Source organism: candidate division TA06 bacterium, from assembly GCA_004376575.1.
GTDB lineage: Bacteria > Hydrothermota > DG-26 > E44-bin18 > E44-bin18 > E44-bin18.
On the sequence record SOJN01000049.1, the window covers coordinates 1 to 52312 of the forward strand.

Consider the following 52312-nt stretch of genomic DNA (forward strand, 5'->3'; position numbering starts at 1 on the left):
CGGCCTCCTTCGCACTCGGCTTCGCCAAGCATAAACTCCGCCGGAGGGAGCTTGCTCGGCGCTACAAGCAAGGATTCTCCGTACGTTCCCCAACTCCTCCCTGTCATCAACTTTTTCGGAGAAGAGCCACATTTTACATTTCAGCTCGAAAGTCCATGCCTGCCTGCCCCGTTTCACGGGGTCTCCGGCCCTCTCTCACTTAGCGCAGGATCGCGGAGCCCGGGCACCACTTGACAAGCGTTCCCTTTCCTCGTAGAGTTCGAACTGGACAGTAATCTCAGAGAGAGTTGGTCGCATTCAAGGTTTGAATAGGCAAATCCTGATCGGTCAAATGGAGTGATAATAGTCACCGTTCACCTCGGAGGTTACCACCATGGATAAGGCACAATCCGATTTTGATTTCAAGGTCATGTCTCTCACCTACAGATTCCGAGACCTTTTCTCGCCACCCAGGAATATTCTGGGGGAGGCTGGAATAGAACAGGGTTTTCACGTGCTTGATTATGGCTGCGGACCCGGAAGTTACACAACACCTCTTGAAGCACTGGTGGGAAAATCAGGGAAGATCTACGCTCTGGACATTCATCCACTTGCTATCAAGAAGGTTCAACGTATTGTTTCAAAGAAGCATCTGACAAATGTGAAAACCATTCACTCCGACTGCAAAACTGGATTGCCAGATAATAGTGTAAACGTGGTCCTACTATATGATATCCTCCACGATCTGAGTGACCCAAATGGAGTACTGGAGGAGTTACATCGAGTGTTGAAGCCAGGTGGAATCCTGTCCTTCACCGACCACCACTTGAAGGAGGACGAGATTCTATCCAAGGTAACGAATAAAGGATTATTCAGGCTGTCCAAAAAAGGCAAAAAAACATATACTTTCTCCAAAGAGGGATAGCAGTGCGCAACCACTACAAGAAGTATCCCTTGATAGGGGTGATCATATGCCTTTGGGCAGTTAATCTCTCTGCCCAGAGTCCTGATACCCTCTGGACGAGGACTTATGGAGGGACAAACGCCGATGCAGGTCGTTCAGTTCAGCACACCTCTGACGGGGGATTTATTGCTACTGGAAATACTGCTTCCTTCGGTTTCGGTGCCTCTGATCTCTATCTGGTGAAAACAGACTCCGACGGTGATACCATCTGGACAAAAGCATATGGAGGTACAACCTGGGACATAGGCTGTTCAGTTCGACAGACTTTCGATGGAGGTTACATCGTTGCAGGACAGACATTCTCATTCGGTGCAGGCCTTTGGGATGCCTATCTCATCAAGACTGACGCCAACGGCCATTTTCTGTGGGCAAAGACCTATGGGGGACCAGACTGGGATTATGCCTACTCGGTTGAACAGACCGCCGACAGTGGATACATAATCTGTGGAGAAACCTGGTCATTTGGCTCGGGGAACGCCGACATCTATCTCACGAAGACGGATGGGGATGGTAATGTTCTCTGGACAGAAGCATATGGAGACACACATAGAGACATAGGGAACTCAGTCCAGCAAACTAAAGATGGTGGATACATCATGACTGGAGAAACCATATCATATGGCGCCGGTAGGGGCGATCTCTTCCTGTTGAAGACGTATGCCGACGGAGACACGATGTGGATGCGAACATACGGCGATACATTGCACGAGAAGGGTCAGTCAGTTCAACAAACGCCTGACGGTGGATATATTGCTGTTGGGGAAACGTGGTCGTTCAGTGCGGGAAAGAGCGACATCTACATAGTAAGAACGGACAGTCTGGGTAATCTTATCTGGTACAAGTCCTACGGAGATACTCACTACGACTATGCCTCGTCTATCAAGCCAACGGGTGATGGCGGCTATATCATCGGAGGAACTACATGGTCCTTTGGCGCGGGTCTGTATGATGTATATCTACTTAAGATAGACGCAATTGGTGATACCGCCTGGACGATGACATGTGGAGGGCCAGGCAACGACGCACGCTTCGAGGTTGACACCATATCTGACGGCGGATACATCGCTGGAGGATGGACAGACTCTTACGGGGCAGGCGCGAATGATGTCTATCTCGTGAAGACGCAGCCAGAAGTTGGTGTCGAAGAGAACCATATTCCATGTCCCAATCCGCCATACAATATCTCAGACTTGAAGGTTTTCCCGAATCCGTTTAGTGGCATTGTAAACATCACATATTGGATAGAACAAAACGGAGAGAGTGCAGATCTGAAGATTTACGACGTGACCGGAAGAGTAGTGAAATCATTCTTGCCCCCTGCCTCCGACTTCTCAGTTCCCACTTCCATAACCTGGAATGGCCGAGATGAAAAAGGCAAAAGGATGGCAAGTGGGGCATATTTCGTCATGCTACGAGCTGGCGAGTCCAGAGCTACAAGAAGAGTTACCCTGCTCAGCAGGCTATAGACCAGGTGGCGTAGTCCACGTCTGTCCTAATTTGGCTCCTTGGAACCGAGCCTCGGGTAAAGGGCTGTCAGATTCCGATCTCTGACGCTTATTGCCAACCACAGATATGAGTGCATTGCGGACTTCCATACTGACCTGTTTTTTCATCTTGTTCGCTTGCTCTATGTCGAACATAGGTGCCAAGCCCTCTGCAGTTAAACGCGAGGGGGTAGAGATTATTCTCACAGGGAGAAAACAACGTTTTACCTTCAGCAGAATAGTCCGGATTGAGAGATGGGGAATTGTTGTAATAGACAGAGATCTGGAAAGAACGGCACTCTACCAGGTAATCAATACAGCCACACTGTATGATTCCACTTATGTGAACGCAATCAGGCGGCACGTTTCAAATCTCAAAGTCACTGTTGAAGGAGACGCTTTCATCCTTGATTTCAACGAGGCGATTCTACCAAGACTTGAGTATACTCATCCCAAAAAGGTAGTAGATTACAGATACTACACACTGAACTTATGTCTGGACAAAGTCGAGCACCTGGAAACAGGTTTTGTCTATTCCTTACGGCCATTTCAAAATCTACTTCATCGTATTACTGTTTCATTTGGCTACCCATATTCCAAAAATCCTTCTTATTATGTTTGGGGTCTCAATTATGGAATCGGCCTGCCAATTGTTAAAAGTGAGCATTATGTACTCGTGACATGGATAAATTACGCCAGAAAGTTCCTGGAAGTAGGTTCTGGTAGTGCGAGTGTTCATTCGCAAAAAGACACTTTTGCTCTCGGGGTAGGCAGTATCATGGGTAGCGACGAAAAAACATTCTATTCAGTGGATATCAAATATCATTTCAACAATGTGGAAATAGAAGGTACTGAGCAAAAACTGAGGCTTTTGCTCGGAATAAACAGAAAATTCTAGCGTAACAGCGACCATACGGGGTCAGACTGTAAGAGTTGAATCCTGTCAGCACATCGCATCAGAAGTACATCAGATACTTCGCCTTTATCGCACCGATACCGCTTACAAGTCGTAAATCCCCTGCTGCATCTATCTCCCTGGAGTCGTTAAAAGCGACATATAGCCAGCTCTTGGGCAAGAAATTCCAGGAGAAGAGCAGGCCAATCCGGTTATACAGCAGATCGGTGTTTCCAACGTCAGTTCCTGGGGTCCCCATCACGAATTCATTGAAGAGCCCAAGGCTCATATCGGCATTTATTCTGTAGTCAATTCTCGGAGTGGCAGATGTCGTGAGTGCGGCAACTGCACCGGTTGTATCCCACTCAGCCCAGATACTTGATCTCAAAGACGCAGACACCTCTGGTACGATGCCGTACCCCACCCGGAACCAGGTCGAAGCCTGATGAGCAAGAAAGCCCCTCGCGTAATTGTACCCATAGCTGTAGTTACCACCGAAATTAGTACTCTGGCCCGCAAGGTTCGCCCAGCCCGAGAGATCCACGCTACGGTTAAGATAGCTGGTGTCTGCCTCATGAGCGGGGCCACCGTGGAGCTCCAAGCTGAAGCCCCAGTCGTTGCGAAAGACCGGATTGAGTATGAAATAGCCAAGTGTTGACCATTCGTCCTGTCCCGGTTCCTGGATCCCAATAATGCCTGGAGCGAAGTAAAGATTCCTCAGAGCGCCCTTTTCATACGTCTTGAACGGGCCACTAATGAAAGTGAATTTCTTCCTCCCAGCCCATGGAACGTATCCGATGTCACTTACATCGAAGGAGTCACCCACAACTTCAACGGCGCCCATGGTAAGGAAATTTCCAAGAAAACCATGATAGCCGGATGAGACGGCCCAGCCCTTCTTACTACTCCTGTCGCTTACCGTGCCCTGAACAATGAACTGATTAACCCCCCTACGCATTACGCCATCAAGGCCAACTGCGTAATTGTAGTCGTCTCCATCAACCATGGTGCCACTGAAGAGCACCCCTATGTCTGAATTCCCAAACTGTCTGTGCTTCAACCTGCATACTGCAAAGCTCCTGTAGGGTTCGATTAAAGAATCGTTCTCTGAATACTCATCTGTGTAGGCTCCAAAAATCCCAGCGTTCCAATCTTCAGATTTGGTGGTCAACTTCAGCCCGCCGATTATGGGTATTACGTCTCCGTCGACCGACTTGCCGATGGTTCGAGAATAGAAGATGTTTAGTGGCCGGAAGAATCCCTTGTCGTCACCAAAGTGAGACATACGGAAGACCTCCATTCCCTCGATGAAAAATGGTCTCCGTTCGCCGTAGTAGGTGCGATAGCGGGAAAGGTTCAGCGTGAAGGGATCAGTTTCAATCTGCGCAAAGTCCGGGTAGGCAGTTGCGTTGAGCGTTGTCTGGGGAGTGAGGTCCCATTTGAAGTTCATGCTCACGCGGGGTTCCAATTTGCCTTTTTCTCCTTCGTAATCCTCGTACCTAACAAACGCTTCAGGATACAACTCAAAGTAGTAGCCCGTCACCTGAGGATTTATGCCATGAAGCGAACCATACTTTGAAACCATATCCGACTCTAACTGAGAAACTTCTGTCCAGTAATCGGTCTCCCGATTACTGGCGCTGTACCTGACGAACTGTATCCCCCATCGATCAAGTCCTTTCTTGTACCGGATTGATTTGAACGGTATTTTGATCTCTACCTGCCAGCGGTCATCAAGGACTTTCACACCCCGATACCAAACCCCTTCCCACGAATCATCCCTTGCTCTCCCATCATCAAGCACCCAGCCGTCCTGACGTATCCCGCTTGCGTACACGATGAAATAGTAAGCAGTATTCTTACTACCAAAGGGGTCAATACCTATGGCAATATAGTCCTCGTCGCTCGTCAGACAAGCGACCGGCTCATTTGTTTGCGCATGGAATCGCAAAGCGATGTAAAGGTTTTCCTTATCCTGCAAGATGTATACTACGGTCTTTTCGGTAGGAGGTTCTTTCTCGTGTGGCGCAAACTGTACGAAATCATACGCAGAGTCTGCCGCCTCCCAAGTTCTTTCTATAACTCCATCAATCACTGGCGCTATTTCAGCAGTACGTACTTCTATCGTTTTGCTGTTTGATGGGGTGGTTTCGGCAGGTTGGGCAAACAGGTTGGCGGTCAACAAGACCGCCAGCAGACCTGGAATGAATGCCAGCGCGCTCTTACCACCCTTTGAAGCGACCATTCTCATACCATGCACTTCCAGACTAACCTTCCTGAACCTAATGACTTATGGCCACCTTGGTCTTTCATTGGCGCCAGGTGAAGCATCGTCTACTAATACATACGTTCCAAGGGTAGTGATTGTTTCAACAAACTGGTAGGCTTCCTCACATGGTCAAGCCACCGGTAGGCTGCCCGCTCAAGTTTCGCAGAAGGACCTCGACAAGGTTAATCATATCGAAGCCTTATACCTTCTTGCTCATTTCTCAAAATAAAGCTCTGCAACCGAGGGGAGCCCCAGCATTTTGCGAAGAAGGCTGATCTTGCCCACGTGATATGCTTCGTGGGGTAGGAAGTGATTGAAAGCAGACAGAATGTTGGGTATTCTCTCTTCGGGGAAATTCGCTGTCGGCGACTTCAATTCATCCGAGGAAAGCGACAAAATATAGTTCTTTGTTACCTTCTGCCTGTTTTCAAGAGCTTTTTTGATCTCATCGAAGGGAGGATATTCACTTATGGCCGCGACTACCTTACTCCCATATCCAAACTTATCTTCCCACTCTTTTGGCAGGCGTTCGCCCCCTGCACATCCCCAGGTCACCATATAGCTCTCGGTCCAGAGAATGTGCCCAAGTTCCCAGAGGATGTGGTTCTTTGCACCAGGCGGTATAGTAATCATTTGCTCTTCGTTGAGCCCCTCGCAGCACTTCAAGACCCATTCTCTTACGTATTCGAATTGCGAAGCCAAAAAGTCCTTCAATTCCTCGCTCATGATTTCCTCCTTTTCAATTCATAATAAACGCGACAAGATGGGCAAGTCAAGCACAACACAACCCCTGGCTTCTGGAAAACGGGGGATATATAGCAAAGGAAAGAGGGCTGCACCATCTGCGATGGCCCAGCCCCTTTCCATGTTGTGTTTGTGGCCCCGAATTACTGTTGCTTGTACAGGTTAAGGTGCTGTACCTTCCCTTTCTCGTCGCGGGATTCGTTTCCAATGATCTGGTCGGACTCCAACTCGAAATTGCAGTTCGCTTTGTACCTCTTAAGCTCCTTGGTTTTTGCGACCTTCAACTCCTTGAAGAAGTCCAGTATCTCTTTCTTTCCGGGAACCTTCCTGCTTGTATCTCTGGCACCTATGGCGTCAAGCACGTATGCCTTAAGCAGTTTGTCTTTGACCTTGGCAAAGAACTTTGGATTGGCAAAGATGTCAACGCACACGACCTCACCATTGAGCGCCATGATCATCCCCACCATATCGTCATCCCTGAGACCTTTTTCCATCGCATCCAGGAAGGGTTTGCTTCTCCTGTCAACGCCTTTGCTCGAAAGTATCGCACGATAAGTACCGCTTTCGGATACCGCATCATGCTCCCGGCAGGTCTTGCTCACTTCATTCCATACGTCTTGCTGGCCCTTGAACTGGAGAGCACTCCTGACTGCTCTGGCCCCTAGTCCGCCACCCGATTTGAATTTGACAGACCCACCCTGCCACCTTCCATGTTCGACGCATTTTACCGAGACCTCGACTTCCTTACCCGCAGGAATGAGGACATCGTACGAAACCATTCTGTCCTGTTTCCCGCCAATAATGATCTCCCCTGCCATGATATAGATGGGCCTTCTGCCAGTATTCAGGATCACAACCATCGGGACTGATGCGTTTGGCCCCTCGGTTATGATGATAATTCCGGCATTTTGCGCTTCATCCAGGGTCATGTAGTTTCCTACATCGATTGGAGTCTTCCTGAAAACCGGGTATATGGCAAGATGGTTGTAGACAGTAGGCTTCCTGACAACAAAATCCGTCTCGACTTCAAAGGGGAAATCGTCCGTCCCCCTTGTCATCATGTACTCCAGAAGGTCATCGCTCGCACCGGCTTTCTTGAGCCTGATGATATCCTTGGTTGACAGATCAAAGGTCATCGCTTTTTCGGCAATATGCGCCTTGATAACCGCTTCTCCAACATTCGCGTTGAGCAGTTTTATGACCTCATTCACATTTGCGTTGCCGGAACCCAGCCAGCCTATGAGGCAAAACCCTATTATTACAATCCCAAGCACAGTTATAGCCTTTCGAATCATGCTTTTCACCCCCTTTCGAAATATCAATCATGATTTGAGAACAAGTGACATCTTCCCCGCAGCCCTACCTACTTAAACGAAAAAAAGACGATAATGTTCCTACCATACCTATCCCAGATGCCACGCAGCCTTTGTTTTGCTGCCTTTTCCCATTCTTCTACCTGTGTTACCCTCCTCCCCCACAAATATTCCACAATTCTTTCCTCGTGCGGGAATTACAAATTGCGATGTACCAATTACAAAAAACCCAACTTCTCACCGGGCAACTCTCCCCACCTCAGGACTGACACCTTTGGCAATCGCACAGTGTATGGCGTACAGCTTAACTAAGCCCACAACTTGAGTTTCAGGACTTGGATCTGGGGGAGTCTGATTGACTTCTGCCTGATGGTCGCATACAATCACACAACACCTTCGAGAACGAAATGTCAAGAAGTGAGGCACCGTTCTCAGGCTTAACCAGATCGGAGAGACAATATGAAGCATTCGAGGCTCTTCGCACTTCTGATTCTGATAGCCCTTGTCCTGATGAGTTGCACTCCAAAGTCCAGGGACGAGGGCGTCGAAGGATTCTGGGAAAGCACCCTGAAGTACCCAGGTGTTGAAGAGAGGATCGTGTTCAAGTTCTTCAGGATGCCTGACGGCACGTTGAAAGCCGCAATGCTCAGACCAGACGTGACAGACGGTGAGATCCCTGTGAGCAAGCTCGCCTTAGAGGATGGACACCTGCATCTGGAAATAACATCCTTGAATGTTTCCTTTGATGGCCAGATCAGACCTCAAGGATCAGTCATCGAGGGCCAGTGGAAGCACCGGACATTCTCCCAACCACTGTCCCTGAGAAGAGTGACAGAGGTTTCCAAACGCCGCCGGCCGCAAGAGCCGGTTCCTCCCTATCCATATGACAAAGAAGACGTGGTCTATACAGATACCGATGCACGGTGTCAGCTCGCGGGCACTTTAACCTTGCCTCGGCGGCCACGCCCGTGCCCTGCCGTGCTGCTTATCTCAGGGGGCGGAGCCCAGAATCGCGACGGAATGATTCTGGGGCATCGTCCATTCTTGGTGCTGGCCGACTACCTGAGCCGCCGCGGGATAGCCGTTCTCCGCGTTGACGACCGGGGAGTGGGCGCCTCGACCGGTGACCGGTCACAGGCGACCAGCGAGGACTACGCCAAGGACGCACTGGCCGGAATCGACTTCCTCAAGGAACGCCGTGAGATCAATCCCCACCTCATTGGGCTCATGGGCCACAGTGAAGGAGGTATCATCGCTGCGCTGGCCGCGGCACAATCCCGGGACGTCGCCTTTGTCGTGATGATGGCAAGTCCGGGCCTGCCTGGCCGGGAATACCTCCTCCAATATGAGGAATCGACCCAGAGAGCGTTGGGGTCAAGCGAGGAGACTGTGGCTGCGAACCGGGTACTACAGGATCGCATTCTCGCCACGTTAGAGAAGGAAGAGAATCAGGCACTCACCAGGACCAAGCTTCGCCAGATTCTAGAAGAGCTTGATCCCCCCGTGCCCGAGCACAGGTTAGAAGCGGCTCTGAAGAGATTTCTCTCACCATGGTACCGTTTCCTCGTAAGACACGATAATGGAGCTACGGTCAGAAAGGTGAAGTGTCCCGTGCTCGCGATCTTTGGCGAAAAAGATATTCAGGTCCCACCCAATGGAAACCTGGAAGCTGTCGAACACGCGCTCAAGAGAGGAGGTAACAAGAACTACAGAGTGGTGGAACTACCGAGTCTCAACCATCTGTTTCAGACCGCCGAAACCGGGGCTCCCTCTGAGTACGCAGAGATTGAAGAGACCCTCTCGCCAGTGGCATTGGAATTGATTGCCGGGTGGATCCGAGAGCACACAGGAGTTGATTGATGAGGCTTTGAGATGGGAGACAACAAAAGAAACGTGGAAAGCGACCCGGCCGGCAGTGACACCATCGCACACAAGATATACTTGGGGGATCTTCTAAGGCAGCAAATCACTCCCTCGGCGTTAGATGCCCTCACGCTTCCCACAGGAAGCCAAGGGCTTGACGCTGGATGTGGTATCGGCAGTCATCTCCTTCCTCTTGCAGAGGCGGTCGGATCTGAGGGACGTGTCACCGGCCTCGATATATCCCCAGAATTCCTCGCTCGCGCAAGAGAGACTGTAGAAAACTCGAATTTGTTAGATCGAATCTCCCTTCAAGAAGGGAATGTGAATAATCTCCCGTTCAATGACAACACCTTTGACTGGGCATGGAGTTCCGACTGCGTCGGATACCCCGTTGGTGCTCCTCAGTCATCGCTGAAGGAGCTCACGCGGGTTGTCAAACCCGGCGGCACCGTGGCCATTCTCGGCTGGTCATCGCAACAGGTGCTTCCTGGATATCCAGTGCTTGAGGCAAGGTTGAATGCCCGTGCTTCATGTGTCATACCCTACGTCAAGGGGGAGAGGGCCGAGTACAACTTCCTGCGTGCGCTAGGTTGGTTTCGCGACGCAGGCTTTGAGGAAACCACAGTCGAGACCTTTGTGGGCGACGTTCAAGCACCACTCAGCGATGAGTTACGCAGTGCCCTACTCATGGTCTTTGATATGCTCTGGGGTGAACTCCAGACAGAGCTGACCCCGGAAGACCGAAAGGAATACCAGCGTCTATGTCTGGCTGAGTCGCCAGACCTCATCTTGAATCTTCCGGATTACTACGCCTTTCTTACCTACACCATGTTCCACGGCAAGGTCCCCGGATAAACCCCTGGAGATAACACCAAGATGTAAGACGGCTGAACGCTATACGATAGCTATCAGCTCTCAGCTTCTGGCACCCAAAACCTTGCAACCACGGATTATCACACCCTCCTTCGCTTCCTCCTTCGCCATATTCGGCTTCGGAGGACTGACGCTTTCGAGCTACGAAGGACAGGGATTATTACAAGATTATTTTTCTGGTTCAGTCATGAGAATATGGTTTGAATCTGTGTTAATCTCGTGTAATCTCGTGGTTCTAGGGGTTATTCTCGATTTTCGATCTTCGATTTTCGATTCTCTCGTGTTCTTGGTTCTGGCCTGCCGAGTTTGCTTGACATCCTCACTATCTTATCGTACTATTCATACATAGAGTCCCTAGTAGCCAAATCCTATCAATGCGGGACTGTCCGAGCAATAGTTGAGCAAACATCCAAGTACAGAGAAGCCCCAGGGGGGGTAACGCTTTTCAAACATAAATGCGTGTACATCTGATTTCGCCTAGACCACCATTTGTTGGTGCTACCAAGAGAGACAAAGCCATCCAATTCTCCCGTCTGAGTTTGGTGACTGTTGCGGCGCTATTCCCCGAAGATGCAGAGGTTCAAATAATCAATGACAGTATAGACACAATAGACTTCGACCAAAAGGTGGATCTAGTAGGCATAACTTCAATGACCTCCACCGCACCTCGCGCATACGAAATCGCTGACAGGTTTCGAGAAAAGGGCGTGCCTGTCATCCTTGGCGGTTTTCACGTAACAGCGTTGCCGCAAGAGGCCTCCTTGCATGCTGATGCAGTCATTATGGGCGAGGCGGAAGGTGTAATGCATGACGTGATAAATGACCTCCAGATCGGAAAGCTAAAAAAGTTCTATCAGGCTACCGAGATGCCGAGCCTTGTTGGTCTCCCTTTGCCAAGATGGGACCTCTTGAATGGGAGCAAATACTATAGTGAAGTGAACATGGTTCAAACCACGAGAGGGTGTCCTTTCAACTGCGCCTTTTGCAGCGTCTCTGACTTCTACGGACGAACGTATCGCACAAGACCAATTCCAGATGTAATCAGGGAGATCAAAGAATTGAGCAATCGAACCGTAATATTCTTTGTCGACGATAATATCGCCGGACGTCCGTCCTATGCCAAAAAACTGTTCAAAGCCTTGATTCCTTTGAACATCAAGTGGTTCGGACAGGGCTCTGTAATGATCGCCAGAGACAGAGAATTGCTCGAACTTGCCGCCAGGAGCGGATGTTTGGGTCTATTCATGGGTTTTGAATCATTGTCCAACAGCAACTTAAGGCAAGTGGGCAAGGCAACGAACAATGTCCGGAACTACAGCACGGTCATCAAGAAGATACACGGTAGTGGCATTGGAATAGTCGGCGCCTTTATTTTTGGCCTCGATTCGGACGATGATGGAGTTTTCGAGGAAACGGTCCGTTTCATCGAAAATAATCAACTTGAGCTAGCAAGCTTCGCCATTCTCACACCCCTACCTGGAACACGGCTGCTTAAATCCATGAAAGAACAAGGAAGAATAATCGAACTTGATTGGGCCAAATATACTTTGGGAGAGGTCGTTTTTCGTCCCAAACTACTTACTGTCGACCAGCTTAAGGATGGCTACAACTGGACAAGAAAGCATATGTCCTCATATAGCTCGATATTTCGGAGGACACTCCATTTCAGAAAAACAGCGCTCTTATCGCTTCCGCTGAATCTGCTGATGAGAAAGTCAAGCCGCAAATTTCTGAAGAACGCCAGGGCTTCTCGGAGAGCATGAAATCAGTGGTGCTCCCCTTCCTTCTTTCCTATCGGGATAGCTTCCCGACGATGCCAAGAACCTGAGAATACGTCGACTTTGAGACATTCCTGGCTTGAGCCAACACCCGAAAAAAGGGTTTGACTGGGTGGCCCAAGATGTGGTACGATACTTTGTCAACTCACAGGGCGCACAGCCGGCCGAGCAAGACTCCTACGGATGGCCCTGAGAGGAGGCGCCTGCTGACAACGGGCAAACCTACACCATTCAACATTCGGAAAGACCTACTATGAAGTGTCTGATAATCGCCAGTGGGAGGGGATCGAGGCTGAGGTCTAAGGGCAATTCAAAACCTCTCGTTCGCCTTTTGGGACTGCCTCTTCTTGAGCGAGTCATCCTTACGGCAAGAAAAAGTGGTTTGACGGACTTCTACGTGGTTACCGGCTACCGAGGTAACGAGATTGCAGAGCACCTGAAGCACCTCAGTGAGGCCAGGGGAATCAGCATTACTAACATACACAACGACCAGTGGGAAAAAGAAAACGGCTTGTCTGTTCTGAAAGCGAAAGACTTCATTACAGAAGACTTTGTCCTGCTGATGAGTGACCATATCTTTGATGAGTCGATACTGGCCAGACTTCTGAGGCAGACGATAAATGACGGTGAAGTCATGCTGGCTGTAGACCACAACACCAAGAATGGTAAACATCATGATGATGATTTCACCAAAGTCCTGACCCAGGACAATAGAATCCTGGACATAGGAAAGGATATCAAGGAGTACAACGCCTATGATACGGGAATCTTCTTGTGCTCCCCGGCAGTTTTCGCCGCTTTAGAAGAGAGCGGAAACAGTGGAGACGGCTCACTTTCGGGTGGTATCAGGGTACTGGCCCGCAGGGCAAGAGCCAGAACTTTGGATATTGACGGTGGCCACTGGATCGATGTGGATGATGAGCGGAATTTCCACCAGGCTGAACAGAAGCTGTTGTCTTCTCTGGATAAGCCCTCTGATGGACCCATCTCAAGATACCTGAATAGGCCTATATCGACCAGGATTTCAAGAGCTCTTGTCAAAACCAGGATTAGTCCAAACACTTTGTCGTTCCTCTCATTCCTGCTCTGCTGCACGGGTGCATTCTTGTTCTTCTTAGGGAAATACCCCTATCTACTCATTGGAGGATTACTGGCTCAGATATCTTCCATCACTGACGGTGTCGATGGTGAAATTGCAAGATTGAAGTTTCAACAGACAGAGTTTGGTGGGTGGTTCGACGCTGTTTTGGATCGGTATGCAGATGCTTTTCTTCTTTTTGGCCTGACCTACTATGCGTACACTGTAACCGGGACCCTTGTCACCCTTGTTATCGGTTTTATGGCCATCATCGGTTCATTCGTAAATAGTTACACCGCAGACAAATATGATGGTTACATGATGAAAAGACTCGGGCTCAAGGGCCGCCACTTAAGAATCGGCCGGGACGTCAGATTGTTTATCGTGTTCTTATTCGCTGTGATGAACCTGCCCTTCGTCGCAATTCTATTGCTTGCTCTACTCATGAACATGGAGAACATAAGAAGAATAGCAATTCTATACAGAAATGGATAGTATGGATGGCATAGAAAATCATATCGTCTCGATCATAGGAAGGTCTCTTCTGCCTGAAGACCCTATCCATGCCAGAAATACACTGGAATGGCTGCTCAGACTCAGGCCTGATGCTGATAAGGCTTTAAGGATAGCGGCTCTGGGTCACGATATTGAGAGAGCTATTGAAGAGCGAAAAGTGAGGCGCAAGAACTACGGGAGCTACGAGGAGTTCAAAGATGCCCATGCTCTAAACAGTGCCAGAATCCTGGCAGAAATAATGAGAGAGCATGATATGGGTAGAGAACTGATAGACGATGTCTTCTACCTGGTTCGACATCATGAGGAAGGTGGAGAAGAAAGGACCAATGTCTTATGCCATGCCGACAGCATCTCGTTCTTTAATGTAAACCTGCCCTACTATTTCTCCCGCAATAGTCTGGAGGAAACAAGAGACAGGTGTCTGTGGGGACTCAGAAGGCTTTCTGGAAGCCTGCGGGAGATTGTCGTCAGTTTTAGATACAAGAATAAGGAACTTCAGCCATTGCTGATGACCTGGATTAGTGATTTCTCACGGGTTCTCACCCCCGAAGTCCCTGCACCCTAAAAAGCTGTAGAGTTCTGCCCGTCTTAGTAGAGTCCGCCATAGCCCGTCCTGGCTTCGCATTTTGGTTAACCCCGTAGCGCGATATTCACAATCAACGGCAGTTCAACCTGCAGTACTCCCACAAATAGTCGATCAACCCACCAAGATTGCAACTCAAAAGGGTGATATACTTGTCCCCGGCACCAGCATAGAGAAGAAGTTTACCCTTTCGAACCAGCGCTCCCACCGGAAAAACGACTGCAGGCACATCCACTGGATATTCATCGTCGCCACATAACTCATAGGGGGCCACGGGAATGTAGATCGGGTCCCGGGTCCGGCAAAGGACATTTCTGGGATCACGCAGGTCCAGAAGGGCAGCACATACAGAATATCCTCTTTCTATCTTCTCCTTCAGTCCATAGGCCTTGCAGATACTGTCCTCTATCTCACCGACAGCGTGATAGATAACCAACCAACCCTTGTCAGTCTTTATAACCTGGGGGCCCGGGCCTATTTTTTCTTTTTCATGGAGGTAGTGTCCGGCTTCAAGAAGAAGATTCTTGTTCTTTCTCTTGTGTATCTCTTCCCACTCATTTGCATGACGGGGAGGGTCAAGCAGTTGGTCCATGCCGGCTTCAAGAATGTCGAGATGGATGTTAGGGTGAAACCGGAGCAGTATGTAATGCCGGTCGTCTGTCGGATCAGAGAAGGGGACAGCGTTGCGTGAGTCGAAGGATCTAACCATGCCATGATAGGTGATGTTCACAAAATCATCCGTGGAGTAGATGGTGATCCGGTCTGAGTCCCCACCTTTGAATGGCGGCTTGGTCTTGCCGCACCCGACCAGCACGTATCTGCCACCGTATTTGACAATACGGATGTCCTCAATCCCATAAGTAAAGTCCTGGTGCGCGGTTCCATCGCCGCTGATTACCACATTCTTGAATCTGGCGAAATGAAGCCCATCTTCGCTCACCAGAGGCCAAACCTCAGAGATATAATTTTCCAGGCAGTGGCGCTTCATTCCCAGAGCTTCATCAAAAAAGGTACCTTTCTTGTACCCCTGATGACATCTAGGCGCCAGGATGACTTTCTCCTCAAATAGCTCAACCCCAGCGTTGAACACCGCCCCGATTCTGGTCTTGCCCGCTTCCTTCCAGGTTAGACCGATGTCTTGGGGTTTTACCACGGGATTCTTTTCACAGGAGGCTAGCCTGAAGATGGTCTTGCTTGACCCAGTAGCAATGACTTCCCCGTCTCCCAGTGTTTCGAGAGTGCGATCAAAAGAAGTGATCATCCCGTCTCCCATCACAAGAACTTCTCGAATAACTCCATAAATCCCCTTGCGATTCTTTCTGGGGAGAATTTAGTCGCATACTCCTCGGCTCTCTTCAAGGTTGTGTTGACGATTTCCCCTCCCTCAACCACATCAATCAATAGATTGCAGAGTTCGTTGTCGCTTGAGTACTTCATCACTTCCTCATTCAAGAACCAGGCAAATTCTGTATTTGACGTGATTATGGGAGTAGAGACTCCCAAACACATCAAAATCGCGCTCGGCACGACCGCCTCGCCCTTCTGCACCTCCTCCTTCTCCTTGTGGATGAGGTATGCGTCTGAAGCATGGAGATAGGTGTAGAGTCGTTCTATCGGTGCAAGCTCATGCCTCAACTGTATGAATTCATAATCTTTTAGTGGTCCGATGTCTGCTGCAATGTACTTTGGGTCAGCCAGAACAAGATACAGAAATGGATGATTTTCACTTAGCCTTTGGAGTGCAGGAAGTATGGGGAAGATATGCAATTCTGGCGCCCAGCCATAGCTGAATACTATCTTTCTATCCAAGGGCAAATCGAGCTCTCGCCTGGCTTTCTGTTTATCTCCCTTGGATATGTAACCTGCAGGGTAAGGAATCAAGTGGATCTTGTCTTCGCCAAACCGTTTTGTCCACTGCTGCCTGTAACGTTCATCAAAACAGACTAAAGCATCCCAGTCGAACTCATAAAATAATGGATTCGTAGGTAGCTTCCTTTCATGCACCACGTAGACCGTCTTTGCCTTTTTCTTAATCTCAGGAAAGCATTCCTTCAGCGGCTCAAGGGGAACCCACTCCACCCTCTCCACGACGAGGAATTCGTAATCTATATCCAGGAAGGGCTCTGGATCGAAATAAGTCTCTGTATGGTCGCCCTCGTCACTGAAACATCTGATCACGTAGCCTTCATCCTCACCCACAGATCTTATGTTGTTGGGCGCAAAGACGGTCAAGCTATGACCATTCTTCACCCATTCTCTCCCTATGAGTTCAGCGTGCAGCGACACTCCACAAGCGGTGTTCCATCTGGATAGTATCGCTATCTTCATCCTGGTACCCTATTGTACAACCGTAGATGTTGACCTGCTACTGCCTGCCACGAGGTGAGATTTCTGTATTCTTCGGTACGATCAGTCACATACCTGTGAAACTCGTCATCTTGGCGAAGCCGGAGGACCATTTTCGCTATCCCCGAAGAGTTGAATGGGAGAACGAGTAGCTCATCGCATATTTCTCCTAATTCTTCAAACTTGGGTATCCTTGAGGCCACGACAGGCTTTTTTGCCCCTATTGCCAGATGGAATGAACCAGATGCAGATCTATCCTCTTCGTAATAAGGGAACAGAACAACATCGCAAGCACCAAATAGATAAGGTACGTCACTATTAGGGAAAAACCTGTTGGGGAAAATAACGTTACTCTGAAGGCCAAGGTCTTCTATCTTGCTGGTGAGTTCTTCAACATAGTCCTTTTCTTTATTCTTAGCGGTAGGAGCAAGACCTCCGGCAACGAACAGATACACATCTTCAACTTCCTTCAGTATCTCGCTAAGCGCCTCTACCACTATGTGCAGACACTTGTGTGGTTTGACGAACCCAAACATCAGCATTATCTTCCCCTCTTCAGGCAACTCAAGCCTCTTTCTGGATGCTCTTGAGTCTTCATCACTCAGCTCCGTCCCATGAGGAATAACGTGAATCTTGTCTGATGGTACTCCCAGCCGAGTCAGTATGGCCCTCTGCGATGGAAGATGAACGATAACCTCATCTGAAAGAGCAGCGATTCTTGCGGCAAACTTCTCATCAACTGCGCCTCTTTCAGAGAATTGAGCTGGTCTCACACAATGAATGGTTATTACCTTCTTGATGTCTCTATCCAACCCTTCAAGTACTGAGGGTAACCTATCGTCAAAGCTGTATATGCTATATTCATGTTGAATGTGAACGACATCAGCACCTTTTGTATGTGAGAGAATGGGCTCCGCATAATCTTCGTTTCTATCCCAACATGGATTTACCTCGAAGTTCCTGTCCACGATTGGGGACGCTCCACGTTCAGCAACAACCGTCATCTGTGATGCAGGGTCCACCTTTCTTATCCCGTGGATGAGGTAATCTGTGTAGGTAGCTATACCACACTGCTTGGGAAGATATGTTGATACGTAGGCGATCTTCACTGCTCAGACCCCCCAGTCGTGTAGTTAACTTTCAGATCTCCTTCTCATGCCCTCGTCTGAGTATCTTGACCCAACTCGCCAGAGTAGTATAGGGCATTGCACCTTTCTTGCCAAGCATTTTCCAGAGTGGCAGGGCAGCACAGATTGCTTGACATTTCGACCCTTTTCTCATAGAGTTGACCAACAGTATCAGAATCCCCCGGACTGGGGCTTTTTCGGAGAAATGTTTATGGAGCAAAGGAAGACGAAGGAGATAAAGAGAATCGTCGGAATCGAACCCGGATCTCCCGGACTCCATATTTTCAGCAAGTTTCGTCTGCCTCGTCTGGGCCTGCCTTTACTTGGTAAGATTCTCACTCTTGAAGGCTATGAGGTCAGGATCTATTGCCAGGACGTGAGCAGAATCGACTGGGATGATGTCTGGCGTGCTGATCTGGTCCTCATCTCGAGCATCACCAGTACTGCTCCAGAGGCGTACAAAATTGCTGAAGACCTAAGGAATCGGGATATCCCAGTGGTACTCGGTGGCTCCCATGTCACTTTCAAGCCTGAAGAGGCGCTGGAGTTTGCTGACTATGTCGTTCGAGGAGAAGGAGAACAGACAATTGTTGAGCTTGTAAGATGGCTGAGAGACGGTGACCACAGCAACCTTTCTGACATTAAGGGGCTGTCCTTTCGGATGGACGGCAAATTCCATCACAATCTTTCTCGTCCACTCTTACAGGATCTCGATTCACTTCCTTATCCCGATCTATCTCTGATTCAAGGATTTGACAAGACCGGGGTCGTACCGATGATCACCTCCAGAGGCTGCCCCTTCGACTGCACTTTCTGCTCGGTCACAAAGATGTTTGGCAGGCGATTCAGGTTCTGCAGTGGCACGAAAGTGATTGATGAGATCGAGAACCTCCGTCAGGAGTTCCCCGGTAAGCCCTTCTTCTTCTACGATGACAATTTCACGGCAAGCCCTCATAGGACCAGGCTACTGCTCAGAGAGATCCTGAGAAGGCGGATACCCCTTCAATGGGCAGCTCAGACGAGGGCGGATGTGGCCAAGGACGAAGGACTCATAGCTCTTATGAAACAGGCAGGCTGTCATCGTCTCTTCATCGGACTTGAGTCAACCAATCCTGAGACCCTCAAGGCTTACAAGAAGAACCAGACAGTTGAAGAGATTGAAGAGTGTCTTGAGGTTCTCCATAAACATGACATCAGTGTGCACGGGATGTTCGTTCTAGGAGGGGATGACGACGACCTCGCTACTATTAGCAGTACAGTGAGATTTGCTTTAAGGAAGAAGATTGGCACCGTTCAATTCATCATCCTCACGCCTCTTCCTGGTACAGACTTCTATCGAGAGATGGTTTCACAAGGAAGACTTATTAATGAAGAATGGAGCGAATATGACGGACATCATGTGAAATTTATACCTCGGAAGATTTCCGCGTGGAGATTGCAGGCCGCGACAATGCCAGGCGCCATGGTCAGATTCTACTCCCTCTGGCAATGCCTTAGGCTCTTGCTGAAAGGCGAGAGGAGCTTTCTGGCAAGGATTTATGGCCGCTGGTACCTCTGGATATGGAGACGACACAATCACCGCTTTCTGGGCAGTTTGAGAAGATCTTCCCGTTCTAAAACATCCAGGACGCTCTGACTTGGATGCTGTGTACAGATTTATCTTGACTCACTGTCAATGAGAAAAAAATGTGAACGCAACAGGTTGGATCCATTCTTACGGTAGGGCTGCCCTCGTAGGATCACCGATTGGGAGAGGAGAGCTGACAGAATGTCAGACAGAGCTAAGATGGAACTATTTGTTGGGATCAAGGTCACTGCTGCCCTAGAACGGCACCTCGACGAACTGAACAGCAGCTACGCCTACCTTGTTGCCGGAAAGGACGAACAAAGCTTGCGGAGAATCACGATCAATGACGCTGAGATATTGGGCAGATCTGTGGAACAAGCGACCACGGTCGGATCTCTGAGCGACATAGTGAAAAATCTGAAGAGTATATTGTCAAAATTTGTCCCCCAATATCCCCTTAAGGATTCTGAAATCAGAATCTATGCCAGAGGTCCGAAAGAATCCTTCTGAAACATTCCTGGAATGTATTTGGATTCAAACCCCTGTAACCACAGATCATCACTGGAACTGGCTGTACGCTATACGCAAAGAAAGCTGGAGATAACGAAATTCCTTCCCCTGCATCACCCGACACCCGAAACTGCGAAATTCCCATCACCCATACCCTGCCCCTTCGAAATTCGTAGTCTCCATCTTCGAAGGTTGCGAGACGGGTTGAGTGGAATTTCCTAATCTGGTGTTCTTCGTTTCGATTTTCGGCTCTGGGATTTCGCAATTTCGGAACCACAGATTTCACAGATTAACACAAGATTATCTTTCTGGTTTGGGTTTAGCCATGAGAATACGGTTTGAATCCGTGTCAATCTCGTGTAATCTCGTGGTTAGGGGTTTTATTTTCCCAATTTCGCAATACAGAAAGAGAAATGTCATTGCGAGACTCGCGGAGCGAGTCGAAGCAATCTGACTCAAGCAGATCCTTCGACTCCCAGAATCCTGTGGCTTCAGGGGTTTCAATTTCGCAATTTCGGAACCACAGATTTCACAGATTAACACAAGATTATTTTTCTGGTTTGGGTTAGCCATGAGAATACGGTTTGAATCCGTGTCAATCTCGTGTAATCTCGTGGTTTCAGGTCTCAATTTCGTAATTTCGGCGGGGGTGTGACGGCTGGGGCCGGGAATTTCGCATTTTCGTGTTTTGTGTCTGCATTTTCGTGTTCTTGGTTCTATTTCCTGGCGAGATTTTTCCTGCGCTGGTATGCGAAACTCTCGTCGCGAGTGAATTTCCCGTGACTTAGGTCTCTTTTTAGAACTGTTCCAAGTGTCGATAGGACCACTTCGTGAAACTCTTCGTGCGTTACGGTCTTCCCAGTCTCCTCTTTGATTGACGTGATAGGCTCAATGATCCTATCCCTTATCTCGGCTGGTACCCAGATAACTTCCAAAAAATCATCTATGTCCAGTCTATCAATGAACAAATTGAGCGTAACAACGTAATCGTTTTCAGTCTCCTGAACCACAATTCCACCGAGTCGCTTGCCATCAACTCTTACGCTGCCACGATGCTTGTACCAGGCGTTCGCAACCCCAAGTTCTCTCACAATCTGCATTAATATGTGGCCCATTTTCTGATAGATTTCGTCTGCATCTTCGAAATTACACTTGTCGAGCACCAAATGCACAAGCTTGCAGCAGGGATCAGCGAACACCAAATCGTGCTCACCTACTGATATGATGTGTTTCAAATTTGTCTCGTGCAGGATTTCTTGAATAGCAGGAACATAATTGCTCAGCGTGACAACAGTCTCAGCGCCAGAATCGCGCAGAACATGTAGGATTTCACCAGCTTTGTAAAGAGTATTTATTGGCACGGCTATTGCACCGAGTTTCTGTATTGCAAAAAACGCATACACAAATTCGGGGATATTAGGTAACATAATCCCAACTTTTGCACCTTGCGTTATCCCAAGTGACTTGAGCCCATTCGCCAGTCGATTTGATTCCTTATCGAGTTTCCTGTAAGTTATCTCCTTTTCGTCAAAAATCAACGCAACTCGCTTTCCAAATCTCTTGATCGTGTTTTCAAGAATACTCTGGAGGATCCCTTCAGACACTTTCGTATGGCTCCTTTTCAATTACTCTTTCGTCCCGGTAACTCGGGTGCAACTCCTTTTTTGACACTTTACCGGTTAAACTTTTTGGCAATCTCTCTCGAAACTCGATCGACTTGGGGACTTTGAACGGTGCAAGTCGTTCTCGACAGAAGCCTAGCAATTCTTTTTCGGTAACATCGTTGCCGACTACAAATGCTTTGATCAGTTCGCGTTCGTCTTTCTGGATCCCAATGACCGCAGCTTCCTCGACCTTGGGGTGTTCGCTCAGAGTCTCCTCTATTTCCCTTGGTGAAATGTTCTCGCCACCAAGGATGATGATGTCCTTCTTTCTTTCGGTGATATAGAAATAACCTTCCTCATCCTTGTATCCCAGGTCGCCCGTATAGAAGAAGCCTCCTTTAATTGCATTCTGGGTCTCCTCTTCCAGATTGTGATAACCTTTTGTCACAGTTGGACTCTTTATTATGATCTCACCGATTTCACCAGGTGGTAACTGATTGCCCTTCTCGTCGATAACTCTCATCTCCACCTGAGAAAGCGGCGTACCAACTGATCCCGGTTTCGGTTTTTGCCCCGGATTGAGTGCGACTGCCGAAGCAGTTTCAGTAAGCCCATAGCCTTCGATCAACTTCGTGCCGAGTGTGGTTTCAAACTGCCTTATTAGTTGCTTTGGAAACGGTGCACCTCCTGAAACACAATACCGCAGTGTTCTCGGCAATTGCACTTTCACAAGCTCACAGAATTTCAAAAGATGCACAAACATAGTAGGTATGGCGAGTAAAATGGTTGCCTTGATCCGCTTTATCGCGTTATAAAGATTTTTTGGAGTGTAACGGGACATAAGGATCACAGTGGCACCTCGTTCGACACCTGTTATGAGAACATTTGTTAGTCCAAATACATGGAAAAAGGGCAAAACACCAACGATAACATCGGTTTCGTTCACGTCTATGCGTGCCTTTGTAAGACTTGACCCGCTCACAAAGTTTTGATGAGTGAGTAATACTCCCTTAGGGCGAGCGGTTGTACCAGAGGTGTAAAGTATACATGCGGTATCGTCAGAATTGCTCCGGTGCGAACGAAACTTCTCACTGGACCTTGACACCAATTCCTTATAAGGGATGGTATCTATCAAACTAGCACCACCTCTGCCTGCACGTGGCTTTATCGCCACATTCATGTTTTCTTCTCTTGCCTTATCAAGATCTATCTTCACATCCGCACCAGCAAGGATACCCTTGCGGGTGATACTTTGTATTATGACCGTATCCTCAACCCCAGTAGTCATAAGAAACGGACTTACAATCCTCGATTCAGCAACTGCGCTCGGCAGCGCAAACAAGTCACCTACATCAGTCTCTGGTGCATCAATAACACGTAACTTTTTCATGGAATGTCACGCCTGTTCAAGGTATTCGTCTACCTCATCGTAGAATCTGCGGATGGTTTCACTGTCTGGTCGCGGCGTCAACAGACTCACCACTACGAAGAGTATTATGTTTAGAGCCAAAGCTGGTATTAGTGGATTTTCAAGATGAAATACGATTGGGGGATAAAAATAGCCCGCGACAAGATAAGCAGTGCCACCGATTATACCGCACAGTGCACCCTGTCTTGTGCTTCTTCGCCAAAGTATAGAACCGACAAGTAGGGTGGCCCATTGTGCAAACCCTGGCACCGCTATCTTTGTAAGGTAGAGTGCAAGCGCCATACGATAGTGAAGTGCGACGACAAGCGCAAGAAGGATTAATCCAATAACAGCAAGCTTGGTTACAAACACCATCTGCTCTGGCCGCATCTTCTTCCCTAGCCCCCCGTAAATTATGTCGCGCGAAACGAATATGGCAGATGTCATAACCTGCATAGCAGCGGTGGAGACAGCAGCGGCGATCACACCAATTAATACGAATCCTGCAAACCAGCCCGGCAAATACTGTGTTATGATGGTCTGCACGACGTTGTCTGCTTCAAGACCCAGCATGGGCGGGACGAGTGTCCCCTCCATGTGCGATATAGCAGGGGCGACAATCCCACCCCATAAAAACGGAATCGTGTAAAAACCCACCCCGCCAACGACAAGTGCAAGAAGAGGCACCCATTTGAATACTGATTTGTCCTGCGCAGTCAGAGTGGCCATAACCACATGCGGCCACGCAAACCCCATAAGTCCAACGATAAATGCCCCGCCTATAATGAAAGGCCGAAAATAGCCCTGGGGACCAGGTGCGACATATAATGCAGGAAAATTGGATTCGACAACATTCACCGCCTCTCGCAACCCCCCGGGAAAAACTCTATTTATCACCCACACCAGAGACCCGAGGAAAGCAACCGTGTAGATCGTACCAAGCAGAACATTCACCCACGCCGTTGTGCGCATGCCGCCAAGGAATACTATTATAATCAAAAGCACCGTGGTATAGACTATGCCAAAAATGGGGCTTATTCCGGTGAGTGCTTTGAAACCAAGTCCTACTCCAAGTGGCTGGATGCCGATGTAAGGTATGATAAACGCAAGCATGATCAAAGAAATGATAATCCGCAACGCGCGAGAATTGTAACGCTCAGCTACTATTTCAATTGGTGAAAGGAAATTGTTCAGCCGCGCCACTGCCCACAACCTTGGACCCAGGAACATATACAGGCAAGCAAAGCTGACTACGGCGCCCCAGATGAAATACACATAAAATACACCGTGTTGATACAGAAAGCCCGGATAGCCGTAAAAGGTCCACGCGCTTGAGATGGCAAACAATACAAAGAAAAACATGACCGTTACGCCAATCCCACGTGACGCAAGCATATAATCCTCGGGCGTCTTGGCCGAAACCTTGTAGCCAAATATCGAAAGAAGCAGGATCAGCAGACCGAAAATCGATATGATGATTACTGTGATCATCTGTAAGGCCAATATTTAAAGGCGTATATTAGGTGTGCAACAGCCAAGATGGTAAGAAGGCAAATCCCGGCAAAGAAGGGTAAAGGCAATATCCCAAACACCAGTATCTTCCGATCAAAGTAGCGAACAATGTATAACATACCAATGATGCCCAGAAGGAGCACAAGAAGATATGCCTTGCCCGGTTTATGCTTAATTATCTCACGCATGACTTTATTCGATCAAACAAACCTCAATCTTATTGTAATTGATTTCCCCATCGTATTCAAGCTTATTCAGGAACCCCCACTTCACTTTGGATCAGTTCTGCGCTGGCAGTGCCGAAGCACACTCCTCCTGGCCATCCACCAAATGAAAGAGAAAAAGTGTCATTGCGGGCGAACGAAGTGAGCGAAGCAATCTGGCACAAGCAGATCCGGAGTTCATCCTGCCTATCGACAGACTGGGTCTTTTTCAGCTGGCCCTATTTCGTTTTCTATTTTCGTGTTCATGGATCTGTGTGGGGCAGAGCCGATTGCGAACTACAAACTCCGAATTACGAAGGACGAGTTGGCGCGTAAGTCTTTGTGTCAAAAGCAGTAACGCATAGAGGGGAAGTTCTGTGCCTTGCCCAAAAGAATCAGAAAAAAAATGATAGTTGTTTCTATTTTACTCTTGACAAATTATGGTTATAATATTATAATAATACTAGAATAAGAATGCTTACAGGAATGGAGCTCTAATGAAAGACATAATTGAGCGGTTGAGGGAGAAAGGCGTGACGCTGACGCCTCAAAGACTGGCAGTAGTAGAATTCCTTACAAAGAACGCTTCTCACCCAACAGTGGACGACATTCACAAAGCAATCCAGAGAAAGTATCCCACCATGTCGATGGCGACAGTATATTCCACGCTGGAACTGCTGAAGGAACATGGAGAAATACAGGAGCTTTCCATAAGGAAAAGGGGCAAAGCTTGTTTCGATCCCAGTCCAAAGCTTCACCATCATCTGCTTTGCCAGAAGTGTGACAAGGTTGTGGACATTGAGTTTGAATGTCCGGATGATTGTCCAATTATCGAGGAGAAAGAGATAGGCGGATGCAGGGTCGAGGAAGTGCAAGCATATCTTTATGGATTGTGTCCCGATTGTTCAAAGATGGAGGATAATGTAAATGACAAGCCTTAAGGGAGAGACACAAGTACAAGCGACCAAGATACGGAGGAATATCGTCCATATTGACGAGGAAAAATGTGATGGATGTGGTCTGTTGCGTGCAGTTATACTTGGGATCAAGGGAAATAAGAAATGAGCCGCAAGAGCTCACAATCAGAAGGAGGGTCAAGATGAAGGAGAGAGTTGAAGCTGCCCTGAACAAGATCAGACCATCGTTACAAGCAGACGGTGGCAATGTGGAGTTGGTGGAGGTCACTTCTGATGGCGTGGTGAAGGTGAGGTTAACAGGAGCTTGTGGAGGATGTCCCATGAGTCAGATGACATTAAAGACGGGCATAGAAAGACTGTTGAAAGAAGAAGTGCCAGAGGTGGTAGAAGTCATTGCCGTATGAACATACCACGGAGTAAGACAAGTAACGGGAGCATTGACTATGAAGTCAGAGATCGTACCGGATGCAGAGCTAGATTGTGTCGGTCTCTACTGCCCGATGCCAATCGCTATGACGAAAGAAGAGATAGAGAAGATTGAGGTGGGTCAAATACTCAAAGTGGAAGCTGACGACCCTGCAGCAGAAGAAGACATTAAACGATGGGCAAAGAGAACCGGGCACGAGATCTTGAAATCTGAGAAACATGGTACGATATTGACCTTCTTCATAAGAAGAATCAAATGAGGAGGAGCAGATGAACAAGATACTCTATGTGCAAAGCAGTGGCCTGGACACACCAGAACGGTTGTATGCGCCGTTCATGCTCGCGACGGCAGCGGCCGCTATGAACATAGATGCGGCCATCTATTTCTTGATAAAGGGCGTGACGGTCGTCAAAAAGGGTGAGGCAGAAAAGATCAAGATCGGCGACTTTCCGAACCTCAAGGAGGTCATGGAGCAGGCCACATCCGCGGGTGTGAAGTTGTATGTATGTGAACAGACCACACAGCTCCTTGGGATCTCGAGGGGTGATTTCATTCCCGAGGCAAAGATCGTTGGGGCCGCGACGCTGAACGACCTGGCGCTCGATGCCGGTGCCGTTCTCAACTTCTAGAGGTGGAATCTGTGAAGAGGATATTTTTGGACCACGCATCGGCGATGCCAGTTGATCCCAGGGTATCTGAGTTTGCTGAACGGTATCTTAGAGCTAACTTCGGAAATCCTTCATCCCTCCATTCAGTAGGATTAGAGGCAAAAACGGCTATCGAAGACGCAAGGAAGAAAATCGCAGAGCTAATAAACGCAGGGAATGAGAACTGTATTGTCTTTACCAGCGGCGCAACTGAATCAAACAACCTGGCTATCAAGGGAACAGCGCTCAGGAATATATCAAAAGGTAAGGAGATTGCGGCAAGCGCTATAGAACATATGTCAGTCCTCAATCCTATGAAAGAGCTTCAGAAAAACGGGTTCAAACTGACCATCATACCGGTTGACTCAACTGGTATCATCGACACAGAGGAACTTGGCCGCATTTTGACCAAAAATACCACCGTTACTTCCATAATGTATGCGAACAACGAAATAGGAACAATCGAACCTGTCAAGGAGATAAGTGAGGTAGTCCATGAGAAGGGGTTGTATCTGCATGTGGATGCAACAGCCGCGGCAGGCCGCATAGCCATAGATGTGCAGAGCGATGGGATAGACCTGTTAACACTGTCCTCCAACGATATGGGTGGGCCCCAAGGCGCTGGTGTCTTGTATATGAAACCCGGTGTAAGGCTCCAGCCAATCCTACCGGGAGGCGGACAGGAGCGGGGACTCAGGTCTGGGACAGAGAACTTATTCACCATTGCTGGAATGGGAGAAGCGGCAAGGATAGCAAAAGACCAAATGGACGAGGAAAGCAAGAGGCTCAAGGAGATAAGGGATGAACTGATCGACGAGATATTCAATATTGACGAATCTTATCTCACGGGTCATAATACTCAGAGGCTTCCCCACCATGCCAGTTTCCGGTTTAGCCGTATTGAAGGTGAGAGTATCGTGTTGAATATGGATACGATGTACAACATACAAGTTTCCACCGGTTCAGCCTGCTCTTCGAAAACCCTGGAACCATCACATGTTCTGCTGGCAATAGGTCTGAAGCACGAAGAAGCACATGGGTCAATGGTCCTGACCCTGGGGCCGTCAAATAAAGCTGAAGAAACACCAGTGATAGCAAAGGCTGTCAAAGAGACTGTTGAGAGGTTGAGAAAACTTTCACCACTGTGAAAAACGGGGGTAACCCACATGGCAAACGTAGGCTACAGTGAGAAAGTGATGGAACATTTCATGAGCCCAAAAAATGTGGGTACCCTAGAAAATCCTGACGGCTACGGGAAAGTGGGCAATCCTGTGTGCGGGGACCTGATGGAGATGTTCATCAGAGTAGAGGACGATATTATCACCGACATAAAGTTCAGAACGTTCGGCTGCGGTTCAGCTATCGCAACGAGCAGCATGGTTACAGAAATGGCAAAAGGGATGCATGTCGATAAGGCTTTGAAAATAACACGTAACGATGTGGCTTGCGAGCTCGATGGTCTCCCTCCGCAGAAGATGCATTGTTCCAACCTGGCCGCCGACGCTCTTCACGAGGCAATCAGGGATTATCAGCGAAAGAAAGCAGGCCCGAAATGACTGAGCGATTGCAGGTCTACAAGTGCAATGTCTGTGGCAATATTGTGGAGGTGTTGCACACGGGGGTTGGAGAACTGGTCTGCTGTGGACAGCCAATGGAACTCCATCAAGAAAAGGCAGACGATGTCGGAGAGGAAAAGCACGTTCCAGTGGCCGAGACGACAGAAGGTGTCGTAAGGGTCAAAGTTGGCACTATTCCTCATCCAATGGAGGAAGAGCACTACATTGAGTGGATTGAACTGATAGCGGACGGGAAAGTCTATCGTCACTTTTTGAAGCTGGGATCTGCGGCCGAAGCAGTATTTGCAATACACACGGACAGCACTACGGCAAGGGAGTATCGCAGTGTCCACGGTTTGTGGAAGTCAACGAGTTGAAAGGAAGCTAGACCCAAAACAATCTCCTGGCCGCCTTCGCAGGAGAATCGCAGGCTCGCAACAGGTATAGCTACTTTCCCAGCCAGGCAAGAAAAGAAGGATACGAGCAGATAGCTGCCATATTTCAGGAGACGGCTGACAACGAGAAGGAGCACGCTAAGCGGGAATTCAAGTTTCTACAGGGGGGAGGTAGCGATATCTGCCTCATTCCCAGCAGGTGTGATTGGTGACACAAAAGCCAATCTCAAGGCGGCGGCTGCTGGTGAGAACTATGAATGGACCGAAATGTACCCTACATTCGCTAAGGTTGCCCGTGAAGAGGGGTTTATTTTCGTATCCATAGCGAAGGCTGAGGAAGCACACGAAACACGATACTTGACACTCCCTAAGAATATCCAGGGAAGCAGGGTGTTTAAGCGAGACGAGGTCGTGAAGTGGAAATGTCCAAATTCCGGCTACATCCACGAGGGATCCGAACCGCCCAGGGAATGTCCAGCTTGTGCTCACCCTCAATCCTATTTTGAGCTCTGGTGTGCAAATTACTGACTCGACATCCCCAGACGAAGACCATGAACATAGGCAGATTGTAGCAATTTGGGCTGGCCTTCAAGGTTAGCATAAGGTACTATCTGAGAACTATAAAAGGGTGGTGTGAAGAAGGGGCGTCTGTTCAAAGATACCTAGGAACTAAGGGAGAAAACAGAGACAGCGAAACATGAGAGTTCTCTGGATGAAGAAGGAACACCTGAGAGTGTTCCTCAAAGCCTCAAAACAATTCGGTGAGCTGTGGGGTCCAGTCCAAAAAGGTAAAGTACATGTTTACGACAAGATAGATGACTTCTCTGAGTTGATTCTCGAGCCCACAAAAACTGTTCTATCTATCAAGAAGCTTGTCCATCCTCCAGAATTCAACATGTTCAGATATGACGGAGAGAGTTACGAGGCCGAGCTTGAGAATATGCCCAGGAAGGTTGTATACGGCGTTCCCCCGTGTGACATCCACGGACTGCTCATCCTGGATGACTTGTTCACCAGATACTATCCAGACCCGTACTACATCAAGAGAAGAGAGCGGACTGCTATCCTGGGTGTTTCGTTCTGTACCCCCACCGAAGGGTGCCTGTGCAAGTCCATGGGCACAGATGTTGTAGAAGAAGGATTTGACCTGTTCTTCAGCGACCTTAAAGATTTCTACCTCGTCTGGGTGGGCTCAAGCCTGGGCGATGACATGGTTAGAGCCGAACCCGACCTGTTTAACGATAATATCACCCGCAAACACACGGATAAATTTATAGAATGCAAGACTGAACGCGACGAGAAATTCACCAGAGGCATCGACATGACAGTGATACCGGACCTCATGGAGTTGAGTTACGACATCCCGTTGTGGAATGAACTGGGGGAAAGGTGTCTTGAATGTGGTGCCTGCACAGTGGTCTGTCCAACCTGTAATTGCTACAACATTGTTGACGAACCCTCTATTTCTGGATCCAAAGGTGACAGGAGAAGGTACTGGGACTGCTGTATTTACACAGAGTACTCACTCGTTGCTGGGGGCCATAACTTCAGAAGAACGCGGGGGGAGAGGCTCAGGCTATGGTATAGTCATAAACTCAAGTCGTTTGGCTACTCTGAAAAGCCAGCCTGTGTTGGATGTGGCAGGTGTATTGATACCTGTCCTGTGGACATCAATGTGCTCGTGGTAGCCAGAGCTTTACTGGGTAAAAAGGAGCACAAAGGAAAATCATGAATCAGGAGTCTCGCCAGGAAAATCCTTTCACGCTGGAACCTGCGAGGATAGTGAGAAAGCATAACCTATCTCGTGACGTCAGGTTCTTTCAGATAAGGTTTGCGGACATGGAAAAGGCACTCTCAACGAAATACCTTCCCGGGCAATTTATGATGCTCTCCATTGCGGGAACTGGAGAGGCCCCCTTCTCCATATCTTCCACGCCTTCAAGGCCGGGTCTGCTCGAGTTTTGTATCAGAGAAGTAGGAGAAGTCACCAGGGCGCTATTTCGATTGAAAGAGAATTCCCTGGTAGGAATAAGAGGACCTTATGGAAACGGTTTTCCACTCGATGAGATCAAAGGACAGAACCTCATAATTGCTGTAGGAGGTCTTGGAGTTGCTCCGCTGCGCTCTCTTTTGCTCTATGCTTTAGACAACAGGGATGATTTCGGCGATGTGTATCTTCTCCACGGTGCCAGGACCCCGTCAGATATGCTCTTCAGAGACGAGTTTCTTGAGCTGAGAGAACGGGAAGACCTTCACTGTCTCCTGGCAGTTGATGATGACCCCACTGGTGATTGGCCCTGTCATGTTGCAAAGCTCACTCAACTCTTCAAGTATGTCAAGAATATTGATGTTGCCAATGCCTATGCAGCAGTGTGTGGACCTCCTGTAATGTACAAATCTGTGATCGAGAAACTCGTGCGCCTTGGTATTCAAAAGCCTCAGATTCTCATAACCCTCGAGCGCCGCATGAGATGTGGTATCGGTAAGTGCGGACACTGTGTTGTGGGTAATACCTATACCTGCATAGACGGTCCGGTCTTCACATACTGGGATGTGATAAATATGAGAGGATTGGTTTGAGATAGATGGAAAAGAAGAAAATAGGGATATACAGTTATACAGGCTGCTCAGGAGAACAGTTTGTCATCCTGGAATGCGGCGCCGAACTATTCGAGCTTTGTGATCGGGCGGAAATCAAATCATTCCCCATGGCCCAGAGCAATAACGAATATACCACACTGGATATAGCCTTCTTGGAAGGTTCAATCACAACTAAGAAGCAAAAAAAGGAATTAGCGCAGGTAAGATCACGTTCAAAGCTCCTGGTTGCCATGGGTACCTGCGCCTGCTTCGGGGGAATTCAGTCGATGAGACTGGGTGAGGGGGAATGGAAAAAGCGGTTCCAGAAGGTATACGGCGATGATGGCAAGTCGTTCAGGACTATGGAGCCCTTTGAATCAAAACCGTGCGACGCTTTTGTAAAGATAGACTACTACATTCCAGGTTGTCCTATGGACAAAAAACAATTCCTTCATAGCGTGGCCCGTATGCTCAACGGCAACTCCCCGTATCTTTACCAGTTTCCCGTCTGCGCGGAGTGCAAGTGGAAAGAAAACGACTGCCTTCTCCTCAGGGGCTTACCCTGTCTTGGGCCGCTCACCAGGGGAGGTTGCGGCGCTGCTTGCCCATCTTACAATCTCCCATGCGTCGGATGCTGGGGACCTGCAGAAGTACCGAATGTCCCTTCTCAATATGAATTGCTGGTAGAAAAGGGATATGGCCCTCAAGAGATTCAGCAAAAATTCAGGAAATTCGGCGGTGCTCCTATGGTGGAGCGTCTCAAGAAAATAATGGAACACATGGAATGAAACGCATATCCATCAAATCACTGGCAAGGGTAGAGGGTCACGGGGGGATTACCGTCAGGACAGAGGGCAAAAAAGTCAAGGATGTGAAAGTCCAAATCTACGAGGGTCCGAGGCTGATAGAAGAACTGGTAGTGGGTAAATCTCCCGAGGATGTTCTCAATGTCGTACCAAGAATCTGTGGCATATGCAGTCTTTCTCATAGGTACGCTGCTCTCAGAGGATTGGAAAGAGCCTTGAGTATTGAAGTGCCCCTCAGAACGAAACTCACAAGAGAGTTCATGCTTCTTGCGGAGATTATTCAAAGCCATTCATTGCATATTTTCTTTCTGTCTCTCCCTGATTTTCTTGGGCGTGCATCAGTTATGGATATGGTGGATAACTATGGTGAGGAGATCAAGTCTGCCCTTGCCATAAAGGGTTTCGGGTACTGGGTTATGGAGACCGTGAGCGCTCGAATGATTCACGGCGAGAATCCCATACTGGGGGGGTTCGGTGCTCATCCATCTAAAAAGGCTCTTATTGGAATAAAGAAGAAGGCGGAAAAGCTGATCTCAGATGCAGAAAGGGCCGTGGAGTTGTTTGCATCCTTCAAGTATCCTTCTTACGTGGAGCGTGATACAACTCTTATGGCGCTCAATCCCCCCGATGGAAAATACGGCTTTGTAGGTGATTCGCTTCTCATTTCCACAGGCGAAGAAAGAAGTGTGGAAGAATATAAGGAAGTGATTCAGGAACGGGTAGTTCCATACTCCTTTGCCAAGAGGTCAAGGCATAATGAGAAACCTTTCACTGTTGGGGCGATTGCAAGGATGAATCTTTTGGGCAAAAGATTGACAGGAGAGGCAGCAAAGCATTTCGAAAAGCTATACAGCAAGCGATGGATGAAAAACCCCTTTTTCAACAATTTAGCGCAGGCCATAGAGATTTTGCACTGTATCGAAGCCATCCCTGAACTGGTCGATAGGATAATGAAACTCGAAGAGCCAGTCGTGAAGAAACCATCCAAGAATAGCGGAACAGGAACTGGAGCCATAGAAGCGCCCAGAGGCACGCTATACCATTCCTATTCCATAAATGGTGGATCGATAACCAGTTGTGACATAGTCACTCCAACTGGCCAAAATCTGGACGATATTGAGGAATATTTGAAAACAGCAACTGAGAATCTGTTGTCCAAAGGAACGGAGGATGATCTGGAACTCAAGTTGGAGATGGTTGTAAGGGCTTTTGATCCCTGCATCAGCTGTTCTGCACATCTAGTAAGCGTGATATGACGAATATCGAGAAGAGACTAAGAGAGTTGATTCACTCCAGGGCGGTTGTGGTCATAGGTCTGGGAAATCCTGACCGAGCTGATGACGGGGTAGGTATTGAGGTTGCCCGACAGCTAAGGGGGTTAGCCCCAGAGAGAATCTTTTCAGAAACAGAGGGCCTCGAAGCGATTGTTCTACGCATTCTAGACAGAAAAGACGCTGAGGTAGGCATCTTTGTTGACGCAGTAGATTTCGGAGGGAGGCCAGGTGAGGTTCGGATCTTTTCTGATGCGAGCTTCCCTCCTTGCACCATTTCAACACATAAGGTACCCCTCGGGTTGCTCTCAGCCCTTCTTAGAAAGGAAGGGAAGGCAAGCTATCTCCTGGGAATTCAACCAGGTACTCTAGATTTCGATTCTGAGATTTCGGATGAAGTACATCGAAGTCTAGGGAAAATAGTAGCGATTCTCAGTCCATTCTTTGACCCACCGAGGGAAGTATGTAGTCAGCCTCAGGCGGCGGCGAAAGAATAGCCAGGAAACGAAAATCAATAAATGAGGAGGAGATATTATGAGTAAGGTATTTGGCGGTAAAGAGGACAAGAAGCAGATGATAAAGGATTTGATTAAGGAGTTACATGCGGGAGCAAAACCCGGTGATGTAAAAGAGAAATTTAAAGAGATTTTGAAAGAGGTGGGTCCAACGGATATAGCCCAGATAGAAGAAGAGCTAGTAAAAGAGGGTATGCCAAGCGAAGAAATTCATAGACTCTGCGATGTGCACCTTGCTGTCTTCAAGGAGTCTCTGGAAAAAGAGAAGACTCTAGCACCGCCTGGCCATCCAGTTCATACTCTTATGGAAGAACACAAAATCATACTACGGTTCGCCGATGAACTGAAAAGTGTCACGCAGGAGATTAACCGAGCGGAGAATTTTGACTCGGCAGGTGAGGGAATAAGACAATTAGAAGGAGTTTCAAAGCACCTCGACGATGCGGAAAGTCACTATGTGCGAGAGGAGAATGTCCTGTTTCCCTATCTTGAAAAACACGGAATTACCCAGCCACCTTCAATTATGTGGTCAGAGCATAACGAGATAAGAGAGAAGAAGAAAAAGGTCCATGAACTCGTAAACATCCATAAGAGTAATAACTTTCAGGATTTTGTTGGGAAACTCACTGACGTGGCAACATCTTTGGGTGATATGCTCCAAAGCCACTTTTACAAAGAGAATAACGTACTCTTCCCCACAGCATTAAAGGTAATCACGGAAGACGAGTGGATAGAGATTAAGAACCAGTTTGATGAAATCGGGTATTGCAGCTTCACACCAGAATGTACGACAGTTGCTGTTGAGAAAGAGAGAACAAGCGAACCCGATGCCGCGTCCAAAGGACAAATTGCATTTGAAACAGGAAGCTTTTCCAAGGAAGAGCTTGAAGTACTCCTCAACACTCTACCTGTAGATATCACCTTTGTTGATAGAGAAGATACAGTCCGATACTTCAGCCAATCGAAAGAACGAATCTTCCCGAGGACAAAGGCGGTCATTGGCCGTAAGGTTCAGCAGTGCCATCCTCAAGAAAGCATCCATGTTGTTAGCAAGATACTTGAGGACTTCAGAAATGGTCGTAGCGATGTAGCAGAGTTCTGGATTCAGCTAAAGGAACGACTCATCTACATCCGCTACTTTCCAGTCCGTGACAAGAACGGCGAGTATCTCGGCACTTTAGAAGTAACCCAGGACATTACAGATATAAAGAAAATAGAAGGAGAGAAAAGACTCCTATAAAGAGTTGCAGAAAGAAGAGCAGTACAGGCCCGACAGGTAGGCGTTAATTATTCAACTCATTCTGGACTGCAATTCGGAGCAATGCTACATAAACCTTTCGAATCTCTCCTTTTTTGCTTTGCACACCGGGCAAACCTCAGGAGGCTCTTCTCTTGCGCACAGATAGCCGCAGACCTTGCACCTCCATACAGGCAGAGGCAACGATGATACACTCTTGCGTGGGTGCTCAGACTTTGCCTTTTTCCTCTCCTTTGCTGGCCGCCGCCTTTCAGGTATCGACCCTGTCAGTTCCTTTTCACCTTTCTCCACGGCTTCCGACACATAAAGCGCGCAGTAGCACATGCCATGTTCGCTTAAGTCCGTATCCCTGTAATCACAGGGACATATGATATCCAGATCCTCTTCTTTGCGACCACAGGCAAGCCTGCACGGGCATCCCCAGTACCCATATCTTTTTTCATTAGTCAGGATTCCTCGAATCAGATCCTTGGCGAACTCAACATCAGGATTCAAGTGATATCCGCCTTCTTCTGCTTCCTTGTTCAGACGCTCATACAGTCGATCAACTTCCTCAGCGCTGATATCGGTGCTACTCATAGCCCACCGCCTTCTTGATCTTCTCTTCATTGAACCCCACTATGCACTTTTCGTTATTGACCACCACCGTGGGAAATGAGCATTTTGGATTCCATCGCTCGATCTCCTTCATGACCTCATCCTCTTCTTTGTCCTCTAGAAGATCTACATCCACATAGCTATACTCTATGCCCATCTTGTCGAGTAGCCGTTTGGTCTTCCTGCACCACCCACACGTACTCAGAGCGTAAAGAACGACTTTGCCCATCTTATTGCCCTTGGCATGTGTCATCCGCATGTCTTATTCCTCCTTGTACATGTTTATGAAGGCGAATTTCTCAAACGGCAACCGCTCCGGCCTCTTCCCTTCAGCTTCAACCTGCTTTTCTGACAGCACATCACGAATTTCATCTGAGCGCTTACCTACTATGAGAAGAGCAATAAGCCTCATGTCTTCCGGGATCCGCAGAATCTCCTTAGCCTTCTTTTGACTGTACCCTGCAATTGGATGGGCGACAAGACCAAGTTCTGTGGCTCTTAATATGACGAAGGCCGTCGCCATGCCTGTGTCAAAAAGGTAATAATGCCTATCCTTTATGTTGCAGTCAAGATCTTCTCTGCTGAACACAGCGATGATCATGGACCCATAATGCGCCCATTCATTCCCCTTTGATAAGGCCTCTCGCATCTTTTTCAACATCTCTTTGTCATAAACAAAAATGAGCCGCCACGGCTGGTTGTTGAAGCATGACGCGGACAGGCTGGCACACTCAGCCAGGTCTCTCACAAGTTCCTCAGTTATTTTCGTCTCTTCAAGAGATCGATATGCTCTTCTTTTGCTTATTGCCTCTTTCACGTCCATGGTCACCACCTTCTTTTTGGTTTACCTTACATCACGTCCTGTTCATGCTCTTCAGGAAGTCGACTATTTCATGTATGTCGGGCAGGACCCTTATCTCATAGACCTTGAAGAATACAACTTTCTGGGTCTCGTCAATTATTATGTTCGCTCTCTCAGAAAAGCCCTCTTTTTCTCTGAATATGCTGTATAGTCCTGCGACCTCCCCGTGCGGCCAGAAATCACAGAGAAGACGCGTGTTCTTTATGCCAAGGGTTTCGGCCCATGCTCGCAAAAAAACGGGCTGCGACCGATCCCGTCTTCTTAATACCTTCACCCGCCCTGCCTCCCACCAGAAATGTGAATACATCATTTGCCAGGCAGGGACCTCCCCGGTTACAGCCTGTTAACTATCACCTTCAGTTTTTCCCTTACCTCCCTCGCCACCTCGCGCAGCTTCTGGTTGTCAACAGCTTGCATGGATGCGACAGGATCCACTGCCGATACTTCCACAGCTCCCTCACCCCTCTCTTGCACGATAACATTGCAGGGCAGCATCAGACCTATCTTGTCCTCTAGTTGCAGAGCCTTGTAGGCAAAGGGAGGATTACATGCTCCCAGAATGATGTACTTCCTAAAATCCGCGTTCAGCTTTTTCTTGAGCGTTTCTTTCACGTCTATTTGGGTCAGAATGCCGAACCCTTCTTTCTTCAGCTCCTCGGTCACCCGGGCAACAACTTCCTCAAAAGAGAGGTTCAGCTTCTTACTGAAGTGGTAACTCATGGAGGCCTCCTTCTTATCGGATTTGCTGCTTGGGTGGCTAGACGAATAGTGACCACCGCATACCTCTCAGTATACTGATTTCTCCAATTGTAGCAACGGGAAAGGCCGAATATTTCTGGACTAGGTGCCAATCTAAGGTTACCGGTGTCCACGGCGAGCTCACTCTGCCACATGACGCTACGATGTAAGGCCCGAACCGAATTTGCTGGGAAGAATGGACGCACAGAATCAGCAGGTCGAATCGCCGCTTCTGAGCCGTTCTCATGCGAATTCTAATCCTGCGGCGAGAACTGGCCCTTTCCGGCCCCGCAGACCGGACAGACCCAATCGTCCGGGAGATCTTCAAACGCTGTGCCCGCAGCCACTCCGTGTTCAGGGTCTCCCTGAGCCGGGTCGTAAACATAGCCACACACATCACAGACAAACTTCTTCATACCTGTACCCGCTCCTTCAGGTTTCTCTTCCTTTTCCTCAACCCCGCCTCTGTATGTGGGTGCATTCTTAGGAGCCTTGCCCTTCTTTATTTGGTGATAGTCGGCATAGGTGAGTGGAGTACCCCCTTGCAGTACTCGAGCGCTCACCACTTCCCCTAGGAATATCGTGTGCGAGCCTGCATCAAGCTGACCAATCATCCTCGCTTCTATCATAGAAAGCGCATTGTCCATGACACAGGGACACCCTGTGGTCCCCTTTTCGTATCCAACCTGGGAGAGCTTGTCAACATCCCTGCCTGATCTGAAACCAAAGAGTCCGATGAATTCCATTGGTGTTGACACGTCGAGCACGGAAATGCTGAAGACACCACTATTTGAAATGTATTCGTGCGTGAGGTTGTTTTTGGAGATGCTGACTGCTAGTCGTGGAGGCTCTGCAGTGACCTGAAACACAGCGTTGGCGATTTGACCATTCAGCTTTTCATCCGAGTGGGAGCAGACCACATAAAGGCCGTAGCTCAGGTCGAACAACGCCTTGAGATCTATTTCACTATTCACTGCCAGCCAATCTCCTGAGCTTCTCTGCGACTTGTAGTCCGAACGAATAGCAGTCTGCGAGGGCGTGGCCATCAGGCACATATTTCACTTTGAGACCATCACCTATCAGTTCCACTTTCATTGCAGTGAGGATCTCCTTCACCTGTGCAACAGCTTCTCCACTCCAGCCGTATGAACCGAAGGCAGACCCTATCATGTTCTTCGGCTTCAAACCCCTTAAGTATGCCAGCAGGTCTGCAACTGTCGGGAACATGTTGTTGTTTATGGTTGGCGATCCCACAAGGAGCGCCCCGGCATCCAGTATCTCGGTGGCAATGTCACTCCGGTGACATTGCCTCAGGGGCATCAGCTTGGTAACTGCTCCCCCTGCTGAGAGACCTTCACCAATTGCCCTTGCCATCATGGCTGTACTCTGCCACATCGTATCATAGGCCACTACAGCCTTATTCTTCCGCTTCTGGGCCGCCCACACCGAGTAGAGTTCAACTATTCCATCAACGTCTTTCCTCCAGATCGGTCCATGGTCGGGCGCTATTGTATTTATGGTGATGCCAAGGCCACCTACTCTTTCAAGAAGCTTGCTTATGAGCGGAGAAAATGGAAGAAGGATGTTCGCATAGTACTTGGCTGCCTCGTAGTCAAGAACTGTCTGGTCAATCTCATCAGAGAATCTCTGGCTGGAGGCCAGATGCATACCAAAACCATCCTGGGAGAAAAGAAGGTTGTCCTCTGCTAGATACGTGAACATACTGTCAGGCCAATGCACCATACGAGTTTCCACAAAGGACAGGTTCAGGTTCCCCAGACTGAGACTGTCGCCGTCTTTCAGAGCAAGAATTTCTCTCTCCATCTGGAAATGCTCGGACAGAGCCTTCACCCCCATTGGCGATGCGAAAACCTTCTCAGGTTTGACCGTCTCTATCACTGGGGGCAGACACCCGGAATGGTCCATCTCTGAATGGTTGGAGATGATGTAGTCAATCTTACCAGGGTCAATGACCGAGGAGATGCGCGACATCAACTCACTATGGAAAGGAGCCTTCACCGTGTCTATGAGCGTGATCTTGTCTGCGAGAATCAGGTAGGCATTATAGGTTGTGCCCCGGCTGGTCAGATAGCCGTGGAAGTCCCGGACAGCCCAGTCAATCGCACCAACCCAATAGACGTGCTCGCTAATCTTCAGAGCCTTGAAAGACTCATCCATAGAGGACTCTTCACTTCTGTTCTTTCAGAGAAGACAAGTACTTGCTCAGGTCGGTGACGTGCTTCATCTCTTCCTTGATGACACCGTCAATCCTGGGCTTACCAAGTTTCTCTGGAACCATATCTTTCATTCCCAAATAGAAGACGATTGAATCCTTCTCCATCCCGATGGCCTTGCGCAGAATGTGCTCCATCGATTCTTCCCCTGTCAGATCCCTGGACGGATCCGATTTAACATCAAAGACCTGTCCATCAGCCATTGCCCGTAGATACAGGGCTGCTTCGTCGTGCGGATCAAAGACAGTCGTACCGCTTTCCTGCTTCGACAGTTCCTCTCTCATAGAGGCGAAGACCCTTTCGTGCTCAACTTCCATGCTAGCGAGGTCGAGGAGCAATTGGTGAGCATGTGTATTCTCTCGTCCTTCCGCTGCTTTCCTGTAGAATTTGGCACCATTCCTTTCAATCTGCTCAGCCATCTCGAAAATCTCGTCAGCGTTAAAGTCCAAACTCATTTTTCTCCCCCCTTGCCTGTTGCCGGCGGCGTGAATACGCGCTGTGCCAGCTCACGGTCAGTCATTAGCAGTCCATCCCCGCTTTTGCCAACGAGCTTCACCTTTTCAAGAACATCGTTCGCGGAGGATTCCTCTTCCACCTGCTCGGACACGAACCACTGGAGGAAGCTGTTCGTAGCGTGGTCCTTTTCCGCAATGGCAAGATTGACCAGGTCGTTGATGAGACCGGTAACCTTCTGCTCATGCTTATATACATGGTCAAAAACGGCCACAGGAGAGTCCCAATCCGTGGGTGGACCGTCTATTTTCTCTAGAATTACTCTCCCGCCCCGCTCGTTGATGAAATCATAGAACTTCATGGCATGCGTCAATTCTTCCTGTGTCTGCACCCGCATCCAGTTGGCAAAGCCCGGCAGATTTCTCGCTTCGAAGTAAGCGGACATAGAGAGGTAGAGATATGAAGAATACAGCTCTGCGTTGAGCTGCTTACTCAAAGCCTCCTGTATCTTTTTCGCGAGCATGTTTCTAACTCCTCCACAGTCCATGCAGATTGCAGTATTCCCGGGCAGTCACCTTGTCTGCCTTGATGTTGAAAACTGCTTCAGGGGCGTCGCCCGGCTTCAGGAAGTGCCGATACGCATCTCCATCAGCGATCACTTCTATCCACTCGATATAGTGCTTATCCTCCATTGGATGAGGTACGCTGCCCACCTTCACCTTGAACCCACCATCAACCTTCTCCACCACAGGAACATGCTTTTCCTTCGCAGCATCAACTGCGTTCTCTTCATAAAGCTTCATTGGCTGGTTGCAGCAAACTAGCTCACCCACACCTTCGTGCAAGACTTCCACGATGTTCCCGCAGATCTCACACTTGTAGATTTCCAGCCTCTTTGCCATCTTTCACTCCTTTTCTTTGAGGTTAATACAATCAACCTCACTCAGTGAAACTCATTATCGTCTGGGTTCACATTCATTACAACCCAAATCTTTCTCGCGCCTCCTGGTCCGCGTTTCATTCTTGGTACTCTGCAAGTTGTCCTTCGTACATTGCCTTCAGGGTCCCACGTGAAACAACGGCCATTCGACATCGTAATCCTCAAACCTCTCGGCATTCTCTCTTTCGACTTCAAGAAGCTTGTAGTGCCCCATCTCCATAGTCGCAATATAGAGAATAGACTTCTTAAGCTGATCATTGCCTGACAGTCTCTCCGCCAATCCGGTGTAGAACTCGTGCGCAGCCTTTTCTGCCTGCATGGCACTCCAGAAGACTTCACTAATGGCCACACTTTCGTCAGGGATTTTCAACTCAGGCAACGGTACTGGACTCTTTTTGGGTAGAACGAGCTTCTTTCCTGGAAACTTGTCCCTGAACGTGTTCTCAAAGAAGGTCCTGTGTTTCTCTTCTTCTTTGGATAAGAATTCCAACCTGTCCTTCAGAAGGAAGTTCTTCACTCTGCTGGCAAGCTTGGCATAGAAGTCCTTGCTTTCGATCTCACTTCTCATGGCAGTGAGAAGCAGTTCTTCCTCACTGAATCTGCTTAGGTCCATATCTTATCGGCTCCTCTTCGGTTACCAGTTCTCACACAGCAGTTCAAAGTACGCTCGAGGATGCGCACAGGCAGGACACTCCTCAGGCGGCTCCGTCCCTTCGTGAATATATCCACAGTTCAAGCACCGCCACACGACCGACTGGTCCTTCTTGAACACCTTGTTTGCCTTTACATTCGCAAGAAGTCCAAGATACCTTTTTTCATGCTGCTTTTCGGCTACAGCAATCGATCGAAAGATCTTCGCGATATCCGCGAGGCCTTCTTGCTCAGCGATTTTCGCAAACCCCGGATACATGTCAGTCCACTCATAGTTTTCACCACCGGCGGCAGCTTCAAGGTTTTCTGCTGTCGTTCCAATGACCCCGGCAGGAAACGCAGCCCCGATCTCAACCATCCCTCCCTCAAGCAGCTTGAAAAGCCTCTCCGCATGCTCCTTCTCCTGACTGGCCGTTTCTTCAAAGATGGCTCTGATCTGCTCAAACCCGTCCTTCTTCGCCTTGCTGGCAAAGTAGGTGTAACGGTTTCTCGCCTGTGATTCTCCGGCAAACGCCGTGAGAATGTTCTTTTCAGTCTTCGATCCTTTCAGTTCCACTGCTCTCCTCCTTTCCTGACTCTAATGGCTTCTTCCTCTGAGAGGATCCTCTCCTCTTCCTACATTCTGGACATATGCCAATGTATTCCAGTCGGTACGCGACAATCTCGTAGTCGCTCATCCCTTGGATCGTACTCTCAACTGGAGGCAACTCGTTGACCGACACATCCTCGACACGGCCACAGGAGACCCAGCGCACATGATAGTGATTTTCAGTTGTCCCGTCAAACCGTTTTTCAATGCCCGCCAGTTCCAGTTTCTGTATCAGGCCCGCCTTGGATAGTACGTCCAGATTACGGTAGATAGTCCCCAGGCTTATCCGGGGAATTCGCTCACGGACAGACCTGTAGACCTGAGCAGCGGTCGGGTGGCAGGCACTCCTCTGAAGCTCAGCCAGAATCACCCTGCGCTGGCGCGTCATCCGTAAGCCCTTGTCGTACTTGTGGTTAATCCTTCTCACCTCCTTCCTGCGAATAGTAATTATTACTGGTAACCAGCAATATACTTGAGAACTCTTCTCTGTCAACCCTTTTTCTCAGGAAAATGTGCTCAAAACATGGAAAGACTCACAGAGTCTCAAGGTATTCCAGCAGATGTTCTATCTCCTGCTCAGAGAGGGTGGATTTGAATGAGGGCATGTCCTCGAACGGGTCGATAAGCTGTTTTCTGACGTTTACTGGAGTAGTGGATCTCTCAGTGACGTATGGGACCGGGGTCAGACCTCATATTTTGCGTTTTCACTCATCTGGACAATGGCTTCCTGTTTTCATGATCTCCCGGTTTCGGCACTGCATCATTTCAGGTTTGACCCCAAATCCTACCTCGTAGCTGCAGATTAACACACATTATCACGTGGACCAGATGTTAGATGCAAGATATGAGACATACGACAGCTATCAGCTGTTACGTTCCAAATCCGTTTCAAGGTGTTATTTTCTATCTTCTATTTTCGGCTTTTGGAATCTTGTGTGATCTCTGGTTTCAATAGTTGGACCAATTTCGTAATTCGTGTTATGTGTGTGCAATTTCGTAATTTCGCCGGGGACTGGCAGGGGGATGGGAATTTCGTATTTTCGGGTAGGCGTGCGGTGTGGTGGCAGGGATTTTCGTCTTCATAGTCCTGTTGACACCAATAGCTGATGTGAGTAGGATTAGATGTGTCGAGCACTATCACATGAAAGGGGGTTCTCACATGACTAAGGAAATAACAGCTCAGGACCTCAATCCCGAGCGGTTCATCGATGAAAAGGTCAGAGACATCAAGGCCGCTGTTGGGAAAGGAATGGCCGTCAACGCGCTCTCAGGAGGCGTCGATTCATCCTCAGTTACGATGCTGGGACATCGTGCCCTGGGGAAGCGCCTTAAGACCGTCTTCATCGAAAATGGACTTATGCGCGAGGGAGAGCCCGAAAAGGTTGTCCGCATTTTTGAGAAACTGGGGGTACCGGTTGAGATAGTCGATGCACGACAGGAGTTCTTTACGGCCCTTAAAGGAATCACGGACCCGGAAGAGAAGCGCGAGGCTGTTACCCAGACCTTCTATAAGGATGTATTCGGACGCATCGTCAAGGAAAGCAAGGCAATGTTCCTTCTCCAGGGGACTATCCTGACCGACGTCGATGAGACTGTTGCAGGCGTCAAGCGGCAGCACAACGTCTTCGCCCAGCTCGGGATTGACCCCCAGGACGCCTTTGGCTACAACATAATCGAGCCACTCATTCAGCTTCGTAAGGACGGCGTCAGGAAGGTCGGCAGCGCCCTGGGCCTTTCAGATGATGTGTCCCAGCGCATTCCGTTCCCGGGGCCGGCACTCGCGGCACGCGTGATCGGAGAAGTTACACCCGAGCGCATAGAAACTGTCCGAAAAGCAACCGCAATCGTGGAGGATTTGCTCAAGGGAACTGACGCGTTCCAGTACATGGCAATTCTTCACCAAGACCGGGTAACCGGGATGCGGGAGGGTAAGCGTGATTTTGGTCAGCAGATTGAGGTGCGCTGCTGGGATAGCGTCGATGCGCGGACTGCTACGCCAACCCATCTCTCATTTGAAACCCTTGAGAAACTCGCTCAGGAGATCATACGCGACGTGCCAGGTGTCGTCAGCGTCACATACAACATCGCGCCAAAGCCGCCTTCAACGATCGAAGCGGTCTGATTCCGTGCACTAACCAGAGTCAATTGCACCGGGGACCCCGTGGAACGGGGCAGACAGGTGTGCAAATTTGCCGGTTTGACGCCTCAATACATCCGTATGGTTTTTTCGCCAACGGATTTCTTGCGTCAGACTCTTGTCAGGACGTTATCATCCTTCCTTTATTGCCGCTTTGACTTTTTTCATCATTTCCGGATCGTTCAGTTGTTCATCGGTGTAACCGTGGGCTTCCTTGGCGTGTGTTGAAATATGTACCATCAGATCTTCCTCAGTCTCGGCATGTGCAACGTAGGGGCAGTCAACTCCCACATCTTTACAAGCGAAAGTCTTTGCCATATGTCTCACCTCCTTTCACCGCATTTCGTGCCAATAATATACGAATTCAAATAGTATTGTCAAGGCCCGGGGACAGCCCCCCAATTTTCAGTATAGATGAGTAGGGAGATCCCTATGCCGCTGTTTTGTCCTATATTTTCTATCTTCTATATTCCATTTTCGTGTTCATAGGTATTTGTTCGGCACAGTGCCTTCAGGCATCGGAAATGTCTGAATGTTGAAAATCCTTCGAGTATTCGGAGGGTTGAAAATCCCAGGCTGTGTCGAGGGGTCGTAGATCCTGAGAGAAGTGCATCGCCTTAGAAAGGGGTTGAGACCCGGTAGCGTCGAACGTGTTTTCTCAATCTTAAATCATAAATCGAAAATCTTAAATATGTAGGGCACCGCCCCCAGGTTTCATCCCTTACACAGAAAGGACCAGACGAAGGCCGTCGTCGAGCGCTTGCATCTGGCTCGCACGCAGTCTACCCACTCTCTCGGTGAGATACGACCGGTCAAGAGTAATCAACTGTGACACGTTGATGACCGAGTCCTTGGGAAGTCCGCTCTGACGCCGCGTCAAAGCAACGTTGCCGGGAGCGCGAGCCAGCCGCACATTGGAGGTAATGACTGCCACGATAACCGTCTGAATGCGACTCCTGCTGAACGCATCTGACTGCACTACAGCAACAGGTCGCCTGTAGCCTGGGCCAGAACCTCGCGGAGAAGCCAACGACGCCCACCAGATCTCTCCCTTTTGCACTACCACTCTTCCTCGGGAATGGAGGCGACCTGCAGGCGCTCGAGAAGCTGATCAAGTCTAGCCTTCTCATGGTCCGGGCCATAGACCTCATTCAGAGCTTCTGTCACGCCCTTGTCCTCGTGGTTTCCCAAAAACTCCCTGACCGCCCGCTGGAAGAGCTCGCTGCGCGAGATGCCAAACCTCTTAGCCAGTCGCTCAACAGCGTTGAAGAGTGGGTCTGGAATTGATATCGCGGTTTTCATACTTCTCAGTATAACGGAAGTTATACCTACGTCAAGGACATTTTTTTCGACAACCTTCTTGCCGGCATTCCGATACACAGGAATGACGTGCCTACCCAAGCTCATGCACAGACATACTGTCAAACTGGCAAGTCATGGATCCGGAGCCTGTCCTGAGGGAATCCGAAGGGAGTATTCGTAGCTCGTCAGAAGCCTGTCCTCCGTAACCTCGGTGAAGGAGGACGAAGGAGGCACCGAGCACAAATGCCCTTACGTCCATATGTGCGCATATGCGCACGTGCGCACATGTACACATGTGAACTTGTGCACATACGAACATGTGGCGATGAACATGCCAAGGAGGTTGACTTATGGGGTTTGGTGGGATAGAATCATTCATAGAAAGTAACCAGAGTATCGTCTTTGAGGGCAAAATGCGAAGCCAGTCGCGAAGTCCCACGGAGCCACGAAGGACGAAGTAGGGTAGCTACCTGAGCGTAGACTGGCGAAGCCCGACGCGAAGTCCCACGGAGCCCTGCAGGCAGAGTGGGGAGTCAGCGTAGACGTAGTCGGGTCAAAAAGTCAAGTCATGGATCCGGAGCCTGTCCTGAGGGAATCCGAAGGGAGCATTCGGAGGGTGAAATCCGGAGCCAGGTCGAGGGGGCGTAGATCCTGAGAGAAGTGCATCGCCTTAGAAAGGAGTTGAGACCCGGTAGCGTCGAACGTGTTTTCTCAATCTCAAATCATAAATCGAAAATCTTAAATGTATAGGGCACCGTCCCCAAGGATGTGGAATACCGTTGAGAGAATGAGAGGAGGCAAAGCATGAAAAAACTATCCGTCCTGCTTATGGCCTTTGCTCTGTTGTTCGCCCTCAGCGTGAATCACTTGGCTGAGGCGCAGACTGAAAAAGGAGCGGAAGATCCGCCTGATATGGGCCCAAGGGATTTGAGAAGAGATCGGTATTTTGAGATGGGAGCAAACCTGGGGTGGCCGGCTGTTATCAATGGTGTTGTGGGGTATTGGTTTGGTCCTGTCGGATTGCGCCTTTCAGGAATGTACTGGGACGGCGAGGACCAGGACGGAATTAACGCCGTCCAGTGTGATATTGGATACAAGTTATCAGATAATGTTAACACGCTCCACAGCGTTGCAGTCGCAGGTGGGACGAGTAGGGAGTCGCTTCGCGGGGAGTGGTCATATTTGGGGGCGGCTTACTGTCTGAATCATAGGTGGTTCTTCTTGGAAATAGGATTGGGAAAGATTGTAGGAATCAGAAGAGAAGTATATCCTATTGGTTCTTTTCAGGCTATTTTTCAAATAGGTTATATGCACCGTTTTCTTCCGAAATCAGAACAGAACTTATGAGAAGGATTGCGCAATCGGCTTCCAATGGGCTTTGCGAGAAACTAATCGTGGCGAAAATGCCGGAAGTGTCCCTGGTTTTTCGCAAGATACCAGAGCAACATTGGGGACGGTGCCTCTCGCCTTGGCTCGGGATCTACCACTTGACCTTTTGACGATTGGAGGGATAACGTCTGGCACCGCAACTGCCCCCCTAAAATGATTCTTTCACATTCGCCGACGGTTGTCAAATTCTTTCGCAACAGTGATCGAGTACAATGATTCGCGCCTGTCGCTAGTGTCTCCCCTTTACCTCTTGCCACCATGTCATTGCCTTCTCTTCTATTGCCCTGATGAATTCCGTTTTTGCCTCAGCGTAGTCGTTGACATCCTCCCATTCTTTCGAGGCTAGCTCCCGTTTGACCCGCTCATAAGCTTCGCGGGCCTCAGCATGCGATCGCAGGTAATCGCGAAAGGCAAGATGCCGCAGCCACCATTCGCTACCGATTTCAACAAGGTGAATTTGATGTGTACGAACTCCGTTCGAGTTGTTCTTGCGAAAATAGCGCCTGAAGGGTGTGTCTTTCTCGAAAGCACTGACGTACTCGTAACCTAGTTGGATGATCGCGTCGATGCAAACGGCATCTGCTTCGCTCAGTGGATGCACACCGACCATCACATCGATTACTGGCTTTCCAGCTAAGCCCGGCACAGCAGTACTTCCAATATGCTGGATCTCTGCCACATAGCTACCGATGGCAGCCAACAGCTTCTCCTTTTCTAACCTGAATTGCTCAGGCCACGCAGGATCGTAATCAACGATGGCTACTCTCATAGTAGAGGACCAGACTTCTTCTTATTTCTCGACTCCTTGCCTTGTCGCTTTTCTCAAAGGAATCTTTCCACATTCCCGTACGGTTGTCAAATTCTTTCGCAACAGTGATCGAGGCATCTGTTGGTGAGAAATTGGCACAAATCCGGCACAACTAATCTAAGATCTGTGACCTAAGATCGCAGATCTTGCATATGTGCGCATATGCGCACGTGCGCATGTGTACACATGTGAACTTGTGCATAGACGAACATGTGGCGATGAAGATACCGAGGAGGTTGACTTGTGGGGTTAGGTGGGATAGAATCATCCAAAGGAAGTAACCAGAGTATCGTCTTTGAGGGTAAAATGCGAAGCCAGTCGTAGCTACCTGAGCGTAGACTGGCGAAGCCCGACGGAGTCGAGGAACACGTAGTCGGGTCAGAATGTCATGCACCGTCCCCAGATCTCCTTCCTCAGACCTACCTGACTAGTATCATCTTGCGGGTGGCGGTGGCATCACCGGCTTGGAGTCTGCAGAAGTAAATGCCTGAAGGCAGTTGTTCCCCTGCCGAGTCTCTCCCATCCCACCTGACTGAGTGCGTTCCTGCCGCCTTTTTCTCATCAACAAGGACACCCACCACACGGCCAGAGGTGTCGTAGACCTTGAGAGAGACCTGAGTTGTGACCGCCACTTGGTACCGGATCGCCGTTCGAGATCGGAAGGGGTTCGGCACATTTTGGCGTAGTTCTAACCCCGAAGATCGCATCCTTGGCTTTGAACGTGTTTCATCAACTCCCACAGTTGGGTAGAGCGCACCGAATACTCGCCAGCTGTTATGGGTCTGCGCCGAGAAGCCCTCGTAGACAATGATGCATTGATCATCCGGGCCGTTTGTGATGGTCGGTATCCGCCGGTTGTGAGGTCGACTCACCAACACGATCCCAGACGGGTCAAGAACGGTCCCCGATGTATCCACTCTTGCGCCGTAGATACCCCACTTGTTACCGCCTCTGTGGTCACCCCATACCACTATGTAGTTACTTCCGTCAAACGCTGCAGATGTAAACCACACAGCACTGTCAGTTGTGCATATGGGGAAGCCCAAGGTGTCGAGCACCTCTCCAGACTGATTAACTCTGGCGCCCCGTATGTTGTCCTCCATGGGCCAAGGGGGTTCGTCCTCCCATATGACAAGATAGTTATTGCCATCAAACGCCGCCGAGGGCCATGTCTGGTCCCTTTCGGCGGTACAGATTGGCACCGCCGTAGTGTCAAGTACGACACCAGAAGTATCCACCCTGGCACCATAAATATCCAATCCGCTACCGCCACCGTCCTCGGACCACACTACAAAGTAGTGAGTGTCACTAAACACCACGAAAGGAGACCACTTGTCTCCGTTGCCGACAGAGATGGGTATCCCGGCTGGGTCCAGGACAGTGCCCGAAGTGCCGACTCTTGAACCATAGATATCATAACTGGAGATATTCCGGGAGTCTACCCACACAACCAAGTAGTTAGCTCCGCCGAAAGCTGCTGCAGGATACCTTTCTCTGTGCCCGCCCACAGAAATGGGTATACTGGCAGGGTCGAGTACAACTCCGGACTGATCCACCCGGGCACCGTAGACGTCACCACTGCTACCGTCGCGGAAGTCATACCACACGGCAAGGTAGTTCATACCATCGAAGGCTACTGAGCTGCCCTTCTGATCTCCAATCATGGTTGATATGGCTATCGCCGAGGAGTCGAGCACGACGCCTGACGGGCTCACTCTCATACCGAAAATATCTAGGTCGTCGCCGGTTCGGTAGTCTTCCCAAACTACGAAGTAGTTTGTGCCATCAAACGAAGCGGCCACCTGCATCTGATAGTTTGCTGCTGTCGAGAAGAGGATGCCCAAGGTGTCGAGCAGTATCCCAGACGTGTCTATCCTCGCACCACGAACGTTCCAGTCATTGTGCGTGCGGTTATCCCCCCATGCAATAAGACAGTGAACTCCGGAACAGACAACTGAGGGGCCTGTCTGGGAACCGGCAGCGCCAGATACGGTTGTCCCTAACGTATCTGCCACTATCCCTGATGTGTCGACCTTGGTTGCGAAGATGTCCGGAAGCCCTGGACGGCCATCCTGCCAAACGACAATGTAGTCTGTTCCATCAAAAGCAACACAAGGGGAGGATTGATCATCACTGGCAGAACAGATGGCTATCCCAAAGGAGTCGAGCACTATCCCAGCTGTGTCCAACCTGGCACCACGGATATCTCGGAGGCCTGATAGGCCGTCCTGCCAGACTACAAGATGCCTATTGATGCCATCAGAGGCGACGGAAGGATATCCCTGATTCCCACTCCCGGTCGATATGGCGATACCCATGGTATCGAGCACACTACCGGACGGCGCCACTCGGGCCCCATATATGTCGGAATCGGTTCCATTCCGCCAATCTTCCCACACCACAAGAGCGGCATCAGCGGCAAAGGCAATCGATGGACTCTGTTGGTCGTCGACTGCACTGGAGACTACCACGCCAGACGTATCGAGCACGTTCCCCGAGGTATCGACTCTTGTCCCGTATATGTCCATGTCCGTGCCGCTCCGGCCGTCTGTCCAGACTACCACGTAGTTTGCCCCATGAAAAGCCGCCGAAGGTCGTGTCTGGTGATCAGGTGCAGTTGAGACCGCCACTCCCGCGGTATCAAGTAGGATCCCCGATTGACCTATCCTCGCACCATAGATGTCACGTCCGTCCCCGTTGCGGCTATCTCCCCATACGACAAGATAGTTAGCGCCATCGGATGTCACGGACGGAGACGTCTGCCACCCTGGGGCAGTGGAAATGGGTATGCCAATTGAGTCAAGCAGGACGCCAGATGCATCAACTCTGGCTCCATATATGTCGGAGGGCCAAACCCGACTGTCCTGCCATACGACAAGGTAGTTTATGCCATTGAACCCAACAGAAGGGAACCACTGAAACTCAGGAGCCCCGACATAGAAGGGCACAGTGTCGATCATTAACTCTTCAAGCAAGACGGTAGATGGGTTCTCCCAGGGACCGAGAATTGGCCGTGCCCGACCCGAGAGCTCTCCCCCGCCAGTGACCTGAGACACGACCTCATCTGGGGAGAATGGAAGCGCTTTGGCCGCTGGTTCTCGAGAAAGAGGCCCCGGTGCGAGCAGTAAAGCGCAGACTATGATGGTTTGAGGAAACATACTGACCCTTGCCTCCGAACTCAGTCCCCCCGTCCAGCTATTTTAGGCCTAAGGGTGGGCACTATCAAGGAAAAAAGCAAGTGATGGCACGCGGTGGGTGTCCTTCGCCGCGAACATGGGGACAGGTCCTTCGACGATGCTCAGGATGTACATGGACTTTTGACTTTTGCGATCACTGGCGACAAACTCGCCGATACATGGAATCCTCTAGGGTAGGGTCAAGGGATGGCGCTTGAGACCTAGGCTAGGCCTATCTGTTTCTCCCCGTTTCCTCTGAGAGTGCCTCAATATCCCATCCATATCCTGTTTCCATCCCCTGTCACATCAAACGGTACGTGCCCCTTTCGGGAATACCGCTTTCCTGTTAGCTCCAGTCAAAGGAAACCTTCCACATTGGCGGATGGTTGTCAAATTCTTTCGCAACAGTGATCGAGGCGTCTATCGGTGATGATCCAGCCCAAATCCTGCACAAGGTTCAGAGGGTGTTACAGGGTGCTTGACATCGGCGTTGATTTTGGGTAGAGTTCAGTCACGGCAAGGAAGGGCAAGTTAGAATCTCAGACGGTATCTGTTTTTTGCAGACGGATTTTGTCAGAAATTCATGCACCGTCCCTAAGTCTCTTTTTAAATCATTAATCAAAAAGTATGGAGGTGTAAGATGAAGCAGAAGATTCTGTTTTTGAGTTGCTGTATTATTTCATTAATCCTAATTATCTATGGCTGCACAAATGGACCTGATAATGTTGCTATCTCATCAGATGGTGTGAAAATCAGTTTTGATATACAGGGAGAGGGTGAGCCGGCACTCGTTTTTGTTCATGGCTGGAGCAATAACAGGACTATCTGGGATGCACAGGTTTCTCATTTTTCAAAAACATATAAAGTAATAACTGTAGACCTACCCGGTTTTGGAGAATCCGGCAATAACCGTCAAACGTGGACTATAGCATCATTTGGTGAAGATGTAGCAACTGTTATTAATAAACTTGATCTTGATCAGGTTGTGCTTGTCGGTTTTTCTATGGGCGGACCTGTTGTTATTGAAACCGCAAAGAGCGTGCCCGATCATGTTGCCGGACTTGTGCTAGTGGATGAATTACATAATGTTGAAATGCAGTATCCTCCAGAAGTTATTAGTTATATGGATAGTGTTTATATGGATGTGGTAACAGCTCCGACAATGGAAAAAATGAAACCTTTCTTTAAAAGGAACACTGAGGCATCGTTTGAGCGAATTCTCTCCGTGCTGAATGGTGTCCCCAAAAAAGGTTGGAGAGAATCGCTGAATGACATGTTCCGATGGGCAAATGAAGATTGTATTGAGTCGCTTAAAAAGACACGGGCTCCTATTATTTCAATTAATTCGGATCAAACTCCGACAAATGTGGAAGCTTTCATGAAGTATGTTCCATCATTCAAGGTCAAGATCATCCCGGATGTAGGGCATCTTGTAATGTGGGATGCCC

The 52312-nt window shown here is 49.1% G+C and carries 52 protein-coding genes and 2 pseudogenes; 27 read left to right on the plus strand and 27 right to left on the minus strand.

Annotated features, from left to right (window positions below; translation table 11 throughout):
* Positions 1-373: 373 nt before the first annotated feature.
* The 3 genes and pseudogenes from E3J62_03845 to E3J62_03855 all read left to right on the plus strand — a co-directional run bounded on the left by E3J62_03845 (position 374) and on the right by E3J62_03855 (position 3325).
* Entirely contained in the window at positions 374-904 is a 531-nt protein-coding gene (locus E3J62_03845; GenBank protein TET46500.1) for a class I SAM-dependent methyltransferase, read from the plus strand.
* A gap of 29 nt (positions 905-933) precedes the next feature.
* Positions 934-2067, plus strand: a pseudogene (locus E3J62_03850) (hypothetical protein).
* 505 nt (positions 2068-2572) lie between these two features.
* Complete coding sequence (locus tag E3J62_03855) at positions 2573-3325, plus strand: hypothetical protein (GenBank protein TET46501.1); 753 nt, start codon at positions 2573-2575, stop codon at positions 3323-3325.
* Positions 3326-3383: 58 nt separating this feature from the next.
* Here E3J62_03855 and E3J62_03860 read toward each other — a convergent pair whose 3' ends face one another.
* The 3 genes from E3J62_03860 to E3J62_03870 form a co-directional block, all read right to left on the minus strand.
* On the minus strand, positions 3384-5573 hold the full coding sequence (locus tag E3J62_03860; GenBank protein TET46502.1) for a hypothetical protein: 2190 nt from the start codon (positions 5571-5573) through the stop codon (positions 3384-3386).
* A gap of 231 nt (positions 5574-5804) precedes the next feature.
* Positions 5805-6317: a DinB family protein gene (locus E3J62_03865; protein ID TET46503.1), complete on the minus strand. Its 513-nt coding sequence runs from the start codon at positions 6315-6317 to the stop codon at positions 5805-5807.
* 161 nt (positions 6318-6478) lie between these two features.
* A complete protein-coding gene (locus tag E3J62_03870; protein TET46504.1) occupies positions 6479-7630 on the minus strand; it encodes a hypothetical protein in 1152 nt (383 codons plus the stop codon).
* Between the two features lie 528 nt (positions 7631-8158).
* On the opposite strand from E3J62_03870, the gene E3J62_03875 reads away from it, so the two are divergent.
* From E3J62_03875 to E3J62_03895, 5 genes are all read left to right on the plus strand, one after another.
* Entirely contained in the window at positions 8159-9508 is a 1350-nt protein-coding gene (locus E3J62_03875) for an alpha/beta fold hydrolase (protein TET46548.1), read from the plus strand.
* A gap of 12 nt (positions 9509-9520) precedes the next feature.
* On the plus strand, positions 9521-10366 hold the full coding sequence (locus tag E3J62_03880; protein ID TET46505.1) for a class I SAM-dependent methyltransferase: 846 nt from the start codon (positions 9521-9523) through the stop codon (positions 10364-10366).
* Positions 10367-10839: 473 nt separating this feature from the next.
* Positions 10840-12147 carry a B12-binding domain-containing radical SAM protein gene (locus tag E3J62_03885; GenBank protein ID TET46506.1) on the plus strand — a complete coding sequence of 436 codons (1308 nt, stop codon included), beginning with the start codon at positions 10840-10842 and terminating at the stop codon, positions 12145-12147.
* Positions 12148-12415: 268 nt separating this feature from the next.
* Complete coding sequence (locus E3J62_03890; GenBank protein TET46507.1) at positions 12416-13735, plus strand: hypothetical protein; 1320 nt, start codon at positions 12416-12418, stop codon at positions 13733-13735.
* Positions 13728-14321 (plus strand): DUF4202 family protein, encoded by a 594-nt coding sequence (locus tag E3J62_03895; protein TET46508.1) that lies wholly within the window; start codon positions 13728-13730, stop codon positions 14319-14321. Before E3J62_03890 ends, E3J62_03895 begins: the two co-directional genes overlap by 8 nt.
* 91 nt (positions 14322-14412) lie before the next feature.
* Here E3J62_03895 and E3J62_03900 read toward each other — a convergent pair whose 3' ends face one another.
* The 3 genes from E3J62_03900 to E3J62_03910 are packed head-to-tail and all read right to left on the minus strand — an operon-like array spanning position 14413 to position 17794.
* Positions 14413-15612: a hypothetical protein gene (locus tag E3J62_03900; GenBank protein ID TET46509.1), complete on the minus strand. Its 1200-nt coding sequence runs from the start codon at positions 15610-15612 to the stop codon at positions 14413-14415.
* Positions 15612-16667 (minus strand): glycosyltransferase family 1 protein, encoded by a 1056-nt coding sequence (locus E3J62_03905; GenBank protein ID TET46510.1) that lies wholly within the window; start codon positions 16665-16667, stop codon positions 15612-15614. The genes E3J62_03900 and E3J62_03905 overlap by 1 nt, the downstream gene beginning before the upstream one ends.
* Complete coding sequence (locus E3J62_03910; protein TET46511.1) at positions 16664-17794, minus strand: glycosyltransferase; 1131 nt, start codon at positions 17792-17794, stop codon at positions 16664-16666. The genes E3J62_03905 and E3J62_03910 overlap by 4 nt, the downstream gene beginning before the upstream one ends.
* Before the next feature lie 46 nt (positions 17795-17840).
* Between E3J62_03910 and E3J62_03915 the strand changes: the two genes are divergently transcribed.
* On the plus strand, positions 17841-19448 hold the full coding sequence (locus E3J62_03915; protein TET46512.1) for a B12-binding domain-containing radical SAM protein: 1608 nt from the start codon (positions 17841-17843) through the stop codon (positions 19446-19448).
* Between the two features lie 132 nt (positions 19449-19580).
* Positions 19581-19889, plus strand: a complete 309-nt coding sequence (locus tag E3J62_03920; protein ID TET46513.1) for a hypothetical protein — start codon at positions 19581-19583, stop codon at positions 19887-19889.
* A 716-nt stretch (positions 19890-20605) separates the two neighbouring features.
* Here E3J62_03920 and E3J62_03925 read toward each other — a convergent pair.
* Genes E3J62_03925 through E3J62_03935 form a run of 3 tightly spaced genes read right to left on the minus strand, consistent with a single transcriptional unit; the run spans position 20606 to position 24392 of the window.
* A complete protein-coding gene (locus E3J62_03925; GenBank protein ID TET46514.1) occupies positions 20606-21514 on the minus strand; it encodes an acyl-CoA synthetase in 909 nt (302 codons plus the stop codon).
* Entirely contained in the window at positions 21486-22883 is a 1398-nt protein-coding gene (locus tag E3J62_03930) for an acyl-CoA synthetase (GenBank protein ID TET46515.1), read from the minus strand. Before E3J62_03930 ends, E3J62_03925 begins: the two co-directional genes overlap by 29 nt.
* A 6-nt stretch (positions 22884-22889) precedes the next feature.
* Positions 22890-24392, minus strand: a complete 1503-nt coding sequence (locus E3J62_03935) for a sodium:solute symporter family protein (GenBank protein TET46516.1) — start codon at positions 24390-24392, stop codon at positions 22890-22892.
* Between the two features lie 721 nt (positions 24393-25113).
* Here E3J62_03935 and E3J62_03940 point away from each other — a divergent pair.
* The 14 genes and pseudogenes from E3J62_03940 (at position 25114) to E3J62_04005 (ending at position 34970) form a co-directional block, all read left to right on the plus strand.
* On the plus strand, positions 25114-25557 hold the full coding sequence (locus E3J62_03940; protein ID TET46517.1) for a transcriptional repressor: 444 nt from the start codon (positions 25114-25116) through the stop codon (positions 25555-25557).
* 158 nt (positions 25558-25715) lie between these two features.
* Positions 25716-25937, plus strand: a complete 222-nt coding sequence (locus E3J62_03945) for a NifU family protein (protein ID TET46518.1) — start codon at positions 25716-25718, stop codon at positions 25935-25937.
* Positions 25938-25976: 39 nt separating this feature from the next.
* The gene (locus E3J62_03950; protein ID TET46519.1) at positions 25977-26219 is read left to right on the plus strand and encodes a sulfurtransferase TusA family protein; all 243 of its coding nucleotides are present in this window, start codon (positions 25977-25979) and stop codon (positions 26217-26219) included.
* Between the two features lie 10 nt (positions 26220-26229).
* Entirely contained in the window at positions 26230-26589 is a 360-nt protein-coding gene (locus tag E3J62_03955; protein TET46520.1) for a sulfur reduction protein DsrE, read from the plus strand.
* 11 nt (positions 26590-26600) lie between these two features.
* Positions 26601-27755 carry a cysteine desulfurase gene (locus E3J62_03960; GenBank protein ID TET46521.1) on the plus strand — a complete coding sequence of 385 codons (1155 nt, stop codon included), beginning with the start codon at positions 26601-26603 and terminating at the stop codon, positions 27753-27755.
* Positions 27756-27773: 18 nt separating this feature from the next.
* The gene (gene nifU / locus E3J62_03965; protein ID TET46522.1) at positions 27774-28163 is read left to right on the plus strand and encodes a Fe-S cluster assembly scaffold protein NifU; all 390 of its coding nucleotides are present in this window, start codon (positions 27774-27776) and stop codon (positions 28161-28163) included.
* Positions 28160-28540: a desulfoferrodoxin gene (locus E3J62_03970; protein TET46523.1), complete on the plus strand. Its 381-nt coding sequence runs from the start codon at positions 28160-28162 to the stop codon at positions 28538-28540. The genes nifU and E3J62_03970 overlap by 4 nt, the downstream gene beginning before the upstream one ends.
* A pseudogene (locus E3J62_03975) lies at positions 28522-29086 on the plus strand (rubrerythrin family protein). The gene E3J62_03970 and the pseudogene E3J62_03975 overlap by 19 nt, the downstream one beginning before the upstream one ends.
* Positions 29087-29255: 169 nt before the next feature.
* Positions 29256-30290, plus strand: a complete 1035-nt coding sequence (locus E3J62_03980) for a hypothetical protein (GenBank protein TET46524.1) — start codon at positions 29256-29258, stop codon at positions 30288-30290.
* Positions 30287-31138: a hypothetical protein gene (locus E3J62_03985; protein TET46525.1), complete on the plus strand. Its 852-nt coding sequence runs from the start codon at positions 30287-30289 to the stop codon at positions 31136-31138. Before E3J62_03980 ends, E3J62_03985 begins: the two co-directional genes overlap by 4 nt.
* A 5-nt stretch (positions 31139-31143) precedes the next feature.
* Positions 31144-31926, plus strand: coding sequence for an NADH:ubiquinone oxidoreductase (locus E3J62_03990; protein ID TET46526.1), 783 nt, complete (start codon positions 31144-31146; stop codon positions 31924-31926).
* Positions 31923-33200 (plus strand): Ni/Fe hydrogenase subunit alpha, encoded by a 1278-nt coding sequence (locus tag E3J62_03995; GenBank protein TET46527.1) that lies wholly within the window; start codon positions 31923-31925, stop codon positions 33198-33200. Before E3J62_03990 ends, E3J62_03995 begins: the two co-directional genes overlap by 4 nt.
* Positions 33197-33712, plus strand: coding sequence for a hydrogenase maturation protease (locus tag E3J62_04000; protein TET46528.1), 516 nt, complete (start codon positions 33197-33199; stop codon positions 33710-33712). Before E3J62_03995 ends, E3J62_04000 begins: the two co-directional genes overlap by 4 nt.
* Positions 33713-33749: 37 nt before the next feature.
* Positions 33750-34970, plus strand: a complete 1221-nt coding sequence (locus E3J62_04005) for a DUF438 domain-containing protein (GenBank protein TET46529.1) — start codon at positions 33750-33752, stop codon at positions 34968-34970.
* Between the two features lie 84 nt (positions 34971-35054).
* On the opposite strand, the gene E3J62_04010 is transcribed toward E3J62_04005, so the two are convergent.
* The 13 genes from E3J62_04010 to E3J62_04070 all read right to left on the minus strand — a co-directional run bounded on the left by E3J62_04010 (position 35055) and on the right by E3J62_04070 (position 42440).
* Complete coding sequence (locus tag E3J62_04010; protein ID TET46530.1) at positions 35055-35567, minus strand: ferredoxin:glutaredoxin reductase; 513 nt, start codon at positions 35565-35567, stop codon at positions 35055-35057.
* Positions 35560-35844 (minus strand): glutaredoxin family protein, encoded by a 285-nt coding sequence (locus E3J62_04015; protein ID TET46531.1) that lies wholly within the window; start codon positions 35842-35844, stop codon positions 35560-35562. Before E3J62_04015 ends, E3J62_04010 begins: the two co-directional genes overlap by 8 nt.
* 3 nt (positions 35845-35847) lie before the next feature.
* Positions 35848-36408: a nitroreductase gene (locus tag E3J62_04020; GenBank protein ID TET46532.1), complete on the minus strand. Its 561-nt coding sequence runs from the start codon at positions 36406-36408 to the stop codon at positions 35848-35850.
* 31 nt (positions 36409-36439) lie between these two features.
* The gene (locus tag E3J62_04025; GenBank protein ID TET46533.1) at positions 36440-36757 is read right to left on the minus strand and encodes a redoxin domain-containing protein; all 318 of its coding nucleotides are present in this window, start codon (positions 36755-36757) and stop codon (positions 36440-36442) included.
* A gap of 23 nt (positions 36758-36780) precedes the next feature.
* Positions 36781-37167 carry a DUF302 domain-containing protein gene (locus E3J62_04030; protein TET46534.1) on the minus strand — a complete coding sequence of 129 codons (387 nt, stop codon included), beginning with the start codon at positions 37165-37167 and terminating at the stop codon, positions 36781-36783.
* A gap of 272 nt (positions 37168-37439) precedes the next feature.
* Positions 37440-38147, minus strand: coding sequence for a High molecular weight rubredoxin (locus E3J62_04035; GenBank protein ID TET46549.1), 708 nt, complete (start codon positions 38145-38147; stop codon positions 37440-37442).
* A 4-nt stretch (positions 38148-38151) separates the two neighbouring features.
* Positions 38152-39363 carry an FprA family A-type flavoprotein gene (locus E3J62_04040; protein ID TET46535.1) on the minus strand — a complete coding sequence of 404 codons (1212 nt, stop codon included), beginning with the start codon at positions 39361-39363 and terminating at the stop codon, positions 38152-38154.
* A 10-nt stretch (positions 39364-39373) separates the two neighbouring features.
* On the minus strand, positions 39374-39874 hold the full coding sequence (locus tag E3J62_04045; GenBank protein TET46536.1) for a rubrerythrin: 501 nt from the start codon (positions 39872-39874) through the stop codon (positions 39374-39376).
* Complete coding sequence (locus tag E3J62_04050; protein ID TET46537.1) at positions 39871-40395, minus strand: ferritin; 525 nt, start codon at positions 40393-40395, stop codon at positions 39871-39873. Before E3J62_04050 ends, E3J62_04045 begins: the two co-directional genes overlap by 4 nt.
* Positions 40396-40399: 4 nt before the next feature.
* Positions 40400-40774: a desulfoferrodoxin gene (locus tag E3J62_04055; GenBank protein ID TET46538.1), complete on the minus strand. Its 375-nt coding sequence runs from the start codon at positions 40772-40774 to the stop codon at positions 40400-40402.
* 156 nt (positions 40775-40930) lie between these two features.
* A complete protein-coding gene (locus tag E3J62_04060) occupies positions 40931-41425 on the minus strand; it encodes a Rubrerythrin (GenBank protein ID TET46539.1) in 495 nt (164 codons plus the stop codon).
* Positions 41426-41446: 21 nt separating this feature from the next.
* A complete protein-coding gene (locus E3J62_04065; protein ID TET46540.1) occupies positions 41447-42019 on the minus strand; it encodes a rubrerythrin family protein in 573 nt (190 codons plus the stop codon).
* Positions 41994-42440, minus strand: a complete 447-nt coding sequence (locus E3J62_04070; GenBank protein ID TET46550.1) for a transcriptional repressor — start codon at positions 42438-42440, stop codon at positions 41994-41996. Before E3J62_04070 ends, E3J62_04065 begins: the two co-directional genes overlap by 26 nt.
* Positions 42441-43211: 771 nt before the next feature.
* Between E3J62_04070 and E3J62_04075 the strand changes: the two genes are divergently transcribed.
* Positions 43212-44174 carry an ExsB family transcriptional regulator gene (locus E3J62_04075; protein TET46541.1) on the plus strand — a complete coding sequence of 321 codons (963 nt, stop codon included), beginning with the start codon at positions 43212-43214 and terminating at the stop codon, positions 44172-44174.
* 147 nt (positions 44175-44321) lie between these two features.
* Here the strand turns inward: E3J62_04075 and E3J62_04080 are convergent, their stop codons facing one another.
* The 3 genes from E3J62_04080 to E3J62_04090 form a co-directional block, all read right to left on the minus strand.
* Positions 44322-44507 carry a DUF1059 domain-containing protein gene (locus tag E3J62_04080; protein ID TET46542.1) on the minus strand — a complete coding sequence of 62 codons (186 nt, stop codon included), beginning with the start codon at positions 44505-44507 and terminating at the stop codon, positions 44322-44324.
* A gap of 403 nt (positions 44508-44910) precedes the next feature.
* The gene (locus E3J62_04085) at positions 44911-45249 is read right to left on the minus strand and encodes a type II toxin-antitoxin system PemK/MazF family toxin (GenBank protein TET46543.1); all 339 of its coding nucleotides are present in this window, start codon (positions 45247-45249) and stop codon (positions 44911-44913) included.
* A complete protein-coding gene (locus E3J62_04090) occupies positions 45249-45491 on the minus strand; it encodes a ribbon-helix-helix protein, CopG family (protein ID TET46551.1) in 243 nt (80 codons plus the stop codon). Before E3J62_04090 ends, E3J62_04085 begins: the two co-directional genes overlap by 1 nt.
* An 804-nt stretch (positions 45492-46295) precedes the next feature.
* Between E3J62_04090 and E3J62_04095 the strand changes: the two genes are divergently transcribed.
* The gene (locus tag E3J62_04095; GenBank protein TET46544.1) at positions 46296-46838 is read left to right on the plus strand and encodes a hypothetical protein; all 543 of its coding nucleotides are present in this window, start codon (positions 46296-46298) and stop codon (positions 46836-46838) included.
* 271 nt (positions 46839-47109) lie between these two features.
* On the opposite strand, the gene E3J62_04100 is transcribed toward E3J62_04095, so the two are convergent.
* Positions 47110-47649 carry a GrpB family protein gene (locus E3J62_04100; GenBank protein TET46545.1) on the minus strand — a complete coding sequence of 180 codons (540 nt, stop codon included), beginning with the start codon at positions 47647-47649 and terminating at the stop codon, positions 47110-47112.
* Positions 47650-48107: 458 nt separating this feature from the next.
* On the minus strand, positions 48108-50846 hold the full coding sequence (locus tag E3J62_04105; protein ID TET46546.1) for a T9SS type A sorting domain-containing protein: 2739 nt from the start codon (positions 50844-50846) through the stop codon (positions 48108-48110).
* Between the two features lie 658 nt (positions 50847-51504).
* Between E3J62_04105 and E3J62_04110 the strand changes: the two genes are divergently transcribed.
* On the plus strand, positions 51505-52312 hold an 808-nt coding region (locus E3J62_04110; GenBank protein TET46547.1), incomplete at its 3' end, for an alpha/beta hydrolase.

What these genes read in the sequence shown, in the direction of transcription:
- E3J62_03845 (TET46500.1), top strand. Translation starts at nt 374, where the DNA reads ATGGATAAGGCACAATCCGATTTTGATTTCAAGGTCATGTCTCTCACC.
- E3J62_03855 (TET46501.1), top strand. Translation starts at nt 2,573, where the DNA reads ATGTCGAACATAGGTGCCAAGCCCTCTGCAGTTAAACGCGAGGGGGTA.
- E3J62_03860 (TET46502.1), bottom strand. Translation starts at nt 5,573, where the DNA reads ATGAGAATGGTCGCTTCAAAGGGTGGTAAGAGCGCGCTGGCATTCATT.
- E3J62_03865 (TET46503.1), bottom strand. Translation starts at nt 6,317, where the DNA reads ATGAGCGAGGAATTGAAGGACTTTTTGGCTTCGCAATTCGAATACGTA.
- E3J62_03870 (TET46504.1), bottom strand. Translation starts at nt 7,630, where the DNA reads ATGATTCGAAAGGCTATAACTGTGCTTGGGATTGTAATAATAGGGTTT.
- E3J62_03875 (TET46548.1), top strand. Translation starts at nt 8,159, where the DNA reads ATGAGTTGCACTCCAAAGTCCAGGGACGAGGGCGTCGAAGGATTCTGG.
- E3J62_03880 (TET46505.1), top strand. Translation starts at nt 9,521, where the DNA reads ATGGGAGACAACAAAAGAAACGTGGAAAGCGACCCGGCCGGCAGTGAC.
- E3J62_03885 (TET46506.1), top strand. Translation starts at nt 10,840, where the DNA reads ATGCGTGTACATCTGATTTCGCCTAGACCACCATTTGTTGGTGCTACC.
- E3J62_03890 (TET46507.1), top strand. Translation starts at nt 12,416, where the DNA reads ATGAAGTGTCTGATAATCGCCAGTGGGAGGGGATCGAGGCTGAGGTCT.
- E3J62_03895 (TET46508.1), top strand. Translation starts at nt 13,728, where the DNA reads ATGGATAGTATGGATGGCATAGAAAATCATATCGTCTCGATCATAGGA.
- E3J62_03900 (TET46509.1), bottom strand. Translation starts at nt 15,612, where the DNA reads ATGGGAGACGGGATGATCACTTCTTTTGATCGCACTCTCGAAACACTG.
- E3J62_03905 (TET46510.1), bottom strand. Translation starts at nt 16,667, where the DNA reads ATGAAGATAGCGATACTATCCAGATGGAACACCGCTTGTGGAGTGTCG.
- E3J62_03915 (TET46512.1), top strand. Translation starts at nt 17,841, where the DNA reads ATGCCCTCGTCTGAGTATCTTGACCCAACTCGCCAGAGTAGTATAGGG.
- E3J62_03920 (TET46513.1), top strand. Translation starts at nt 19,581, where the DNA reads ATGTCAGACAGAGCTAAGATGGAACTATTTGTTGGGATCAAGGTCACT.
- E3J62_03930 (TET46515.1), bottom strand. Translation starts at nt 22,883, where the DNA reads ATGAAAAAGTTACGTGTTATTGATGCACCAGAGACTGATGTAGGTGAC.
- E3J62_03935 (TET46516.1), bottom strand. Translation starts at nt 24,392, where the DNA reads ATGATCACAGTAATCATCATATCGATTTTCGGTCTGCTGATCCTGCTT.
- E3J62_03940 (TET46517.1), top strand. Translation starts at nt 25,114, where the DNA reads ATGAAAGACATAATTGAGCGGTTGAGGGAGAAAGGCGTGACGCTGACG.
- E3J62_03945 (TET46518.1), top strand. Translation starts at nt 25,716, where the DNA reads ATGAAGGAGAGAGTTGAAGCTGCCCTGAACAAGATCAGACCATCGTTA.
- E3J62_03950 (TET46519.1), top strand. Translation starts at nt 25,977, where the DNA reads ATGAAGTCAGAGATCGTACCGGATGCAGAGCTAGATTGTGTCGGTCTC.
- E3J62_03955 (TET46520.1), top strand. Translation starts at nt 26,230, where the DNA reads ATGAACAAGATACTCTATGTGCAAAGCAGTGGCCTGGACACACCAGAA.
- nifU (TET46522.1), top strand. Translation starts at nt 27,774, where the DNA reads ATGGCAAACGTAGGCTACAGTGAGAAAGTGATGGAACATTTCATGAGC.
- E3J62_03970 (TET46523.1), top strand. Translation starts at nt 28,160, where the DNA reads ATGACTGAGCGATTGCAGGTCTACAAGTGCAATGTCTGTGGCAATATT.
- E3J62_03980 (TET46524.1), top strand. Translation starts at nt 29,256, where the DNA reads ATGAGAGTTCTCTGGATGAAGAAGGAACACCTGAGAGTGTTCCTCAAA.
- E3J62_03985 (TET46525.1), top strand. Translation starts at nt 30,287, where the DNA reads ATGAATCAGGAGTCTCGCCAGGAAAATCCTTTCACGCTGGAACCTGCG.
- E3J62_03990 (TET46526.1), top strand. Translation starts at nt 31,144, where the DNA reads ATGGAAAAGAAGAAAATAGGGATATACAGTTATACAGGCTGCTCAGGA.
- E3J62_03995 (TET46527.1), top strand. Translation starts at nt 31,923, where the DNA reads ATGAAACGCATATCCATCAAATCACTGGCAAGGGTAGAGGGTCACGGG.
- E3J62_04000 (TET46528.1), top strand. Translation starts at nt 33,197, where the DNA reads ATGACGAATATCGAGAAGAGACTAAGAGAGTTGATTCACTCCAGGGCG.
- E3J62_04005 (TET46529.1), top strand. Translation starts at nt 33,750, where the DNA reads ATGAGTAAGGTATTTGGCGGTAAAGAGGACAAGAAGCAGATGATAAAG.
- E3J62_04010 (TET46530.1), bottom strand. Translation starts at nt 35,567, where the DNA reads ATGAGTAGCACCGATATCAGCGCTGAGGAAGTTGATCGACTGTATGAG.
- E3J62_04015 (TET46531.1), bottom strand. Translation starts at nt 35,844, where the DNA reads ATGCGGATGACACATGCCAAGGGCAATAAGATGGGCAAAGTCGTTCTT.
- E3J62_04020 (TET46532.1), bottom strand. Translation starts at nt 36,408, where the DNA reads ATGGACGTGAAAGAGGCAATAAGCAAAAGAAGAGCATATCGATCTCTT.
- E3J62_04025 (TET46533.1), bottom strand. Translation starts at nt 36,757, where the DNA reads ATGATGTATTCACATTTCTGGTGGGAGGCAGGGCGGGTGAAGGTATTA.
- E3J62_04030 (TET46534.1), bottom strand. Translation starts at nt 37,167, where the DNA reads ATGAGTTACCACTTCAGTAAGAAGCTGAACCTCTCTTTTGAGGAAGTT.
- E3J62_04040 (TET46535.1), bottom strand. Translation starts at nt 39,363, where the DNA reads ATGGATGAGTCTTTCAAGGCTCTGAAGATTAGCGAGCACGTCTATTGG.
- E3J62_04045 (TET46536.1), bottom strand. Translation starts at nt 39,874, where the DNA reads ATGAGTTTGGACTTTAACGCTGACGAGATTTTCGAGATGGCTGAGCAG.
- E3J62_04050 (TET46537.1), bottom strand. Translation starts at nt 40,395, where the DNA reads ATGCTCGCGAAAAAGATACAGGAGGCTTTGAGTAAGCAGCTCAACGCA.
- E3J62_04055 (TET46538.1), bottom strand. Translation starts at nt 40,774, where the DNA reads ATGGCAAAGAGGCTGGAAATCTACAAGTGTGAGATCTGCGGGAACATC.
- E3J62_04060 (TET46539.1), bottom strand. Translation starts at nt 41,425, where the DNA reads ATGGACCTAAGCAGATTCAGTGAGGAAGAACTGCTTCTCACTGCCATG.
- E3J62_04070 (TET46550.1), bottom strand. Translation starts at nt 42,440, where the DNA reads ATGACGCGCCAGCGCAGGGTGATTCTGGCTGAGCTTCAGAGGAGTGCC.
- E3J62_04075 (TET46541.1), top strand. Translation starts at nt 43,212, where the DNA reads ATGACTAAGGAAATAACAGCTCAGGACCTCAATCCCGAGCGGTTCATC.
- E3J62_04080 (TET46542.1), bottom strand. Translation starts at nt 44,507, where the DNA reads ATGGCAAAGACTTTCGCTTGTAAAGATGTGGGAGTTGACTGCCCCTAC.
- E3J62_04090 (TET46551.1), bottom strand. Translation starts at nt 45,491, where the DNA reads ATGAAAACCGCGATATCAATTCCAGACCCACTCTTCAACGCTGTTGAG.
- E3J62_04095 (TET46544.1), top strand. Translation starts at nt 46,296, where the DNA reads ATGAAAAAACTATCCGTCCTGCTTATGGCCTTTGCTCTGTTGTTCGCC.
- E3J62_04100 (TET46545.1), bottom strand. Translation starts at nt 47,649, where the DNA reads ATGAGAGTAGCCATCGTTGATTACGATCCTGCGTGGCCTGAGCAATTC.
- E3J62_04105 (TET46546.1), bottom strand. Translation starts at nt 50,846, where the DNA reads ATGTTTCCTCAAACCATCATAGTCTGCGCTTTACTGCTCGCACCGGGG.